Origin of the sequence: Glycomyces xiaoerkulensis (assembly GCF_002798405.1) — a bacterium.
GTDB classification, from domain to species: domain Bacteria; phylum Actinomycetota; class Actinomycetes; order Mycobacteriales; family Micromonosporaceae; genus Glycomyces; species Glycomyces xiaoerkulensis.
Genome location: NZ_PGGV01000028.1, coordinates 1 through 55,539 on the forward strand (window position 1 = coordinate 1; position 55,539 = coordinate 55,539).

The 55,539-nt window shown below is 71.2% G+C and carries 57 protein-coding genes and 1 pseudogene (1 of these 58 only partly in view); 8 read left to right on the forward strand and 50 right to left on the reverse strand.

The genetic code is table 11. The features are described 5' to 3' along the window. Window positions 1-33: 33 nt before the first annotated feature. Window positions 34-609 (reverse strand): TetR/AcrR family transcriptional regulator, encoded by a 576-nt coding sequence (locus CUT39_RS10095; protein ID WP_100446146.1) that lies wholly within the window; start codon window positions 607-609, stop codon window positions 34-36. Between the two features lie 83 nt (window positions 610-692). Here CUT39_RS10095 and CUT39_RS10100 point away from each other — a divergent pair, with 83 nt between their 5' ends. Beyond that, window positions 693-1,277, forward strand: a complete 585-nt coding sequence (locus CUT39_RS10100) for a dihydrofolate reductase family protein (protein ID WP_100446148.1) — start codon at window positions 693-695, stop codon at window positions 1,275-1,277. Between the two features lie 25 nt (window positions 1,278-1,302). On the opposite strand, the gene CUT39_RS10105 is transcribed toward CUT39_RS10100, so the two are convergent. Genes CUT39_RS10105 through CUT39_RS10120 form a run of 4 tightly spaced genes read right to left on the reverse strand, consistent with a single transcriptional unit; the run spans window position 1,303 to window position 5,546 of the window. Next, window positions 1,303-1,971 carry a response regulator gene (locus CUT39_RS10105; protein ID WP_198587034.1) on the reverse strand — a complete coding sequence of 223 codons (669 nt, stop codon included), beginning with the start codon at window positions 1,969-1,971 and terminating at the stop codon, window positions 1,303-1,305. Next, window positions 1,964-4,120, reverse strand: a complete 2,157-nt coding sequence (locus CUT39_RS10110; RefSeq protein ID WP_157930590.1) for a sensor histidine kinase — start codon at window positions 4,118-4,120, stop codon at window positions 1,964-1,966. The genes CUT39_RS10105 and CUT39_RS10110 overlap by 8 nt, the downstream gene beginning before the upstream one ends. Before the next feature lie 10 nt (window positions 4,121-4,130). Next, on the reverse strand, window positions 4,131-4,985 hold the full coding sequence (locus CUT39_RS10115; RefSeq protein WP_100446152.1) for a hypothetical protein: 855 nt from the start codon (window positions 4,983-4,985) through the stop codon (window positions 4,131-4,133). A 54-nt stretch (window positions 4,986-5,039) separates the two neighbouring features. Beyond that, on the reverse strand, window positions 5,040-5,546 hold the full coding sequence (locus tag CUT39_RS10120; RefSeq protein ID WP_100446154.1) for an NUDIX domain-containing protein: 507 nt from the start codon (window positions 5,544-5,546) through the stop codon (window positions 5,040-5,042). A gap of 98 nt (window positions 5,547-5,644) precedes the next feature. On the opposite strand from CUT39_RS10120, the gene CUT39_RS10125 reads away from it, so the two are divergent. Next, window positions 5,645-6,469: an HAD family hydrolase gene (locus CUT39_RS10125; protein WP_100446156.1), complete on the forward strand. Its 825-nt coding sequence runs from the start codon at window positions 5,645-5,647 to the stop codon at window positions 6,467-6,469. Between the two features lie 108 nt (window positions 6,470-6,577). Here the strand turns inward: CUT39_RS10125 and CUT39_RS10130 are convergent, their stop codons facing one another. The 7 genes from CUT39_RS10130 to CUT39_RS10160 all read right to left on the reverse strand — a co-directional run bounded on the left by CUT39_RS10130 (window position 6,578) and on the right by CUT39_RS10160 (window position 13,596). After that, a complete protein-coding gene (locus CUT39_RS10130; RefSeq protein ID WP_100446158.1) occupies window positions 6,578-7,765 on the reverse strand; it encodes an RtcB family protein in 1,188 nt (395 codons plus the stop codon). 123 nt (window positions 7,766-7,888) lie between these two features. Then, window positions 7,889-8,800: an arginase family protein gene (locus CUT39_RS10135; protein ID WP_100446160.1), complete on the reverse strand. Its 912-nt coding sequence runs from the start codon at window positions 8,798-8,800 to the stop codon at window positions 7,889-7,891. 135 nt (window positions 8,801-8,935) lie between these two features. After that, entirely contained in the window at window positions 8,936-9,868 is a 933-nt protein-coding gene (locus tag CUT39_RS10140) for a tetratricopeptide repeat protein (RefSeq protein WP_100446162.1), read from the reverse strand. 47 nt (window positions 9,869-9,915) lie between these two features. After that, on the reverse strand, window positions 9,916-10,395 hold the full coding sequence (gene rnhA / locus CUT39_RS10145) for a ribonuclease HI (RefSeq protein WP_100446164.1): 480 nt from the start codon (window positions 10,393-10,395) through the stop codon (window positions 9,916-9,918). 10 nt (window positions 10,396-10,405) lie between these two features. After that, window positions 10,406-10,987: a TMEM165/GDT1 family protein gene (locus CUT39_RS10150; RefSeq protein WP_100446166.1), complete on the reverse strand. Its 582-nt coding sequence runs from the start codon at window positions 10,985-10,987 to the stop codon at window positions 10,406-10,408. 171 nt (window positions 10,988-11,158) lie between these two features. Next, window positions 11,159-12,376, reverse strand: coding sequence for an MFS transporter (locus CUT39_RS10155; RefSeq protein WP_232805693.1), 1,218 nt, complete (start codon window positions 12,374-12,376; stop codon window positions 11,159-11,161). Next, window positions 12,373-13,596, reverse strand: a complete 1,224-nt coding sequence (locus CUT39_RS10160; RefSeq protein WP_100446168.1) for an MFS transporter — start codon at window positions 13,594-13,596, stop codon at window positions 12,373-12,375. The genes CUT39_RS10155 and CUT39_RS10160 overlap by 4 nt, the downstream gene beginning before the upstream one ends. A 70-nt stretch (window positions 13,597-13,666) precedes the next feature. On the opposite strand from CUT39_RS10160, the gene CUT39_RS10165 reads away from it, so the two are divergent. Next, complete coding sequence (locus CUT39_RS10165; RefSeq protein ID WP_232805694.1) at window positions 13,667-14,821, forward strand: ROK family transcriptional regulator; 1,155 nt, start codon at window positions 13,667-13,669, stop codon at window positions 14,819-14,821. Window positions 14,822-14,830: 9 nt separating this feature from the next. Here the strand turns inward: CUT39_RS10165 and CUT39_RS10170 are convergent, their stop codons facing one another. From CUT39_RS10170 to CUT39_RS10215, 10 genes are all read right to left on the reverse strand, one after another. Continuing rightward, a complete protein-coding gene (locus CUT39_RS10170; RefSeq protein ID WP_100446172.1) occupies window positions 14,831-15,076 on the reverse strand; it encodes a CsbD family protein in 246 nt (81 codons plus the stop codon). Window positions 15,077-15,176: 100 nt separating this feature from the next. After that, entirely contained in the window at window positions 15,177-15,647 is a 471-nt protein-coding gene (locus CUT39_RS10175) for a GNAT family N-acetyltransferase (protein WP_100446174.1), read from the reverse strand. Between the two features lie 110 nt (window positions 15,648-15,757). Beyond that, window positions 15,758-17,254, reverse strand: coding sequence for an L-arabinose isomerase (gene araA / locus CUT39_RS10180; RefSeq protein ID WP_100446176.1), 1,497 nt, complete (start codon window positions 17,252-17,254; stop codon window positions 15,758-15,760). Further along, window positions 17,254-17,946: an L-ribulose-5-phosphate 4-epimerase gene (locus CUT39_RS10185; protein ID WP_100446178.1), complete on the reverse strand. Its 693-nt coding sequence runs from the start codon at window positions 17,944-17,946 to the stop codon at window positions 17,254-17,256. The genes araA and CUT39_RS10185 overlap by 1 nt, the downstream gene beginning before the upstream one ends. Further along, entirely contained in the window at window positions 17,943-19,607 is a 1,665-nt protein-coding gene (araB, locus tag CUT39_RS10190; protein WP_100446180.1) for a ribulokinase, read from the reverse strand. The genes CUT39_RS10185 and araB overlap by 4 nt, the downstream gene beginning before the upstream one ends. Before the next feature lie 161 nt (window positions 19,608-19,768). After that, complete coding sequence (locus CUT39_RS10195; RefSeq protein WP_100446182.1) at window positions 19,769-20,815, reverse strand: NAD-dependent epimerase/dehydratase family protein; 1,047 nt, start codon at window positions 20,813-20,815, stop codon at window positions 19,769-19,771. A gap of 39 nt (window positions 20,816-20,854) precedes the next feature. Beyond that, the gene (locus CUT39_RS10200) at window positions 20,855-21,331 is read right to left on the reverse strand and encodes a DUF2267 domain-containing protein (protein ID WP_100446184.1); all 477 of its coding nucleotides are present in this window, start codon (window positions 21,329-21,331) and stop codon (window positions 20,855-20,857) included. 158 nt (window positions 21,332-21,489) lie between these two features. After that, window positions 21,490-21,933 (reverse strand): hypothetical protein, encoded by a 444-nt coding sequence (locus CUT39_RS10205; RefSeq protein ID WP_157930591.1) that lies wholly within the window; start codon window positions 21,931-21,933, stop codon window positions 21,490-21,492. A gap of 65 nt (window positions 21,934-21,998) precedes the next feature. Further along, entirely contained in the window at window positions 21,999-22,466 is a 468-nt protein-coding gene (locus CUT39_RS10210; protein ID WP_100446188.1) for a phage holin family protein, read from the reverse strand. A gap of 140 nt (window positions 22,467-22,606) precedes the next feature. Continuing rightward, window positions 22,607-24,715: a catalase gene (locus CUT39_RS10215; RefSeq protein WP_100446190.1), complete on the reverse strand. Its 2,109-nt coding sequence runs from the start codon at window positions 24,713-24,715 to the stop codon at window positions 22,607-22,609. A gap of 178 nt (window positions 24,716-24,893) precedes the next feature. On the opposite strand from CUT39_RS10215, the gene CUT39_RS10220 reads away from it, so the two are divergent. Further along, window positions 24,894-25,319 (forward strand): CBS domain-containing protein, encoded by a 426-nt coding sequence (locus tag CUT39_RS10220; RefSeq protein WP_100446192.1) that lies wholly within the window; start codon window positions 24,894-24,896, stop codon window positions 25,317-25,319. 102 nt (window positions 25,320-25,421) lie between these two features. On the opposite strand, the gene CUT39_RS10225 is transcribed toward CUT39_RS10220, so the two are convergent. Further along, on the reverse strand, window positions 25,422-25,910 hold the full coding sequence (locus CUT39_RS10225; protein WP_198587037.1) for a DUF4383 domain-containing protein: 489 nt from the start codon (window positions 25,908-25,910) through the stop codon (window positions 25,422-25,424). A 180-nt stretch (window positions 25,911-26,090) separates the two neighbouring features. On the opposite strand from CUT39_RS10225, the gene CUT39_RS10230 reads away from it, so the two are divergent. Continuing rightward, a complete protein-coding gene (locus CUT39_RS10230; protein WP_100446309.1) occupies window positions 26,091-27,926 on the forward strand; it encodes a transketolase in 1,836 nt (611 codons plus the stop codon). Window positions 27,927-28,023: 97 nt separating this feature from the next. Beyond that, window positions 28,024-28,443, forward strand: a complete 420-nt coding sequence (locus CUT39_RS10235; protein WP_100446196.1) for a CBS domain-containing protein — start codon at window positions 28,024-28,026, stop codon at window positions 28,441-28,443. A gap of 54 nt (window positions 28,444-28,497) precedes the next feature. Here CUT39_RS10235 and CUT39_RS10240 read toward each other — a convergent pair whose 3' ends face one another. Further along, window positions 28,498-29,145 (reverse strand): UdgX family uracil-DNA binding protein, encoded by a 648-nt coding sequence (locus CUT39_RS10240; RefSeq protein WP_100446198.1) that lies wholly within the window; start codon window positions 29,143-29,145, stop codon window positions 28,498-28,500. Window positions 29,146-29,329: 184 nt separating this feature from the next. Between CUT39_RS10240 and CUT39_RS10245 the strand changes: the two genes are divergently transcribed. Next, on the forward strand, window positions 29,330-30,175 hold the full coding sequence (locus CUT39_RS10245; protein WP_157930592.1) for an SDR family NAD(P)-dependent oxidoreductase: 846 nt from the start codon (window positions 29,330-29,332) through the stop codon (window positions 30,173-30,175). Between the two features lie 48 nt (window positions 30,176-30,223). Here the strand turns inward: CUT39_RS10245 and CUT39_RS10250 are convergent, their stop codons facing one another. From CUT39_RS10250 to CUT39_RS10345, 21 genes and pseudogenes are all read right to left on the reverse strand, one after another. Beyond that, window positions 30,224-31,087, reverse strand: a complete 864-nt coding sequence (locus CUT39_RS10250; RefSeq protein WP_100446200.1) for an RNA polymerase sigma factor SigF — start codon at window positions 31,085-31,087, stop codon at window positions 30,224-30,226. Window positions 31,088-31,616: 529 nt separating this feature from the next. Next, entirely contained in the window at window positions 31,617-33,359 is a 1,743-nt protein-coding gene (locus tag CUT39_RS10255) for an acyl-CoA mutase large subunit family protein (protein WP_100446202.1), read from the reverse strand. 98 nt (window positions 33,360-33,457) lie between these two features. Beyond that, window positions 33,458-33,859, reverse strand: coding sequence for a Rid family hydrolase (locus CUT39_RS10260; protein ID WP_100446204.1), 402 nt, complete (start codon window positions 33,857-33,859; stop codon window positions 33,458-33,460). A gap of 12 nt (window positions 33,860-33,871) precedes the next feature. Continuing rightward, the gene (gene priA, locus CUT39_RS10265; protein WP_198587039.1) at window positions 33,872-34,606 is read right to left on the reverse strand and encodes a bifunctional 1-(5-phosphoribosyl)-5-((5-phosphoribosylamino)methylideneamino)imidazole-4-carboxamide isomerase/phosphoribosylanthranilate isomerase PriA; all 735 of its coding nucleotides are present in this window, start codon (window positions 34,604-34,606) and stop codon (window positions 33,872-33,874) included. 13 nt (window positions 34,607-34,619) lie between these two features. Continuing rightward, on the reverse strand, window positions 34,620-35,237 hold the full coding sequence (gene hisH, locus CUT39_RS10270) for an imidazole glycerol phosphate synthase subunit HisH (protein ID WP_100446208.1): 618 nt from the start codon (window positions 35,235-35,237) through the stop codon (window positions 34,620-34,622). Window positions 35,238-35,245: 8 nt separating this feature from the next. After that, the gene (locus CUT39_RS20255; protein ID WP_157930593.1) at window positions 35,246-35,407 is read right to left on the reverse strand and encodes a hypothetical protein; all 162 of its coding nucleotides are present in this window, start codon (window positions 35,405-35,407) and stop codon (window positions 35,246-35,248) included. Beyond that, on the reverse strand, window positions 35,404-36,012 hold the full coding sequence (gene hisB, locus CUT39_RS10275; RefSeq protein ID WP_100446210.1) for an imidazoleglycerol-phosphate dehydratase HisB: 609 nt from the start codon (window positions 36,010-36,012) through the stop codon (window positions 35,404-35,406). Before hisB ends, CUT39_RS20255 begins: the two co-directional genes overlap by 4 nt. Beyond that, window positions 36,009-37,112 (reverse strand): histidinol-phosphate transaminase, encoded by a 1,104-nt coding sequence (locus CUT39_RS10280; RefSeq protein WP_100446212.1) that lies wholly within the window; start codon window positions 37,110-37,112, stop codon window positions 36,009-36,011. Before CUT39_RS10280 ends, hisB begins: the two co-directional genes overlap by 4 nt. After that, window positions 37,109-38,416: a histidinol dehydrogenase gene (gene hisD, locus CUT39_RS10285; RefSeq protein ID WP_100446214.1), complete on the reverse strand. Its 1,308-nt coding sequence runs from the start codon at window positions 38,414-38,416 to the stop codon at window positions 37,109-37,111. The genes CUT39_RS10280 and hisD overlap by 4 nt, the downstream gene beginning before the upstream one ends. Window positions 38,417-38,461: 45 nt before the next feature. Continuing rightward, window positions 38,462-39,115 carry a DUF2567 domain-containing protein gene (locus CUT39_RS10290; protein WP_100446216.1) on the reverse strand — a complete coding sequence of 218 codons (654 nt, stop codon included), beginning with the start codon at window positions 39,113-39,115 and terminating at the stop codon, window positions 38,462-38,464. 57 nt (window positions 39,116-39,172) lie between these two features. Further along, the gene (locus tag CUT39_RS10295) at window positions 39,173-40,060 is read right to left on the reverse strand and encodes a MinD/ParA family ATP-binding protein (protein ID WP_232805695.1); all 888 of its coding nucleotides are present in this window, start codon (window positions 40,058-40,060) and stop codon (window positions 39,173-39,175) included. 397 nt (window positions 40,061-40,457) lie between these two features. Continuing rightward, a complete protein-coding gene (locus tag CUT39_RS10300; RefSeq protein WP_232805696.1) occupies window positions 40,458-41,402 on the reverse strand; it encodes an RluA family pseudouridine synthase in 945 nt (314 codons plus the stop codon). Continuing rightward, window positions 41,399-42,058, reverse strand: a complete 660-nt coding sequence (locus CUT39_RS10305) for a signal peptidase II (protein ID WP_232805697.1) — start codon at window positions 42,056-42,058, stop codon at window positions 41,399-41,401. The genes CUT39_RS10300 and CUT39_RS10305 overlap by 4 nt, the downstream gene beginning before the upstream one ends. Further along, entirely contained in the window at window positions 42,031-42,486 is a 456-nt protein-coding gene (locus CUT39_RS10310) for a TraR/DksA family transcriptional regulator (protein ID WP_408611133.1), read from the reverse strand. Before CUT39_RS10310 ends, CUT39_RS10305 begins: the two co-directional genes overlap by 28 nt. 357 nt (window positions 42,487-42,843) lie before the next feature. After that, window positions 42,844-43,449, reverse strand: a complete 606-nt coding sequence (locus tag CUT39_RS10315; RefSeq protein WP_198587040.1) for a hypothetical protein — start codon at window positions 43,447-43,449, stop codon at window positions 42,844-42,846. A gap of 180 nt (window positions 43,450-43,629) precedes the next feature. Further along, window positions 43,630-44,577 (reverse strand): DivIVA domain-containing protein, encoded by a 948-nt coding sequence (locus tag CUT39_RS10320; protein ID WP_100446224.1) that lies wholly within the window; start codon window positions 44,575-44,577, stop codon window positions 43,630-43,632. A 78-nt stretch (window positions 44,578-44,655) separates the two neighbouring features. Then, window positions 44,656-44,949 (reverse strand): YggT family protein, encoded by a 294-nt coding sequence (locus tag CUT39_RS10325; RefSeq protein ID WP_100446226.1) that lies wholly within the window; start codon window positions 44,947-44,949, stop codon window positions 44,656-44,658. 19 nt (window positions 44,950-44,968) lie between these two features. Beyond that, window positions 44,969-45,535, reverse strand: a complete 567-nt coding sequence (locus CUT39_RS10330; RefSeq protein ID WP_100446228.1) for a cell division protein SepF — start codon at window positions 45,533-45,535, stop codon at window positions 44,969-44,971. Between the two features lie 136 nt (window positions 45,536-45,671). Continuing rightward, window positions 45,672-46,382: a YggS family pyridoxal phosphate-dependent enzyme gene (locus CUT39_RS10335; RefSeq protein ID WP_100446230.1), complete on the reverse strand. Its 711-nt coding sequence runs from the start codon at window positions 46,380-46,382 to the stop codon at window positions 45,672-45,674. 156 nt (window positions 46,383-46,538) lie between these two features. After that, window positions 46,539-47,478: pseudogene (gene ftsZ, locus CUT39_RS10340) on the reverse strand (cell division protein FtsZ); the annotation flags it as partial. 76 nt (window positions 47,479-47,554) lie between these two features. Continuing rightward, window positions 47,555-48,289: a cell division protein FtsQ/DivIB gene (locus tag CUT39_RS10345; RefSeq protein ID WP_198587041.1), complete on the reverse strand. Its 735-nt coding sequence runs from the start codon at window positions 48,287-48,289 to the stop codon at window positions 47,555-47,557. Between the two features lie 97 nt (window positions 48,290-48,386). On the opposite strand from CUT39_RS10345, the gene CUT39_RS10350 reads away from it, so the two are divergent. Further along, window positions 48,387-49,307, forward strand: coding sequence for a siderophore-interacting protein (locus CUT39_RS10350; RefSeq protein WP_232805698.1), 921 nt, complete (start codon window positions 48,387-48,389; stop codon window positions 49,305-49,307). Between the two features lie 8 nt (window positions 49,308-49,315). Here CUT39_RS10350 and murC read toward each other — a convergent pair whose 3' ends face one another. The 5 genes in view from murC to mraY are tightly spaced (at most 3 nt apart) and all read right to left on the reverse strand, a layout consistent with a single transcriptional unit that may run on beyond the window. Continuing rightward, the gene (gene murC, locus CUT39_RS10355) at window positions 49,316-50,725 is read right to left on the reverse strand and encodes a UDP-N-acetylmuramate--L-alanine ligase (protein WP_232805699.1); all 1,410 of its coding nucleotides are present in this window, start codon (window positions 50,723-50,725) and stop codon (window positions 49,316-49,318) included. After that, entirely contained in the window at window positions 50,722-51,834 is a 1,113-nt protein-coding gene (locus CUT39_RS10360) for a UDP-N-acetylglucosamine--N-acetylmuramyl-(pentapeptide) pyrophosphoryl-undecaprenol N-acetylglucosamine transferase (RefSeq protein WP_100446236.1), read from the reverse strand. Before CUT39_RS10360 ends, murC begins: the two co-directional genes overlap by 4 nt. Before the next feature lies 1 nt (window position 51,835). Next, complete coding sequence (ftsW, locus tag CUT39_RS10365) at window positions 51,836-53,083, reverse strand: putative lipid II flippase FtsW (protein WP_100446238.1); 1,248 nt, start codon at window positions 53,081-53,083, stop codon at window positions 51,836-51,838. After that, window positions 53,080-54,456: a UDP-N-acetylmuramoyl-L-alanine--D-glutamate ligase gene (gene murD, locus CUT39_RS10370; RefSeq protein WP_100446240.1), complete on the reverse strand. Its 1,377-nt coding sequence runs from the start codon at window positions 54,454-54,456 to the stop codon at window positions 53,080-53,082. The genes ftsW and murD overlap by 4 nt, the downstream gene beginning before the upstream one ends. A 3-nt stretch (window positions 54,457-54,459) precedes the next feature. Continuing rightward, on the reverse strand, window positions 54,460-55,539 hold the 3' portion of the coding sequence (mraY, locus tag CUT39_RS10375; RefSeq protein ID WP_100446242.1) for a phospho-N-acetylmuramoyl-pentapeptide-transferase. The gene runs 51 nt beyond the window's last position; 1,080 of the gene's 1,131 nt are visible here — the last part of the coding sequence; its start codon lies off the right edge, out of view; the stop codon is at window positions 54,460-54,462.

Below are 55,539 nucleotides of genomic sequence, written 5' to 3' on the forward strand. Positions count from 1 at the left end.
GGCGACCGTGTTCCGTTCGCTTCGTATGGGGGGTCATTCCGGTGGGACGATCCGGTGGACCAGCGCAGTAACGAGGGCCTCGGCCCTGGCCTGGTCGAAGAGGTCGGGGAGCGTCAGCCGTTCCACGATCAGCCAGTTCAGGGCCAAGTAGAGCTCAACCACCGTATCGGCGTCCCCGGGCATGCCCGATTGCAGATGGAAGTCGATGTTGTCCTGGAGGTTCGCGCGGATCTGCTCCGTGAGCACCGCCCGCAGCTCGGGGCGGCGGGTGGCTTCGAGGCGCAGCTCCATCATGGCGAGGTAGCCCGACCGGAAGGCGGTGATCCGCCCGACCAGCTCCTGCATCAGCCGGTCCACCGACTCGCGCGTCCGCGGCAACGCAAGCGACTCGCCCATCGCCTCGGACCCGGGATCGAGCCGTTCGAAGACCCGCCCCCCGACCTGAGTCAGGAGCACGTCGCGGCTGGGGAAGTAGTTGGAGGCGGTGCCGGTCGGCACCCCCGAGCGCTGGTCGACGGCCCGGAAGGTGAGCCCGCGGGCCCCCTGGTCGGCGAGGACTTCGATCGCGGCGTCGATCAGGGCCGTCCGGCGTTCGGGGTTCTGGCGCATCGCTCCACTCCTCGGTTGAAACCACTTCGATCATAGTGCTATGGTGAAATCACTTCAGTCATAGTACTTCAATTGGAGTGGTTATGAGCGAGCAGGCTCGGAGCCTGACCTACTACGTCGGTGCGTCCGTCGACGGCTACATCGCCGGACCGGACGGGCAGTTCGACTGCTTCCCGGTCGAACCCGATGTCCTGGCCGCCATGAACGAGGTACGGCCGGAGACCGTCCCCACCGCTTTCCGCGAGACGATCGGCCTCGCCGACGCCCCCAACCTGAGCTACGACACCGTGCTCATGGGCCGGGGCACCTATCTGCCCGGATTGGAGGCGGGCCATCCGAGCCCGTATGCACACCTGCGGCAGTACGTCTTCTCGAGCACACTGGACCCGGGCCTCACCTCGGAGGTGACCTTCGTCCGCGACGACGCCCCCACGTTCGTGCGCCGCCTCAAACAAGAGGCAGGCCGGGGGATCTGGCTCTGCGGCGGAGGGAAACTCGCCGCCGCGCTCATCGACGAGATCGACCAGATCGTCGTCAAGCGCTACCCGCTCGTCCTCGGCGGCGGGATCCCCATGTTCGACGGCCCCTACCAACCGAGCCGCTTCGACCTGGCCGAGAACCGAACCTTCGACTCCGGAACGGCGATCCAGACCTACCGGAAGGCGTGAGAGCGGTTCCCTCGCGGCCGGTCCGTCACCGGTCGCGGCCGAGGCCGCCCTCGCGCGCCTTCACGATGGCTTGGGACCGGTCGGCGACGTGGAGCTTGGCGAAGATGCTCGAGATGTTGTTGCTGACCGTCTTGGGGCTGATGTTCAGGCGCAGGGCGATCCGGGAGTTGTCGTATCCGGACGCCACCAGGTCGAGGATCTCCCGCTCCCGGTCGGTCAGCTCACTGAACGGGGTGACGGCCAGGCCCTGGTGGTCGGCGCGCCGGAAGAAGGCGGTGAGGCGGCGGGCCACGGCCGGCCCGAACCGCGCCTCGCCGGCGGCCGCCGACCGGATGGTCCGCAGCACCTCCTCCTGGTCGGCGCCCTTGAGCAGGTAGCTGCGCGCACCGGCGCACATTGCGGCGAACAGCGAGCCGTCGTCCTCGAGCATCGTCAGCACCACGATCGCCGCATCGGGACGTTCGGACACGATGCCGCGGGTGGCGTCGACGCCGTTCATCTCCGGCATTCGCAGGTCCATCAGCACCACATCGGGGTCGGTCTCGCCGACGACCCGGAGCGCCTCGGCGCCCGTCCCCGCCTGGCCGACGACCTCGGTGTCGGCCGCCTCCCGCAGCAGGGCGACCAGGCCCTGCCGGAACAGGCGGTGATCGTCCACGACCACCACCCTGATGGGCTCCGGGTCCTCAGCCATCGGCGCTCACCTCCGGTCGCGCTCGCTCGGGAAGCTCTGGTCCGCGGTCGGCCACGGGCAGGTTCGCGACCACCTCGACGCCTCCGGCGGCCCCGGGAGCGGCCGAGAACGTGCCGCCCAGCTCCTCGGCTCGCTCCCGCATCGACGTCAGGCCCACCCCGGGCCGCGGCACCACGGGCAGGCCGATCCCGTCGTCGATCACGCGCACCACGAGCACGTCGCCGTCCAAAGTGAGCGTGACCGTGCACGAGTCGGCGCGGGCGTGCCGCAGCACGTTGGTGATCGCCTCCCGCGCGATGTGCCACGCGGCGACCTCTACGGCCGCGGACAGGTCGCCCAACGGGTCCGGGTCGGTCCGCACCCGGATCGCGACCCGTCCGGTGGCGTCCAGTCGCGCCACTTCGGCGACGAGTGCACCGGCGAGCCCCAGCTCGTCCAGCGCCGGTGGACGAAGCTCGTTCACCAGGCGGCGGACCTCCGCCACCAGGTCCTGGACGTCGCGCTTGAGGGTCGCGACCATGTCGCGCGCGGCCCCGGGATCGTCGGCCCCGATCCGGTTGGCGACCGTGTCGAGGGCCATCGCCTGCGCCGCCAGGGACGGGCCCAGCCCGTCGTGCAGGTCGCGGCGGAGGCGCCGCCGCTCCTCCTCCCGGGCGGCCACCAGATCCTCGCGGGCGCGCTGCAAGTCGAGCTGGAGGCGCGCCGCCGCCGCGACCGCGCCCGCCTGGTAGGCGACGTCGGCCAGCACCCTGCGGTCCGACGGGTGGAGCGGCTCGCGCACCGAGCGCGCGGCGACCAGCAGCCGCCCCACCTCCGCGTCGGCGTGGATCAGCGGCAGGGCCAGCGGCTCGCCGTCCAGGACGTGCCGCGACCCGGACTCGGCCCGCAGCAGTTGGCCCGCCCGCTGGTCGAGTTCGACCGCGACCCACGGGAGCCCCAGCGAGGAGGCCACGCTGTCGACGAGGGTCTGCAGCGTCTCGGCCGGGCCGCCGGCGCGGGCCATCGCCGTACCCAGTTGCGCGAGCACTAGGTACGGATCGTCCCGCCGGCCGAACATCACCCGGTTCACCAGCTTCTGCAGCCGTCGCCGCGCCGGCTCGAACGCCACCGCGAGGGCCGCGATCGCGACCAGGCTGAGACCCCGGCCGGTCGCGTCAGGCACCAGCGTGCCGATCCCTGCCACGAGCAGCAGGTACGCCGCGAACACGGCGACGGTGAGCAGGCCGTAGACGACGGTGCGGTTGATGACCCGGTCCACGTCGTACATCCGGTACCGCAGCACGCCGAAACCGAGACCGACGACGAACAGCAGGGTGGCCGCCGGACCGACCACCTGAAGCACCGGCCCCAGGCCGGAGTCGATCGACAGCAGCTCGGCGAGCACCACGTCCACCATCGACGCGATGACCAGGAAGCTGATCAGCACCAGCGGCGCCAGCGCCCATTTGATCTGCTGGCGCACGGCGGCGTCGGCCCCGCGCCACCGCTTCCGGAGGCAGCCCAGCGCCGCCACCGCCGAACCGACCACGGTGAGAATCCACCAGACGCCGCTGACGGCGAAGGGGATCGAGAGCACCCCGGTCGGGTTCGCGGGCGGGTCGGCGACGCCGATGAACCAGTCCTCCACCGGGCGCTCCATCAGCATGAACACCGCCGCCCAGGCGAGCCAGGAAGCCGCCGCCAGCCGCAGGGCCAGGCCCCACCGGCCGGGAAGGGGGCGGCCGTCCGGGAACAGGCCGGGGAGCAGCAGCATGACCAGCGCCATCCCCGGAGCAATCAGCAGGTCCTGCCACCAGGCCGCCGCCAGGCCGAGCGGTAGGCCCGCGCCGGGCGAGACGATGAGCGCCTGCAGGGCGTAGAGGGCGACGGCCTGCCCCGGTGCCAGCACGACCGCCCCGACGAACATCAGCAGGCCGTATCGGTGGGAATGGTCGCGGAGCAGCACCAGTCCCCCGATCAGGGCCAGGGCGAGCTTCGTGAACGGCGCCACCCAGTCGCCGGGGAAGACCACGTCGCCGCCGAGGTCGGCGCCGGCGATGCCCGGCAGCAACGCCCAGCCCGCGACCGACCAGGCCGCGACCCAGATCCAACCCGCGGCGACGCCCGGCCGGACCCATCGACCGGGACGCCGCGTGGCTGTACGCTCCATCTTCAGCAGCTTACGCGGGTCGGGCCCGGCGCGTTCGGGCGACGATCGCGGCCGCGTAGGCGAGGCCCCATGCGGTCGCGGCGACGGCGAACGGGATCCACAGCGCCGAGGGCGCCCCGGGAAAGACCAGGCCGTGGGCGCCGATGAGGATCGAGGCGATCGCGGCGTACCAGGCCGGGAGCCGCCATCCGCGGTGGTCGGTCGCGCCGATCACCGCGCCCGCCGCGATCAGCACCGCCGCCCATGCCATGAGCGCCCAGTGCTCGGGCTCGGTATGCGGGCCGTCGGAGCCGACCTGCCGCACGGCGTTGACCACCGCGAACGCGAGCCAGGGCGCCGCGGCGAGCACGGCCAGCCCCAGTTGCGGCCGGTCGAGGCCGGGCCGGGTGCGCAGGAGCCACCGCGCCGGGTGGAGCACCGCCAGCGCGGCCACCGGCATGAACCAGGTCCACTCCTGGATCAGCCAGTCGGTGAGCGTGCCATGGAGGCCGAACACCACCAGCGCGGTGGCCGATGAGACGCACAGCAGCAGCATCGGGGCCACGCGCCGCTCCGGCCGCCGCAGTTGGGCCAGCAGCGGCAGGAAGGTGCCCCAGGCGGTCAGCCCGATCGCGAAGTAGTGGGTGCGGTGCTCGATGAGGCCCGAGGCGTCACCGGATTCGGAGAACATCGCCACGAGGGTGTCGGTCGGCAGCCACATCAGCGGGAGTTCGAGGAGCCCGAAGCCCGACATGGCCAGCATCCAGAGGGTGAGGACGACGGCCACCACGCGGAAGGCGATCCGCCGCCCCCGCGGGACGGGCGGGTCCGCGGTCGTGTCGTCGTCGGCCGCCGAGGGCTCGGGCCGGGTGAGATCGTGTGCCATGACGCATCCTTTCGTCGACGTCATGGACAGGTTGCGGCCGATCCGTTCCCGGCGTCACGGGTGCGCGCCCCCGATCCGCCCGGGAATTCCCCCCTCGGCCGGAGCGGCGGTGAAGCGCTCGACGGCGCGGTCGAGGTAGCAGTCGAGTCCCCAGTCGATGCCCGCGGCCGCGACGGGGCGGAATTCGCAGCGGAAGCGCAGGCCGTCGTCGCCGTCGCGGCTGGAGACGAGGTGTTCCCACGCGTCGCGGGGCTCCGAGGTCGACAGTCGGCTGTAGGTGTCGACCTGCCGCCGCTCGCGGGCGTCGGGGGTGCGCTTCAGGGTGCTGCCGAGGACTTCGCCGAAGGCGAGCCCGGTCGCACCGGTCTCTTCGGACGCCTCGCGCAGGGCGGCCTCGCCGATCGTCTCGTGCGGCAAGGCGCCGCCGCCGGGCACCTGGACCCCGGCTTCGGGGAAGTCCAGGTGAAGGATCACCAGCACCTCGACGTCGCCGCCGTTGGTCCTCAGCACGTAGGAGGTGACACGCTGTCTGAACTGGAGCAGTTCCGTTCCGGTGGGCATCAGGACAGTCTTGCGGCGCGGGCGGTGCGCGGCAACGGGATTTCGAGCGCGCGCAAAGGCGGTTGCGGGCCTGACCGTCGCGCCGGGATACTCGTTGCGTGCACGACTGCAGAGTGATCGCCACCGACCTCGACGGCACGCTCCTCGACCGTCGGCGTCTGCTGTCCGAACGGAACCGCAAGGCCCTCATGGCCGCCCGGGCACGGGGCCTCACGGTCGTGGCGGTCACGGCCCGCACGCCCCGCGGCCTGGCGGCCGTGGACGGGCTGACCGGCGCGGTCGACGCCGCGATCTGCAACAACGGCGCGATCCTGTTCGAACCGGGAACCGACCGGATCGAGGTACGGCACACCATCGATTTCAGCACCGTGACCGAACTGCACCGGCGCCTGCGGAACGTGCTGCCGCAGGCTTCGTTCGCGATCGAGACCGGCGGCGCGGTCCTGGCCCAGAGCGCCCACGTTCCTGCGGGGCCGCACTACGACGACCCGTGGTACCGCGTCGACACGCTCGAAGAGGCACTGGCGCAGGCCGACGCCGTGGTCGAGTACCGGGTCCTCGACCGCGCCACCGGCGGCCCCGGCATGCTGCGGGCCGCCGGAGACGTCATGGTCCCGGGCGTGGTGCGGTGGTCCTGGGGCAGGTTCCCGGTGCTCGAATACAACGCCGAGGCGGTCAACAAGGGCGATGCGCTGGCGGCCTGGTGCGCCGAGTGGGACATCGGCCCTGAGTCGGTGGTCGCCTTCGGCGATATGCCCGCCGATGCCCCGATGCTGGCGTGGGCGGGCCGGTCGTACGCCGTGGCCGGAGCCCAGCCCGAGGCCGTCGCGGCGGCCGACCGGTGGGCCGGACCGAACGACGACGACGGAGTGGCTGAAGCCATCGAGGCCATCCTGGAGGAATCCGGCCCACCGGGTTCCTGACCGAAAGCCGTTGCTGCTATGCGGATACGGGCGTTGGCCGGCGGGGTCGCGTCCCGCAGCCCGTACGGGCTGCGGGACGTCGGATGCGAGAGTCGGGCCTCGTTCGGTTCAGCCCTTGACGCAGACGACCTGGCGCAGGCGCGCGGTGATCTCGACCAGGTCGGACTGGGCGGCCATGACCTCGTCGATGTCCTTGTAGGCGGCCGGGATCTCGTCGACGACCTTGGCGTCCTTGCGGCACTCCACCCCTTCGGTCTGGGCGGCCAGGTCCTCGGCGGAGAACCGCCGCTTCGCGGCACTGCGGCTCATCTTCCGTCCGGCCCCGTGCGAGGCCGACTCGAAGGCGTCGCCGTTCCCGAGCCCGCGCACGATGAAGCTGGATGCGCCCATCGAGCCGGGGATGATCCCCATGTCGCCCTTCGCGGCGCGGATCGCGCCCTTGCGGGTGACCAGCAGATCCCGGCCGTCGTGGGCTTCCTCGGCCACGTAGTTGTGGTGGGCCGAGATCTCGGTGTCGAAGCGCGCCCTGGGGAACCGCTTCTTGACGGCCTTGCGCAGCAGCGCCGCCATGACCGCCCGGTTCCGGCGGGCGTATTCCTGCGCCCAGAACAGGTCGCGCCGGTAGGCGGTCATCTCCGGGGTCTCGGCCACGAATACCGCCAGGTCCTGGTCGGGCAGGTCGGCGTTGTGCGGCAGCCGCTTGGCCCGCTCCATGTGGTGCCGCGCCAAGAGATTGCCGATGTAGCGGGAGCCGGAGTGCAGCATCAGCCACACCTCTTCATCGTCAGATAGACATACCTCGATAAAGTGATTTCCCGAGCCTAGCGTGCCGAGCTGCTTGAGCACCCTGGCCTCGAGCCGGCTGGAAGCCGACGGGGCCAGGTCGCCGAAGGACTTCCAGAACTCGTGCCAGCCGTGCAGTCCGGTCTTGAGGCCCTTGACGTCCAACGAGCGCTTGTGCGAGGCCTGGCCGACCGGGATCGCCGCCTCGATGTCGGCGCGGAGCCGACCGAGGTCATCGGGCAGGTCCGAAGCGGTCAACGAAGTCCGCTGCGCGGTCATGCCGCAGCCGATGTCCACTCCGACCGCCGCCGGTGACACGGCTCCGCGCATCGCGATGACCGATCCCACCGTCGCACCGATTCCATAGTGAACATCCGGCATGACGGCCACTCCGTGGACCCACGGGAGCTTGGCGATGTTGTGCAGTTGCGACTTGGCCTGCGGCTCAAGTGAGTCGACGTCGCCCCACAAGCGGATCGGGGCCGCGCCGGATTTGAGAGAGGTGAAGGACATGGCGGCACTCCTTTCGGGAACGGATTCGGGGACAACGGGCCTCGTCGTTGGAACAATGGTCCTATACGAAGGATGCGACTTCAACGCGATTAATCGAACCGACCACATAGGCTGAATCGGCCGCTACTGGAGCGACTCCACGAGCATGTCGGCCAGCGCCGCGGCGTACTCGCCGTCGGGGTCGTAGTCGGGGTCGAAGACGGTCAACTCCATCCCGGCGCAGCGTTCGTCGCCGGCGCAGGTGGCGACGATCTCGCTCAGCTCCCCCACCGAGATGCCGCCGGGGGCCGGGCCGTCGACCGCCGGCATCACCGAGGGGTCGAGCACGTCGGCGTCGACGTGCAGCCAGTACGTCGCCACCTCGCCCATCGCTTCGAGCGCCCACTCGGCCGAAGGCGCCACGCCGCCGGAGCGCAGTTCGGGGACCGTCCGCAGGGACACGCCCGTGGCGCCGAGCTCGACCCGGTGGGGGTCCTCGGTGCGCAGCCCCAGCATCACCAGGTGCTCGGTGTCGACGTAGGGGCGCAGCCCGCCGATGTCGGTCAGATCCGGTTGGCCCCGGCCGGTCGCCAGCGCCAGTTCCTCGGCGGCCGCGGCGCCGACGTACTTGGAGTTGCCCGGGTGCCGGAAGTCGGAGTGGGCGTCGACGTAGACCAGGCCGCGGTGCTTGCCGTCGCGTTCGGTCCTGCGGCGGGCGGCGAGCGCCGGGCCCAGCAGGATCGAGCAGTCGCCGCCGAGCACGAGGGGGAAGTGCCGTTCGCGCCAGAGGTGTTCGACGCGGTCGGCGAGGCGGCGGGTGTACTCGGCGATGGCCTCGGCCTGGCCGACGCCGTCGCCGGGGCGCCAGCCGGAGGCGTCGAACCGGGGCGCGGTGAGGCAGCCGGCGTCGATCGCGTTGAGCCGCCGGACGATGCGGTGGTCGCGCAGCGCCCCCGGTGCTTTGGAGCAGCCGGGGACGGTGTGCGGGGTCGGCGGCCGCAGTCCCAGGTTCGACGGCGCGTCCAGGACGGCGACGCGTCTGGCTCTGGTAGCCACCGGCGCTCACCTCCTGGACACGACCGCGCTCGCGTGCCGCGAGTCGGCACCGTACCGCCCGGATAGCTAATCACAGAGAGCGGCGCGATACCAGGAGAGGCGTTGTGCGTGTCACACGTTCGAGCAAGCCTGCGCTCAGAACAGGACCGTGCTCAGTTTGCGGCGGGCCTTGGTGACGGTGGGGTCGTCGGCTCCGGCGATCAGGAACAGTTCGACCAGGCGCTTGCGCACCCGTTCGCGGTCGTCGCCGGCGAGGCGGCCGATCTGCTGGATCAGCCGGTCGTAGGCCTCTTCGGCCTGGCCGGAGAGGACCTGGAGGTCGGCGGCGGCCAGCGCGGCGTCGACGTTGGCGGGGTCGTCGTCGGCGACGCGGACCGCGTCCTGCGGTAGTGCGCCGGCGCGGCGCAGCATGCGCACCTGTGCGAGTCCCGCATCGGCTTCGGACGAGCCGGGATTGTTCTTGAGGTATTTGTCATAGGCGGTCTCGGCGGCGTCGAGGTTGCCTTCGGCCATGAGGTCGGCGGCGGCGGCGAGCTCGGAGTCGACCGGTTCGGGGACGTCGACTCCGGCGGATTTGGCGAGGCCGCCGATCCATTGGCGCAGGCTCTGCTCGTTCTGGGCGCCCTGGATGGCGTCGACCGGGCGGCCGCCGGCGATGGCCACGACGGCGGGGATGGCCTGGAGTTGGAGGGCGGCCGCGAGCTGCTGGTTGGACTGGACGTCGGCCTTGGCGAGGGTCCAGGCGCCGCCGTCGGCGGTGGCGAGCTGCTGGAGCAGGTCGCGCAGTTGGACGCTCTCGGGCGACTGGTCGGCCCAGAAGACGACGAGTACGAGCGTGTTGAGGGACCGTTCGAGGACCTCGCTCTGCACGGTGGCGTCGGTGACGTCGATGGTGATGGCTCCGCTGGGCGCACCGCCGGATCCTGCGGGTGCGCCGCCGGGTTCGCCTCCGGGGGCCTGCCGTCCGGCGCCTTGGGGAGCCGGGGGCGCCTGCTGCTGTTGCTGCTGCGCGAGGGCGCTCAGGTCAACGGCGCTGCCGGAGAATCGTGACGGTACGTTGTCGCTCATGGTCGCAATTGTTCCATTCCGGTTGGTGACCTGCTACCGGGGCCGATTCAGCGTCGCCCGCGCCTCGTTGCGCCGGCGGCCTCGTCCCGGCCTTTGACGGCGAGTCGGTCGGCGCGCTCGTTGCCGGCGTCGCCGGCGTGGCCGCGGACCCAGTGCCATTCGATGTCGTGGCGGGCTGTGGCCTCGTCGAGGCGCCGCCACAGGTCGGCGTTCTTGACCGGCTCCTTCTTGGAGCTGATCCAGCCGTTGCGCTTCCAGTTGGCCATCCAGGAGGTGATGCCGTTGCGGACGTATGAGGAATCGGTGTAGAGGTGGACCTTGGCGGGCCGCTTGAGCGCTTCGAGGGCCTTGATGGCGGCGGTGAGCTCCATGCGGTTGTTGGTGGTGGTCTCCTCGGCGCCGTAGAGCTCCTTCTCGTGGTCGCCCCATTTGAAGTAGGCGCCCCAGCCGCCGGGGCCGGGGTTGCCCGAGCAGGCCCCGTCGGTGTAGATGACGGCGCTGTCCTGGTGTTCGTCCGATTCCGGCATGGTGGCAAGCCTATCCCGTGAGGGCGATGAATGCCTCGACGCCCAGGACGATGCCGAGGCCGATGAAGAGGGCGGTGGATATCAGGCGGACGGTCTTGGGGGCGATCTTCCGGGAGATCCAGGCGCCGGCGAAGACGGCCAGGAGGTCGGCGGCGACCATGCCCGCGGTGGCGCCGAGCCACACGCCCCAGGGATTGAACTGGCTGCCGAGGCCGATGGCGAAGAGCATGGTCTTGTCGCCGAGTTCGGCGAGGACGATGGCGCCGGTCACGGTCAGCAGCCCGGATTTGCGCTCCTTGATCGGGTGAACCTCGTCGTCGTCCTCGCCGCGGAGGGTCCACAGGCCGAAGGCGATGAACAGGGCGGCGGCGCCGAGTTTGATCCAGTCGGTGGGCAGGAGGCCGCCGGCGGTGGCACCGATGCCGACCGAGACGCCGAACAGGAGCGCGGTGGCGATGACGAGTCCGGCGATGACGCTGCGGAGCCGGTAGCGGGCGGCGAAGGACATGGCCATCAGTTGGCTCTTGTCGCCCATCTCGCCGATGAAGATGAGTCCGAAGCTGGCTGCGGCGGCGGCCAGGAATGCTTCCATCGGGGGTGATCCTCCCGTTTCGGGCCGGGAGAGGGCGGCGTCGACCTCGACCCGGCGCACGGCCAGTGGTCGAAGGTCTCGCTCGCCTCGCGGTTCGAGGCCGCGCGGCCGGGCCCTCGGGCCAGTGTGTCGACCGCGGCATTGGGAGCTACTCCCCTTCAGCGTCGGCAACTATACGCCGGGAGGCGGCCCCGCGGTAGCGGCGGCTTCGGCCTGTGACGTGCGTTGCCGCAGCAGGCGGCGGACGGCGACCGGACCGGCGAGGGCGATGACGACGGCCAGCGCGGTGGGCACCAGGAGGCCGGCGGTGAGGTCGGTGGCCTCGGCGATGTAGCCGACGGCGGCCGGGCAGATCAGGAACGCGGCCGAGCCGCACATGCTCATGGCGGCGAGGTCGGAGCCGGTGCCGCCGGCGGCGCCGATGGCGCTGAACATGACGGGGATGAGGATGGCCGAGCCGGCTCCGGCGAGGATCCAGCCGGTCCAGGCCAGCGGGAGTCCGCCGGCGGCGGCCGAGGCGATGACCAGGAGGTATCCGGCGAGGGTGCAGGTCCCGGCGGCGAGGAGGGATCGTGCCGGGCCGAGTCGTCCCCGGATGGGGTCGCCGAGGAGGCGGAAGACGGTCATGGCGATCAGGAAGACGGTGTAGGACAGGGGCGCGTGGGCGTCGTCGGCGTGGAGGACGCGGGCGGCGTGGAGGTTGGCCCAGTCGGCAGCGCCGGCTTCGACGAAGGCGGAGCCGAAGGCGATGACGGCGGCGACGGCGAGCAGGGCGGGTCCGAGGCCGACGGGTCGGCCGTCGGGGCGGGTGCCGTTGGCGTGCGTCCGGGGTGGGGGCAGGAGCGGGGCGGTGCAGAGGCCGAAGACGACGGCGGCGACCACGGCGGTGCCGATGAGCATGGCCTGGTAGCCGACGCCGAGGCTGAACACGAGGACGGCGAAGGCGCCGGCGGCGGCGCCGCCGAGGCTCCACAGGCCGTGGAAGGAGGAGACGATGGGTCGCTCGTAGCGGCGTTCGAGTTCGACCGATTGGGCGTTCATGGACACGTCGACGAATCCGATGCCGAGTCCGTAGAGGGCCGCGCAGGCCAGGAGGGTCTGGTAGCTGGGGGCGAGGGCGGGCACGATGAGCAGGGCCTGGGCGGTGGTGCCGGCGTAGCGCAGGACGGTGCGGCTGGAGAGGCGGTCGCAGAGTCGGCCGGCGGCGATGATGGAGCAGAGGCTGAACAGTTCGACCACGAGCAGGACGATCCCGAGGCGGGCTTCGCCGAGGTCGAGTCGGCCTTCGATGGCGGGGTAGGCCGCCGGCCACGCGCCCATGACGAAGCCGGAGGTGGCGAAGCAGCCGAAGACGCCGAGGCGGGCGCGCCGCATCCGGGGTGTGGTCACCGGATCAGGGTGGACTCCCGGCGAGCGCTCTCCTCACCGGGGGTGGGGCGGTGTAGCAGGCGGCGCATCGTCACCGGTCCGGCGACGGCGATGATCAGCGCCAGCAGTGCCGGGACCATGAGTCCGGCGGTGAGGTCGGTGGCCTCGGCGATGTAGCCGACGGCGGCCGGGCCGAGCAGGAGGCCCGAGGAGCCCGAGATGGAGATGAGGGCGAGGTTGGAGGGGGTGGCTCCGGCTTCGCCCATGGCGCTGAACAGGACCGGGACCATGACGGCGATGCCGGATCCGGCGAGGAGCCAGCCGGTCCAGGCCAGTGGGAGCCCGCCGGCCTGTCCGGAGAGGAGGACGAGGGCGTATCCGGCGGTGGCGAGGACGGCGGCGGCCATGAGGGCGCGGCCGGGGCCGAGTCTGGCGCGGATGGGGTCGCCGGCGAGGCGGAAGGCGGTCATCGCGCAGCCGAAGACGGTGTAGGAGAGCGGGGCGAGGGCGTCGTCGGCGTCGAGGACGCGGGCGGCGTGAAGGTTGGCCCAGTCGATGGCGCCGGACTCGATGAGGTGGCTGCCGAGTCCCAGCACGAACACGGCGGCCAGCAGGAGCGCGCCGATGCGGGCGGTGCGGGCGGGGGCGTCGCCGCCGGGGCCGGTGGCGTGGCCCGGTGGGGGCAGCAGCGGGCGGGTGAAGGCGGCGAACAGGGCGGCGCAGGCGATCGCGGTGATCGCCAGCATGGCTTGGCTGCCGAGGCCGATGGTGAGCCCGAGGGAGGTGAGGGCGCCGGCGGCGGCGCCGCCGAGGCTCCACAGGCCGTGGAAGGACGACACGATGGGCCGCTCGTAGCGGCGTTCGAGCTCGACGGAGTGGGCGTTGAGTCCGACCTCGACGAAGCCGACGCCGACGCCGTAGACGACCGCGCAGGCCAGGAGGGTCTCGTAGGTGGGTGCGATCGCGGGGGCGAGGAGGACCAGTTGCGCGGCCGGGCCGGTCCGGCGCAGGAGTGCGCGGGTGGTGATCCGGTCGGCCAGTTTTCCGGCGGCGTACATGGTGGCGACCGCGACGAGCTGGATGAGCAGCAGGGCGGTGCCGAGGCGGGCCTCGCCGAGGCCGAGGCGGGCGTCGACCGAGGGCAGGGCGGCGGCCCAGGCGCCCATGACGAAGCCGGAGGTAGCGAAGCCGCCGAAGACGCCGAGGCGGGCGCGCCGCAGGGTGGTGGTGTGGGGGTCCATGTCCGTCCTTGGAATGCGCTATTTTTGTTCTCGGTGAGAACATAACATGGGCTCTGCGATACTGCCACACATGCCGACCATGACCAGCGCCGACCTCCGCATCCACAACCAGGTCCGGCTGCTCCGCGCGGTCCACGACGCTCCGGAGCCGCTCACCCGTGCCTCGGCGGCCCGGCGGATGGCGATCGGCCGCAACACGGCCGCCGCGCTGGTCGGCGAGCTGGAGGAGGCGGGCCTGCTCCACGAGGTCCCGGCCGAGTCCGGCGGCCGGGGACGGCCCACCACGCGGCTGGTCCCCCACCCCGCCGGACCGATCGCCTTCGCCGCCGACGTCAGGGAGGACTCCTGGACGCTGGCCGCCATCGAACTCGGCGGCGCGATGCGGGTGCTGGACACCGGCGAGCACGACCGGACGCCGGGGGTCTTCGCCGAGATCCGGGAGGCGGTGCGGCGCCACGCCACCGGCCGGCTCGCGGCGCTGGGCATCGCCATGGCCGGACCGATCCGGGACGGGCGCCGCCTCCACATCTCCCACCTGGGCTGGGACGAGGTCGACCTCGACGAGCAGCTCGGCGCGGACCTGCCGCCGACGGCGGCCGACAACGACGCCCGGCTGGCCGGTCTGGCCGAGGCCAGGCGCGGCGCCCTGCGCGGGGTCGGCACCGGCCTGCACTTCCACATCGACTTCGACATCGGCGGGACGCTGCTGCTCGGCGGCGGCGCGCAGCGCGGGGCGCACAACATCGCCGGCGAGTTCGGGCACATGCCGCTGACCGGATCGCCGCTGCGGTGCATGTGCGGTGTGCAGGGGTGCTGGAGCCTCGACGTCGGCACCAACGCACTGATGCGGCACTTCGGCGAGGAGCCCGGCTACGGGGCCGGGCGCGGGTTCGCCCGCCGGGTGCTGGAGCGGGCCGACGACGGCGATCCCGAGGCGGCCCGGGCAGTAGACCGGAACGCCGCAGCGCTCGGGCGGGGCCTGGGGGCGCTGGCGAACGCGCTCGACCCGGAGGCGATCAGCCTCTCGGGCCTCGGCGTCGACCTGCTCCGCCGACGGCGGGAGCGGGTCGAGGAGGCGTGCCGGGCCGGGCTGATGGAGTTCCGGCGGGCCGAGCCGCCGCGGATCGTGGAGGGCACGGTGGGCGAGATCGGGCCGCTGCGGGGCGCGGCCGAGGTCGCCTTCGACGCGATCCTCACGCCCGAATGGCTGCGGCGGCGGCTCTGACCCGCGTCGTCATCGGTTGCGGTGCTCGCTCTGGCGCTCGCCCTGGCCGCTGCCCTGGATCTTCTCCTTGGCCTCGTGGGCGGCGCGGGAGGCTTTGTCGCGCACGCCGTGGGCGGCCTCCTTGGCCTCGCCGGCCATCTCCTCGCGCTGGCCTTCGGCCTCGAGCTCCTCGTCGTCGGTGGCCTCGCCGACCCGCTCCTTGGCCCGGCCCTTCGCCTGCTGGGCCTTGTCCTTCGCCTTGTCGAACCCGCTCATCGGTCCCTCCTCGCATATCGGTGGTGGAGGTCGGGGGTACCCGCTGAGCGCGGCGGCAACCGAAGCGGCGGCTCGAGATGCCCGTCGAGCGTGGGCCGGTTCAGTCGACGGCCGATTCGAGTTGGACCTCTCGGCGCGCGAAACCCTGGCGTTCGTAGAAGCGCACGGCATCGGTGTTCGACGCGTGCGCCGTGACCGACAGTCGTTCGGCCTCCAGTGCGCGCGCCCAGTCGCGGAAGACCGTCGCCAGGCTTCGGCCGATGCCGTGACCGCGGAGGTGCGGGCGTACGTACATGCTGATCAGGACGGCGACGCTCACCGTCCGCATGGCAGAAGGCGGGAGAACTTCCCCGGCCAGGTATCCGGCGTGTCCGGCGGTCTCTGCGACGAGCAGGATCTTCCGGTCGTGGGCGATCTGGTCCCCCAGCCAGGCCCGGGCATGGTGATGCGGCCAGTCCTGGCTGATGGTCGCGTCCCGGGTTCCGGAGTCCTCTGCGAACAAGGCCGCCACATCGGCCTCGACCTGGGCGAGATCGGACGGGCGCGCTCGACGGATGGCTGCGGCATGCATGCGTCCGAGGCTAACAGCGAATCCAACATTTGTCCAATATGGATTATTATATTAATGGAGGCGCGAGAAGAGGGGGCCGGGCTCGCGCCCGGCCCCCGACGCTCGTCGGGCTACAGGCCGCCCTCCAGGTGGTGGTAGACCTGGTTCCAGCGCAGCTCCTGCTTGAAGTCGCGGGCCGTGGTGCCCTCGCCGATCGTCACCAGCTCGATGCCGGCGATCTCGGCGAAGTCCTCCATCACCTCGCGGCCGAAGGCCATCGTGTACGAGGTGTGGTGCGGCCCCCCGGCGGTCAGCCACGACTCCGCCGACGTCTGGAGGTCCGGTTTCGGCTCCCACACCGCGCGCGCCACCGGCAGGTTCGGCAGGTCCTGCTCGGGCTCGACCGTCTCCACCTCGTTGGCCACCAGGCGCATCCGGGTGCCCAGGTCCATCAGGCCGACCGCCAGCGCCGGCCCCGGCGGGGCGGTGAACACCAGCCGCACCGGGTCCTCGCGGTCGCCGATGCCGAGCGGGTGGATCTCGCAGGTGGGCTTGTCGCCGGCGATCGACGGGCACACCTCCAGCATGTGCGCGCCGAGGATCTGCGGGGACTCGGCGCCGAGGTTGTAGGTGTAGTCCTCCATGAAGGACGTGCCGCCCTCGAGGCCGGTGGACATGACCTTCATCAGGCGCACCAGCACCGCGGTCTTCCAGTCGCCCTCGCCGCCGAATCCGTAGCCGTCGGCCATCAGCCGCTGCACGGCGATGCCCGGCAACTGCTTGAGCGCTCCCAGGTCCTCGAAGTTGTCGGTGAAGGCCATCGCGCCCTTCTCCTCGAGGAAGCTGCGCAGGCCCAGTTCGATGCGGGCGGCGTCGCGGAGGGAGGAGTGCCGCTCGGCGCCGGCCCGCAGCTCGGTGGCGACCTTGTAGGCCTGCTCGTACTCGGCGACCAGGTCGTCCACGGCCTTCTCGTCGATCCGGGCCACGCGGTCGGCCAGGTCGTTGACGCCGAAGGTGTTGACCTTCACGCCGAGCTTGATCTGGGCCTCGACCTTGTCGCCCTCGGTGACGCCGACGTTGCGCATGTTGTCGCCGAAGCGGACCAGGTTGAGGTGCTGGACCTCGTGCCAGCCGAGGGCGGCGCGGGTCCAGTTGCCGATGCGTTCCTGCACGTCCGCGTGGGACCAGTGGCCGACGACGGTCTTGCGGCGGTGGCGCAGGCGGGTGAGCATGTACCCGAACTCGCGGTCGCCGTGGGCGGCCTGGTTCAGGTTCATGAAGTCCATGTCGATGTCGGCCCACGGCAGGTCGACGTTGTGCTGGGTGTGCAGGTGCAGCAGGGGCTTCTGGAGCACGCCGAGGCCGGCGATCCACATCTTGGCCGGGGAGAAGGTGTGCATCCAGGTGACAACGCCGATGCAGGAGTCGTCCGTATTGGCCTCCAGCATCACCTGGCGGATCGCCTCGGGCGTGGTCAGCACCGGTTTGGCCACCACGTCGGCGGGGATCGCTCCGGCCGAGTCCAGCGCCGCCACGATGTCGGCCGAGTTGGACGCGACCTGCTCGATCGCCTCCTCGCCGTACAGGTGCTGACTGCCGGTGACGAACCACAGTTGCTTGCCTTGCATTACTTCTCCTCCGAGGGCGCCGGTTGCTGGCCGTAGACGTTCTGGTAGCGGTCGTAGAGCTTGTCGATGTGCTCGGGGGCGATCGGCACCGGCTCCCCCACCTGCCGAGCGATGTGGACGGTTCGGGCGACGTCCTCGGTCATCACCGCCGCCTTGACGGCGGCCTTGGGGCCGTCGCCGATGGTGAACACCCCGTGGTTCTGCATGATCACCGCCGGGGAGCGGTGCCCGCGGAGCGTCTCCACGATGCCCTTGCCGATGGCGTCGGATCCGATCAGCGCGAACGGGCCGAGCGGGATCTCGCCGCCGAACTCGTCGGCCATGGCCGTGAGCACGCACGGGATCGGCTCGGCGCGGGCCGCCCACGCGGTGGCGTAGGGGCTGTGCGTGTGCACCACGGCGCCGACCTCGGGCATGAGCTGGTAGACGTGGTTGTGGCTCTCGGCGTCGCTGGAGGGCTTGAGGTCCCCGTCGAGGACGTTGCCCTCCAGGTCGGTCACGACCATGTTCTCCGGTTTCAGGTCGTCATAGGACACGCCCGAGGGCTTGATGACGATGATGTCGGTGCCCGGGACCCGTCCGGAGATGTTGCCGCTGGTCCAGGTCACCAGGCCCCAGCGGAGCAGTTCGGCGTGCAGCGCGCACACCTCGGCCTTCATGGCCTCGATCTCGGGAGTGGTCTCGAAGCTCATTTGTCGGCCTCGCTCGCGATCTTGTGGAGCTTGTGGAGGGCGTCCGAGCCGCCGCGCCCGAAGTGGTCGTGGAGCTCGGCGTAGACGGCGTACAGCTCATCGTAGGCGTCGGCGCGGGCCTGGTCGGGTTCGTAGGCGTGCCGCTCGACCTTGCCCATGGCCTCGGCGGCGGTCCGGATGTCCGGGTAGGCGCCGGCGGCGACGGCCGCGTGGATGGCCGAGCCGAGCGCCGGGCCCTGTTCGGAGGTGAGGACGGTGATCGGCAGGCGCAGCACGTCGGAGTAGGTCTGCATCAGCCACTTGTTCTTGAGCAGACCGCCGGCGGCCACGAACTCCTCGATCGGCACGCCCGAGGAGGTGAGCGTCTCGACGATCATGCGGGTGCCGAACGCGGTCGATTCGACCAGCGCCCGGTAGACCTCCTCGGGCTTGGTCGCCAGCGTCAGGCCGACGATGACGCCCGACAGGTCGTGGTCGACCAGGACCGAGCGGTTCCCCGAATGCCAGTCGAGCGCGACCAGGCCGTGCTCGCCGACCTCCTGGCGCGCGGCCAGCTCAGTGAGGAGCTCGTGGATCGAGATCCCTCGCTCGTCGGCCTCGGCCTGGTAGGAGGCGGGCACGCTGTTGCGGGTGAACCAGGCGAAGATGTCGCCCACGCCGGACTGGCCGGCCTCGTAGCCCCACAGGCCCGGCACGATTCCGTCGCGGACCACCCCGCACATGCCGGAAGCTTCGGTGAGGTCCTCGCCGTTGACGACGTGGCAGGTGCTGGTGCCCATGATCGCGACCATCTGGCCCGGGCCGACGGCCTTGGCGCTGGCGGCGGTGACGTGGGCGTCGACGTTGCCGACGGCCACGGCGGTGCCCTGGTTCAGGCCCGTCCAGCCTGCGGCCTCGGCGCTCACGCCGCCCGCGCGGTCGCCCAGGGGCGACAGGGGGTGCTCGAGCTTGTCGTTGAAGTCGGTGAAGTCGGGGTTGAGCGCGGCCAGGAAGTCGCGGTCCGGGCGCTTGCCGTCCTGGTAGATGCCCTTGTATCCGGCGGTGCAGATGTTGCGGTTCTCTTCGCCGCACAACTGCCAGATGATCCAGTCGGCGGCCTCGATCCAGCGCTCGGTGCGCCGGTAGATTTCGGGATCCTCCTCCAGGAGCTGGAGGCCCTTGGCGAACTCCCACTCGCTGGAGATCTTGCCGCCGTAGCGGGGCAGCCAGTCCTCTCCGCGCTCGGCGGCGACGGCGTTGATGCGGTCGGCGTGCGGCTGGGCGGCGTGGTGTTTCCACAGCTTGGGCCAGGCGTGCGGGCGGTCGCGGTACTCCTCGAGCTCGCACAGCGGCGTGCCGTCGGCGAGGGTGGGGAGGATGGTGCAGGCGGTGAAGTCGGTCGCGATCCCGACGACCTGGTCGGCGCTCACTCCGGCCGCGGAGAGGGCCTTGGGGACGGCCTGGCGGAGCACGTCGCGCCAGTCGTCGGGTGACTGGAGCGCCCAGTTCCGGGGCAGTCCGACATCGGTTCCGGGGAGCTGCTCTTCGATGCTGCCGTGCCGGTAGACGTGCTCGGCGCTGGCGAGTTCGCGGCCGTCGTCGACGGCGGCCACCACTACTCGCCCCGAGAGCGTTCCGAAGTCGATCCCGATAGCAACGGCATCCTTGTCGCTGCCGCTCATGAGGCCTCCTTGGGGGTGGTCCAATTATTCAAAGTGACCGCTAACACCAAGAGATGGGGCGTACAGCGGCCGCTACGCACTGGTGATTCCCCCACAACCTAACTCATTTGATCGATACGTACCACCGCCGGTTCCCGGGCCGGCTCAGCCGCTGGGATCGGTCACGGCCGTCGGCCGACGCCGGTGGCCAGTTCGTGGGCGCGCCCGCCTTCGGTCTTCTCCCGAAGCGGCGGGGTCGGCAGGCCCGCCCCGCTGCGCAGGCCCTCGATGAACTCGCCGAGCGCCTCGTCGGCGCTGTGGTGCGGGACCCACCCGAGTTCGGAGCGGACGCGCGCGGTGTCCATGACCGGGAGGCGGTCGAGGACGTCGAGCAGCTCCGGCGGGGCCGGGACGAGCCGGGCCCGGTAGGCGGTGGCCAGTGCCGCCCGGGCGGCGGTGAACGGCATGGGGACCGGGCGGGCGCCGAGCATCGCGGCGATCGAGCGCATGTCCGTGTCCGATTCGCCGGCGACGTTGAACGCCCCCGCGGCCGTGCCGAACAGGGCCGAGCGGAACGCCTCGGCCAGGTCGTCGGCGTGGACGGCCTGGATCCGGATGCCGTCCACGACCGGCATCGCCGGAACCGCCCGGGGCGTGGCCAGGCGACCGGGCAGGAAGGGCCCGGCGAACAGCCTCCGCTGCTCGGCGGCGGCCTTGCGTTTGAACACGAACCCGGGCCGGAACCGGACGGTCCGGACCTCGGGGTGGCGGGCCTCGAACAGGTCGAGCAGCCGCTCGACGTAGGCCTTCTCCCGGGAGTAGGCGGCGCCGGGCCAGCCGTCGGTGGGCCAGGACTCGTCGACCGGGCGGTGGTCGGCCCGGGGCGAGTAGGAGGCGATCGAGGAGCTGTAGATCAGCGACTTCACCTCGGCGCGCGCGGCCGCCTCGAACACGCGCTTGCTGCCGATGGCGTTGGCCCGCCAAGTGACGGCCGGGTCCCGCGCCGGCTGGAGCAGCCAGCCCAGGTGGACCACGGCGTCGCGGTCGGAGAAGAGCGGGTCGAGATCGTCCTCGGCCAGGTCGGCGGCGACCCACTCGGTGCCGGGCACCGACCACTCGGGGCGCCGTCTGGCGATGCCGCGGACCGAGGCGACGCGATCGTCGCCTGCCAGGGCCCTGATGAGGCTGGTGCCGATATTGCCCGTAGCGCCGGTCACGGCGATGCGCATGCCATCCATGAGGCCCCGTATACCCTCGACCGACGCGGACTATTCGGGGTGCTGCGCGGACCGGTCACCGGACGGGTTCCGCCGCCGGCCCGTCGACGCTTCCTCGGTGGGCATCCGGCCGGCGCTGCCGGCCTCCACCAGCGGCCGGAGGTCGTCGGGCAGGGCGTCGTGGACCTTCGCCATCGCCCCGCCGGTGGTGGCCTGTTCGACCAGTTCGAGCACCACGCGGCAGTGGTAGAGGGCCGCCGACTCGTCGGCGTGCTCGCGGTCGGCCACCCGGTGGACGAACTCGCCGAACCCGAAATGCTGCCCGGTGCCCGCATGGTCCGGTTTCATCGAGCGGCGCAGATGCTCGCCGATCTCGATCGGCAACTGCGAGGCCAGCTTGCTCGCGAGCTGATCGGGAATGCGCTCGCCCAGCGTCTCCAGGGTGGCGCGGGTGGCGCCTTCGGCGGCTCCGCGGCTCGGCAGGTGGGCGCGATCCTGAACCAGGCCGATGAACTGATCGTGCTTCATGGCTCCCCCTTCATAGGCGGGCGGCGAGTACCCGGTTCGGGGTTGCCTACACACGGTGGGGATCGTCCGCGGTCAGGTCCCCGGCCCGGGGAGACCATGCCGGGCTGAGACGCGGGCGGCCCGGCCGCCGCTCGGGCGGCCGGGCCGCGGCTCATCCGCTACCGGTGGTGCGAGCGGCGCCGGGCGCGGCGTTGCAGGTGCGGCCGCAGGCCCCCGACCGCCTCGCCCAGCTCGTGCCCGGCCGAGGCGAGGTGCTTGCGGGTGCCCTTGCCGTTGCCGTTCCGGTGGTTGCGCACCACGCGCCAGGTGCCCACCGCCGCGATCGCCGCGCCGACCCCGGCCATCGTGACCGTGAACGGGTGGCGCCGCGCCGGCGCGAACGGCCCCCTGGCCGCCCGGCGGCGGGCCCGGGCCTGCTCGTCGAGCCCGAACTTGTGGCGCAGCTCGGCCACGTCGTCGTGGATCCGCCCCCTGGTGTGCACCGCATCGCGGCGCAGCTCGTCGGTCGTCCTGTACCGGTCCGCCATCGCCGCGGCCTCGGCCCACCGCAGGCGGGCTTCGGCCCGTTCGGCCTCCTCGTCGGTGCCGGCGGGCATCCCCACGCCCGGCGGGGGCTCCGTCCCGGGTCCGGGAGGGACGGCCGCGCCCGGTGGTATCGTCCAACCGCTCATGGTTCCATCCTCCCCTCCATGGCCCGCACGTCGTCGCGGGCCCGCTCCAGGGTCTCGTCCGGTACCGGGGGCACCGCCCGGCGCACCTTCGGCCACGCGACGAGGGCGACGATCCCACCGAGCACCAGCAGCCCGGCGCCGCCGACCAGGGCGGCGAGCCAGGCCGGCCACACCATGGCCAGTGCGATGACGCCGGCGCCGGCCAGCGCCGCGCCCCCGTAGAAGGCCAGGGCGCCGGCGACCGCCAGCAGCGAACCGCCGACCGCGCCGCGCTTGGCCTTCTCGGCGACCTCGCGGGAGGCCAGGCGCGCCTCGACGCGGGCCAGGTGGGCGACCTGGTTGCTCAGATCTCCGACCAGGTGTCCGACCGAGTGATCGCGGTCGTCCCAGGCGCGCCGCCTGGTGGCCGTGTCGCCGTCGGCGCCGGTGAAGGTCATGCCCTCGGGGTCGCTTCGAACCTCCATGTCCTCACCCCTTCCGGCCGCGCTCGGGCGCGTTCGAACGCGGCCTCGTTCGTCTTTCGAGCGGCACTTGATGTGGTTGCTTCCGGCGTGGATCCCGGCGTGCGGTGGGTTCCCCCGGTGCGGGAGCGGAAACCCGGCCGCTAGGCGGACACTTCGGCGGTGTCGCGGTCCCAGCGGCGGTGCCGCGCGACCTCGGCGGCGAAGGACTCGAAGAAGTCGCCCGGCACGTCGTGGCCGGAGGCGGTGGAGGTGACCACGCCGACGTCGGCCTCGGCCCCGGCCGAATCGGCGATGCGGGCCTCGACGCCGCAGGCGCGCAGCAGGTCGAGTCCGGCGCCGAATCCGGCGACGGCCTTGAGGTGCTTGTACGCCTCGGTGACGAAGTGCATCGCGTAGCCGCTGCGGGAGAGCGCGGCGACGCTGTCGGGCCCGCACGGGACGGCGACGGCGTCGTACAGCACCGACGCCTCGGTCCGGAGGGCCTTGTCGACCTCCAGGTCGCCGCCCTCGACGGTCATGACGCGACCGTCGGCCGGAGCCAGGATCTCCGGGACGGCGCCGCGGCGGCGGAGGTCGTCGGCCAGGCGCGTGGTCCCGGCGCCGTCGACGCCGTCGGCGACCAGGATCGCGACCTTGCGGGTGGCGACCGATTCGACCGGGTCGGTGAGCTGCGACAGCGCCGGTGAGCTGCGGCCGTGGTTGGGGACGGCGGCCTCGGTCGGGATCGGCACGCCTATGCCCTCGGCGACGCGGCCGGCCAGGTCGAGGTCGACATGGCGGAGCTCCTCGACCACGCGGCGCCGGATGGCCTTGTCGGTGACCTTGCCGAGTTCGAAGCGGAACGCGGCGACCACGTGCTCGGCCTCGGGCCCGGTCATGGAGTTCCAGAACAGGGTGGCCTGGCTGTAGTGGTCCTTGAAGCTGTCGCTGCGCTTGCGGATCTTGGCGCCCTCGACCTTCTCGGCGTGGTGGGTGTAGGAGCCGGGCTCGCCCGGGGCGGGTGAGCCGGAGTCGATGGAGTTCTTCGCGTACGCGGCGCGTCCGGAGTGTATGCGCTGCTGGCCGTAGCCGTCGCGCTGGCCGTTGTGGACCCCGGCGACCGGGCAGTTGATCGGGATCTGCGCGAAGTTCGGCCCGCCGAGGCGGATCAACTGAGTGTCCAGGTACGAGAAGTTGCGGGCCTGCAGGAGCGGGTCGTTCGTGAAGTCGATGCCCGGCACGACGTTGGCGGTGTGGAAGGCGACCTGCTCGGTCTCGGCGAAGAAGTTCTCGGGATTGCGGTTGAGCGTCATCTTCCCGACCGGCCGGACCGGGACCTCCTCCTCGGGGATGAGCTTGGTGGCGTCGAGCAGGTCGAAGTCGAACTTGAACTCGTCCTCGGGCGGCACCAGTTGCACCCCCAGCTCGTACTCGGGATACCGTCCCGCTTCGATCGTGTCCCACAGGTCGCGGCGGTTGAAGTCGGCGTCGGCCCCGGCGACCTTCTGGGTCTCCTCCCACAGCAGCGAGTGCGATCCCAGCAGCGGCTTCCAGTGGAACTTGACGAAGGTGCCCCGGCCCGAGGCGTCGACCAGGCGGAAGGTGTGGACGCCGAAGCCCTGCATCATCCGGTAGCTGCGCGGCAGCGCCCGGTCGGACATCAGCCACATCATCATGTGGATCGTCTCGGGCTGGAGACCCACGAAGTCCCAGAGCGTGTCGTGGGCCGAGGCCGCCTGCGGGATCTCGTTGTGCGGCTCGGGCTTGACCGAGTGGACGAAGTCGGGGAACTTGATGCCGTCCTGGATGAAGAACACCGGCATGTTGTTGCCGACCAGGTCGTAGTTGCCCTGCCGGGTGTAGAACTTGGTGGCGAAGCCGCGCACGTCGCGGACGGTGTCGGCCGAGCCGCGGGATCCGGCCACGGTGGAGAACCGCACGAACACCGGGGTGACGATCCCGGGGTCGGTGAGGAACTCCGCGACGGTGTAGTCGGAGAGCCAGGAGTCGTAGGGGCGGAACTCGCCGTAGGCGCCGGCGCCGCGGGCGTGCACCACGCGCTCGGGGATCCGCTCGTGGTCGAAGTGGGTCAGTTTCTCCCTGAAGTGGAAGTCCTCCATCAGGGTGGGGCCGCGCTCACCGGCCGAGAGCGAGTCGTCGGTGTGGTCGACGCGCACCCCCTGCTGGGTGGTCAGGGCCTGGTCCTCGTCGCGGACCCTGGCGGCCTCGAGCTGTTCGTCCTTCGCGTCGCGAGCGGATTCACCGGCCATGTCGAACGCCTCCCGGTAACAGATCGGTCACAGCGGAACCGGCGGATACCCGCAGGCCAGACGGCTAAACGGGGCCCGTCCGCGGCCAGGGCCCGGGCCGCGGCGGGCATAGTGGCGCCTCGCGCGGGGTAGTCGACCCGCCAGGGGTAGGAATCCACACCACGAGGAGGGAACGGGCATGGCCACCGCACGCGAGATCATGCATACGAACGCGATCTGCATCCAGAGCCACGACACCGCCGCGAACGCCGCGCGGGCGATGGCCGAGAACGACGTCGGCGCGCTGCCGATCTGCGACGCCGAAGGCACGGTCACCGGCATGGTCACCGACCGGGACCTCGCGATCCAGGTCCTGGCCGCCGGATTCGACGCCGAGACCTACGAGATCGGCGACCTGCCGCAGACTTCCACGCCGATCATCGCCGATCCGGACCGGGACGCCGACGAAATCCTGGCGACGATGGCCGGGCAGCAGATCCGGCGGGTCCCGGTGGTCGAGAACGGCAGAGTGATCGGCATGATCGCCCAGGCCGACGTAGCCCGGGAACTGCCCGAACCGGTCGTCGGCGAGACCGTCGGCGCCATCTCCGAGCCCACGACCTGAATCCTGCGGGGGAGACGGCCGCCGGCCCGGCGCGAACTCAAGGGGGGAGGCAGCGCCGGGCCGGCGGCCCATTCTCGTGAGCGGGCCGGGCTCGGTCCCCGATCATTCGGGCCCGAGCAGGTGGACGCCGGAGCTGTGCGGGGTCGGGTGGCGCGGCATCGTCGCCAGCAGCACCAGCATGAGCACGCCCAGCCCCAGGTGCAGCAGGTCGTCGGCGAGGTTCACCGGCACGAAGTTCGCGGGGTGGTCGCCGGGCACGACCAGTCCGTACACGCCGAGCAGGAGATAGGCGAGGGCGCCGACCAGCAGGAACCAGACCGCACCGCGCAGGAACCAGGACAGGAACGCGCCGATCACGCCGATCCCGATGTGCACGATGTTGTGCAGGACCGAGACCTGGAACAGGCCCAGCAGCCTCGCCTCCGATTCCGGGCCGGCGAACTCCATCGCGTCGTAGTTCGCGGTGATTCCCGGCAGGAAGCCCAGGGCGCCGATCACTACGAACCCCAGCGCGACCGCGACCGCGGCGTCCTGGACGGGGGTCACCTCGCCTCGCATACCGCGTGAGGCGGCTCCGGAAGCCTTGGCCATCGTCGATCCCTCCTCCGGGTGCGGGACTTGGCGCGCGAGCCGGTACGAATCCGGTATACCCGCAGGAAGCGGGCCCGACACGTCGCCCGGGGACCGGTTTCACGCGCGGGGGCTCGGGTAGCCCCCGAGTCAGGGCCGCAAGGCCGCAACCCGCTTCCGGAGGAGACGGCCATGACCACCATGGACACCCACACCGTCGATCTCGCCGAACTCGCCCAGCAGCTCCGTACCGACGCCGTCCGCTGCTCGTCCCGAGCCGGCTCCGGTCACCCCACCTCCTCGATGTCCGCCGCGGACCTCATGGCGGTCCTGCTGGCCGGACACTTCAGGTACGACTTCGCCGAACCCAAGCTGCCCGGCAACGATCGGCTCATCTTCTCCAAGGGCCATGCCTCGCCGCTGCTGTACGCGATGCTGCGCGCCGCCGGCGCGATCGACGAGACCGAACTGCTCACCTACCGGCGCCTCGGCAGCAGCCTCGAGGGCCACCCCACCCCGCGCCTGCCGTGGGTCGACGTCGCCACCGGCTCGCTCGGCCAGGGCCTGCCGATCGGGTCGGGCATGGCCCTCGCCGGGCGGCACCTCGCCCGAGTCCCCTACCGGGTGTGGGTCCTGTGCGGCGACGGCGAGATGGCCGAGGGCTCGATGTGGGAGGCGTTCGCCGCCGCCGGGTACGAAGGGCTGAACAACCTCACCGCCATCATCGACGTCAACCGGCTCGGCCAGCGCGGCCCCACCCGCTTCGAGTGGGACACCGACGCCTACGCCCGGCAGATCCGCGCCTTCGGCTGGAACGTCGTCGACATCGACGGGCACGACACCGACCAGATCGACCGCGCCTACACCGCCGCCGAGGAGACGCCTGACCGGCCGACCGCTATCCTGGCGCGCACCAAGAAGGGCAGGGGCGTCGCCGCCGTCGAGGACCGCGAGGGCGCCCACGGCAAACCGCTGCCGGCCCCCGACGACGCGATCGCCGAACTCGGCGGACCGCGCGACCTCCGCGTCCAGGTCGCCGAGCCCGATTTCCGCGAGCCCCGGCCCGGGCCGCCGGGCCGGGCGGTCGAACTGCCGCCGTTCGACATCGGCTCGAAGGTCGCCACCCGCGACGGCTTCGGCCGGGCGCTGGCGGCGGTCGGCGACGCCAGTCCCGATGTCGTGGTGCTCGACGGGGAGGTCGCCGACTCGACCCGGGCCAAGCACTTCGCCGAGGCCCACCCCGACCGGTTCTTCGAGTGCTACATCGCCGAGCAGCAGATGATCGCGAACGCGGTCGGGATGCAGGCGCTCGGCTGGGTGCCCTACGCCGCGACGTTCGCGGCCTTCCTGACCCGCGCCCACGACTTCCTGCGGATGGCCGCGATCGGGGGCGCCGATCTGCGCCTCGCCGGCTCGCACGCGGGCGTGTCGATCGGCCGCGACGGGCCGAGCCAGATGGGCCTGGAGGACCTGGCGATGCTGCGGCCGATATGGCGCAGCGTGGTGCTCTACCCGTGCGACGCCAACCAGTGCGCGCACCTGACCGCGACGATGGCCGACCTGCCGGGCATCAGCTACCTGCGCACCACCCGGTCCGAGACGCCGGTCATCTACCGTCCCGACGAGGTCTTCCCGGTGGGCGGCAGCCGGACCCTGGTGTCGTCCTCGCACGACCGGGTCACGATCGTGGCCGCCGGGGTCACCGTCTCCGAGGCGCTGGAGGCCTCCGAGCGGCTCGCCGACCTGGGCGTGCCGGCGCGCGTGATAGATGCTTACTCCATCAAGCCGGTCGACGCCTCGACGCTGCGGCAGGCCGCCGCCGAGACCGGCCGGGTGCTCACCGTCGAGGACCACTGGCCGGCCGGGGGCCTGGGCGACGCGGTGCTGGACGCGCTGGGCGGGCGGCTGCCGGAGGTGCGGTTCAACAAGCTGGCCGTCCGCGGCATGCCGGCCTCGGCGAGCCCGGCCGAGCAGCTCGCGGCCGCCGCGATCGACGCCGACGCGATCGTCAACGCCGCCCAGAGGCTGGTGGCCTGAGGCTTAGAACCCCAGCGCAGGGGTACCCGCCTGGCGCATTCGCAGTGGCCCGGCAGTCGGTGCCGGGGCCGGGGGGCTATGAGAGGAGCTGAGGCACATGGCGACCGCGAGAGAGCTGATGCATCCGGGCGTGACGTGCGTGCGCAGCGATGACACGGCCGCGAACGCGGCCCGGATGATGGCCGAGATGGACGTGGGCGTACTGCCGATCTGCGGGGTCGAGGACGACAAGATCAAGGGCATGGTCACCGACCGCGACCTGGTGGTCAGCGTGATGGCCGCCGGCAAGGACCCCGAGCAGTACACGGTCGACCGGCTGCCGCAGGGGCACCTGATCCTGGCCCAGGCGGGCGACGAGGCCGACGGCATCCTGGCGAAGATGCGGGAGCACCAGGTGCATCGGGTGCCGGTCATCGACGAGGGCCGGCTGGTCGGGATCATCGCGCTGGCCGATGTGGCCCGCAAGTTGCCCGAGGACCGGGTCGGCGAGGTGGTGGAGTCGATCTCCCAGCCGTGAGCGCGAAGACGACGCCGGGGGCGCCGCGTGGAGGGGACGCGGCGCCCCCGCGTGCTATGCCATGGTTTCGGCGGCCTTGCGCAGGTCGACGATGAACTGGGCGAAGGCGTCTTTGCGTTCGGGGTCGCGCAGCCGCAGCACCGCCGAGGGGTGCACGGTCGCCATCAGCCTGGTGGACTCGGTGAGGCCGTCGAATACCAGGTCGTGGAGGACGCCCCGCTGGCTGTTGAGCCGGAATTCCGGCCCCATCAGGGACTGGGCGGCGGTGGCGCCGAGAGCGACGACCAGTTCGGGGCGCACGGTGTTGAGTTCGGCGATGAGCCAGGGGCGGCAGGCGGTCACCTCGCCGCGGCCGGGCTTTTTGTGGATGCGGCGGCCCTCGCTCTGGAGGCGCACGAACTTGAAGTGCTTGACGGCGTTGGTCACGTAGGCGGCGGAGCGGTCGATGCCGGCCTGCTCGAACGCCTTGTCCAGCAGCCGCCCGGCCGGACCGGTGAACGGTGCGCCGCTGCGGTCCTCGTCGTCGCCGGGCTGCTCCCCGACGAAGGCGATGCGGGCGTCGGCGGGGCCGGAGCCGAAGACGGTCTGCGTGGCGTCGCGGAACAGTTCGCAGCCTTCGCAGGTCTCGGCCGCCTCGCGGAGCCGGTCGATGCCGCCTTCCGGCGGCAGCCACCGCTCGGCGCCGGGTCGGCTGGGCGTCATCGTGGTCTCCTCGGTCGGGAATCGGTGGGGCCGCTCGGACCTCGATACCGGGATACCCCGGCCGCGGGCCGCGACACGTATCGGACACCCGGTGGTTTCGTGGAGCACGTCGGCCGGCCGGGGCGGCGGGGAATGGCACTCCACATCGGGCTTAAACCGGGGGGCGGCGGGTACCGCGAACCACATGAGAATAACTAAGAACCGGGTGGTGGCCATCACCGGCGCCTCCAGCGGCGTCGGCCGCGAGGCCGCCCTGGCATTCGCCCACAAGGGAGCAATCGTGGTGCTCATCGCCCGCCGCAAGGGCGCTCTGGAGCACGTTGCCGCGCAATGCAGACCGACCGCGTCCGCAGTGCTCGTCAGACCCGCCGACGCCGCCGATGAGTCTGCGATCGAGTCCGTGGCCTCGGATGTGTACAGACGATTCGGCGGGATCGACGTCTGGGTCAACGCGGCTTCGGTCAACATGCTCTCGTCCTCCGAACGCTACCCCGACGCGGAGTGGCGGCGCCGGATCGAACGCCGCCTGTTCGACACCTACCACGGCCTCCGCACCGTCGTCCCCTACTTCCGGGCGCAGGGCACCGGCGCCATCATCAACGTCCCCTCGATCCTCAGCCGGCCCGGAGAGCCCTTCCACGAGGCGTTCGCCGCGGGCAAGGACGCCATGCGCGCGGTCACCCACTGCCTGCGGCGCGAGGTCGTCGACATCCCCGGCGTGACCGTCAGCGCCGTCGTGCCCGGGCCGGTCGAACCGGCCCAGCCCCGGCCGGAGGACGTCGACCCGTACGCGCCGCTGGAGCCGGTCCTCGACCCCTGGCGCGGGGCGCGGGCGGTGGTGGCGTGCGCCAAGACGCCGCGCGGCGAGCTCCTGGTCGACCCCGCGCCCCGGACGCTGGCGAAGCTGGTCGGCATGACCCGGGACGCTTTCGAGCGGCTCGTGCACCGGCGCGGCGAACGGGACCGCATCATCGGAACGCTCGATCAGACCATGGAGCACCACCTGGTGCTGCCCGGCCGGGAGCGCTGAGCGGGCCGGGCGCATGGGAGCGGCCGGAGTCGGGCACTCCGGCCGCTCTCAAAGGGCCGCGCCGGCGCGAGGATCGGGAGCGCCGGCCGGGATCCGATCAGCGCGGCGGTCGATTAACGGGCTGGCGCTGGTCAGCTCTTTACGCAGCTCCGACAGCATGCGGTTGAGCAGACGGGAGACGTGCATCTGCGAGATGCCGACCTGCTCGGCGATCTGCGTCTGCGTCATGTCCCCGAAGTACCGCAGCGCCAGGATGCGGCGCTCGCGCTGCGGCAGTTCCTGGATGAGCGGCACCAGCGCCTCGTGGTTCTCCACGAACTCGAGCGCGGCGTCCTCCTCGCCGACCGATTCGGCCAGCGGCGCGCGCTCCTCGTCCTCGAACGGCGACTCGTCCAGCGAGACCGACCGGTACGCCTGCCGGGCCTCGTAGCCCTCCTCCACATTCTGGTCGCTGATGCCCAGATGCTCGGCGAGCTCGGCGATGGTGGCCGGCCGTCCCAGCCGCTGAGCAAGCTCGCCGTTGGCCTTGTTGATCGACAGGCGCAGCTCCTGGAGCCTGCGCGGGACGCGCATGGGCCAACTGGTGTCGCGGAAGTGCCGCCGCACCTCGCCCATGACCGTCGGGACCGCGTAGGAGAGGAAGTCGGCCCCCTGTCCGGGGTCGAAGCGGTCGACCGCGTGGATCAGGCCCACCGAGGCCACCTGGACCAGGTCGTCCTTGGATATGCCTTTGCCGGAGAACCGCTGGGCGATGTGCTCGGCCAGCGGCAGGTACCCGGTGACCAGGTGCTCCCTGACCTCCGCCCGCCGCGGATCGTCCTCCTCGAGGGCTCGCAGTTCGCCGAACAGCGGCGCCAGATGACCGTACTCGTTCGAACCTATGCGTCCCTTCTGTGCCTGTTTGTCCGTCATGGTTTACCGTCCTCTGCCCGTGCTGTTGCTGACCGCCGGCGGACTTCGCCGGCTTGCTGTATGGGCTGACCGCTTGCGCGGGTGTTTCTGGATTTCCGGGGACAGTCGTACCCAACGAGCTATGAAGGGCGTCTTTTCAAGTTCGGAGTCGGCGCTGCAACGACAACACGATCAGCCTACTACGGCAAGATCACCGTGTCATTGGATTCGCGAATGTTAATTTCCCCATGGGAGTAGTGGTACCCATCACATGACAATTTTCATGAACATTTCCTGAACGTATGCTTGAAAGATTCTGGCCATTGAAGTGGGACAACGGATGACACAGAGTGACTCTAGCAACTCCCATAACAGGGGAAACAAGCCCTGATTGGGCTCGTTATTCATGCTTCCGCCGCTGTAGTTCGCATTCATTCGCGCTATCGCGACGCATCCGTGAGCCCCTTACACAACACATTGTGGAACCTCCATACAGAAAACGGAATCTTAAGGAGGCGGACTTGGAATAACCACTGAAGGAAAGGCGAGCCTAAATTCCGGCCGTTTCGCGGTACTCGCCCCACTCCCCGCGCAATGCGCCGCAGATCTCCCCCAGGGTCGCCTCGGCGCGGGCCGCCTCCAGCATCGGCTCGATGAGGTTGCCCCCGCCCCTGGCGACCTCGACCATCCGCGCCAGCGCGGCGTCCACCGCCGCCCGGTCGCGCCCGGAGCGGCGGCGTTCCAGCTCGTCACGCTGCTCGCGCTCGATCTGATCGGAGATCCGCAGGATCTCCAGCTCCGGGGTGACGGTGTCGGTCAGCTCGGTGACGCCGACGATGTGCTTGGCGCCCGACTCGAGCTGCCGCTGGTAGGCGAAGGCCGCCTCGTGGATCTCGGCGTTGAACCAGCCGTCCTCGATGCCGCGCAGGATCCCGGAGGTGACCGGCCCGATCTCGTGGCGGCCCGGATCGGCGAGGGCCCGGCGGGTGACCTCGGCCGGATCGTCGCCCTCGCCCGCCTCGCCGCCGAGCGCGAGGATCTGGACGAACAGGTCCTCGGCGGCGGCCTCGATCCGGTCGGTGAGCGCCTCCACGTACCAGGAGCCGCCGAGCGGGTCGGCCACATTGGTCACACCGGTCTCGTCGCGCAGCACCGACTGGGTGCGCAGGGCGATCTCGGCGGACTGGTCGGTCGGAAGGGCCAGCGTCTCGTCGAGGGCGTTGGTGTGCAGGGAGTTCGTGCCGCCCAGCACGGCCGCCAGCGCCTCGACGGCGGTGCGGACGACGTTGTTGTACGGCTGCTGAGCGGTGAGCGAGACCCCGGCGGTCTGAGTGTGGAAGCGGAGCCACTGGGCGCGTTCGGTCTCGGCGCCGTACACGTCGCGGAGCCACTTGGCCCAGATGCGGCGGGCGGCGCGGAACTTGGCGACCTCCTCGAAGAAGTCGAGGTGGGCGTCGAAGAAGAACGACAGTCCCGGCGCGAAGCGGTCGACCTCCAGCCCGCGCGAGAGGCCGAGCTCGACATAGGAGAACCCGTCGGCGAGGGTGAAGGCGAGCTCCTGCGCGGCGGTCGAGCCGGCCTCGCGGATGTGGTAGCCGGAGACCGACAGGGGCTTGTAGCGGGGGATGTTGGCCTCGCAGTACTCCATCAGGTCGCCGATGAGCCGCAGGTGCGGCTCGGGCGGGAAGAGCCACTCCTTCTGGGCGATGTACTCCTTGTGGATGTCGGTCTGGAGCGTGCCGTCCAGAGTCGACAGGTCGACGCCCTGCCGCTCGGCCGCGGCCAGGTACATGCAGAAGATGGGCACGGCCGGGCCCGAGATGGTCATCGAGGTGGTGGTCTTGCCGAGGTCGATGCCACCGAACAGGACGTCCATGTCGGCGGCCGAGTCGATGGCGACCCCGCAGTGGCCGACCTCCCCGGCGGCGAGGGGCTCGTCGGAGTCGCGGCCCATGAGGGTCGGCATGTCGAAGGCGACGCTGAGACCGCCGCCGCCTGCGGCGAGCAGCATCTTGTAGCGCTCGTTGGTCTGCTCGGCGTTGCCGAACCCGGAGAACTGCCTGATGGTCCAGGCGCGACCGCGGTAGCCGGTGGGGTAGAGCCCGCGCGTGTACGGGTACTGGCCGGGCCAGCCGATGCGCTCCATGCGCGGATCGGCATCGCCCTCGGGCGGTCCGTAGACCGGGTCGACCTCCATGCCCGACAGGGTGGTGAAATCGGCGTCGCGCTTCGAAGCGGCCTCGTACCGCTTCGCCCAGCGCTCGCGCGCCGCGGCGATCTGGTCAGGGTCCACGTCGGCACCTCGTCTTTCCCGGCGGAGCAGGCGGGCCGTGCATCGGTTCAAGGCCCATGGTACGCGCTTCCTGAACGATCGTTAAGGACCGGGCGTCGTCACTCGACGTCGCGCCAGGCGCGGAAGGCCTCGAGCTCGACCGCGACGAGCTGCCCGGCCTGCAGGAGCCGCGCGACGGTCACGACGGTGGCGGTCGGCCTGACCACGCCGAAGAACTCGCCGTGGACGCGGCCGACAGGGTCGGCGTGGGCCGGGTCGGTCACGTAGATGCGCGAGCGCACCACGTCCGCGACGCTCGCCCCGGCGTGGACCATGGCGTCGAGCGCGGTGCGGAAGGCCTCCTTGGCCTGGGCGGCCGGATCGTCGAGCAGGTGCTCGCGGCCCTCGAGTTCGGCCGCGCAGGCGCCGGTCACCACCAGCGGCCCGACCGCGACCGCCCGCGAATAGCCGTAGAGCTGCGCCCACGGCCCCGTCTCCTCCACCCGATGGACCAGAGCCATGCGCGCCCCTCCCTAGTGCTCGCGCTCCTTCAAGAGGGTCAACGCCTCAGCGACGGTGAAGTTACGCTCGTAGAGGGCTGTGCCCACAATCACACCTTCGACGCCGACATCGGTCAGGCCGGCCAGCGCCCGCAGGTCCTCGAGCGAGGACACGCCGCCGGAGGCGATGACCGGTTTGTCGGTGGCCGCGCAGACGCCGCGCAGCAGGTCGAGGTTGGGACCGGAGAGCATGCCGTCGCTCTTGACGTCGGTGACGACGTAGCGCTCGCATCCGGCCCGCTCCAGGCGCTCCAGGGTCTCGTACAACGCGCCGCCCTCGCGGGTCCAGCCGCGCGCGGCCAGGCGGCCGCCCTTGACGTCGAGGCCGATGGCGACCCGGTCGCCGTACTCGCCGCAGATCCGGTCGCACCACTCGGGGTGCTCGATCGCGGCGGTGCCGATGTTCACCCGCCGGGCGCCCGAGTCCAGGGCGCGCCGCAGACTCTCGTCGTCGCGGATGCCGCCGGTGACCTCGACCTGCATGTCCACCGCGGCGACCACCCGAGCCAGCAGCTCGTGGTTGGTGCCGCGCCGGAAGGCCGCGTCGAGGTCGACCAGGTGCAGCCACTCGGCGCCCTGCCGCTGCCACTCGAGGGCGGCCTCGAGCGGGTCGCCGTACTGCTTGCCGGAGCCCGCGACGCCCTGCACGAGCTGGACGGCCTTGCCGCCGGTGACGTCGACGGCGGGCAGGAGCTGTAGTCGGTTCATCAGGCAGAGTCCTTCAGGTCAGGTCTTCGATCCAGTTGGTGAGCAGGACCCGTCCGGCGTCGCCGGACTTCTCGGGGTGGAACTGGGTGGCCGAGACCGCGCCGCGTTCGACCGCGGCGATGAACGGCCCGCCGTGGGTGCAGGTGGCGACCAGCGCCCCGGGCGGCGCGGTCTTGGCGGCGTAGGAGTGGACGAAGTAGAACCGCTCGGCCGGGCCGATCCCCGCGAACAGCCGCATGCCTTCGGGCGCTTCGACGGTGTTCCATCCCATGTGGGGGATGCGGTCGGCCTCGAGCCGGTCGACCCGGCCTTCGAGGACGCCGACGCCTTCGGTCTCGACGCCGTGCTCGACGCCCTCGGCGAACAGGACCTGCTCGCCGACGCAGATGCCGAGCACCGGGGCACCGGCGGCGGCCCGCTCGCGGATCACCGCGTCGAGGCCGTGCTCGGCGACCCCGGCCATGCAGGCGGCGAAGGCGCCCACGCCGGGCACCACGAGCCCGTCGGCGCGGCGGGCGGTGTCGAGGTCACCGGTGAGCTCGACGTCGCCTCCGGCCCGCTCCAGGGCCCGGAAGGCCGAGCGGAGGTTCCCCGAGCCGTAGTCGAACAGGGCGACGGTGGGACTTGCCACTGGAACTCCTAGCGATAGATCAGGTAGATGCCGCCGCCGAACGCGGCCAGCGCGATCACCGCGCAGATGAGCGAGGCGGCGTACTTCTCGTGCTTGCGCAGGCTCTGGGCGCCGCCCAGGAGTATGCCGGCGATGGCCATGAGCAGGATCGGTCCGAGGTACTCGTTCAAAGCACGCCCTTGGTGGACGGGATGTCCTCGCCTTCGATCCTGGTCGCGTACTTCAGGGCCCGCGCCAGGGACTTGAACTGGGCCTCCACGACGTGGTGGGCGTCGGGCTTCTGCCCCGGGTTGGCCGCGCGCAGCACGGACACGTGCAGGCAGATCCGCGCGTGGTAGGCGAAGGACTCGAGGATGTGGCGGGTCATCGAGGTCGGGTAGTCGGTGCCGATCATCGGGGCGAGCTCGACCGGTTCGTCGTGGACCATGTAGGGCCGACCGGACAGGTCGACCACGGACCGGGCGAGGACCTCGTCGAGCGGCACCGAGGCGTCGGCGAAGCGCACCACGCCGCGCCGGTCGCCGAGGGCCTCGGCGAAGGCCTGCCCGAGGGCGATGGCGGTGTCCTCCATGGTGTGGTGGGAGTCGATGTGCAGGTCGCCCTTGACGTTGATCCGCAGATCGAATCCGCCGTGCTTGCCGAGCTGGTGGAGCATATGGTCGAAGAATCCGACGCCGGTGGCGACCTCCACGGTGCGCTCGGACCCGTCCAGGCCGACCTGGACGTCGACGCCGGTCTCACCGGTGGTGCGGGTGATGTGCGAGGTACGGCTCAACGCTGCTCTCCAAACAGTTCCGGGCTCTGCTCCATGACCGTCTCGAAGGCGCTCAGGAGCGCGGCGGTCTCCTCTTCGGTGCCGGCGGTGACCCGCAGGCGGCCGGGGAGGCCGACGTCGCGGATCAGCACGCCCTGGTCCAGGACGGCCCTCCACACCGCGGGTGCGTCGGCGAGGCCGCCGACGAGCACGAAGTTGGCGTCGGAGTCGGCCACCGGCAGGCCCGCCGCGCGCAGGTGTTTGACGATCCGGTCGCGCTGGTGCTTGAGCGCGTCGACCTCGGCCTGGAGCCGGGAGGCGCACGCGAGGGCTCCCCGCGCGGCGGCCTGGGTCAGGCTCGACAGGTGGTAAGGAAGCCGCACCAGCAGCAGTTTCTCCACCAGTTCGGGATCGGCGGCGAGGTAGCCGACGCGGGCCCCGGCGAAGGCGAAGGCCTTGCTCATGGTGCGGGTGACCACGAGCCGCCGGCGTCCTTCGAGGCGGCTCAGCGCGGTCGCGGCGGGGTCGCGGGCGAACTCGGCGTAGGCCTCGTCGACGACGACGATGCCGCGGGCGGCCTCGCAGGCGGCGTCGATGACGTCGGTACCGAGCGCGGTCCCGGTCGGATTGTTGGGCGAGACCAGGAAGACCAGGTCCGGGTCGTGCTCGGCGACGGCCTCGCGCACGTGGCCGGGGCTGAGGGTGTAGTCGGCCTCGCGTCCGGCGTCGACGAAGGCCGTGCCGGTGCCGCGCGCGAGCAGCGGGTGCATCGAGTACGAGGGCATGAAGCCCAGGACGGTGCGGCCGGGCCCGCCGAAGGCCTGCAGCAACTGCTGGAGGATCTCGTTGGACCCGTTGGCGGCCCACACGTTCCGGGCGGTCAGGCCGTGCCGCAGGTACGCCGCCAGGTCCTCCCGGAGCGCCGCGGCGTCGCGATCGGGGTAGCGGTTGAGGCCGCGGACCTCGCGCGCCAGGAACCGCTCGACGACCTCGGCGACGTCGTCGGGGATCGCGTAGGCGTTCTCGTTGGTGTTCAACTGCACCGGCACGTCAAGCTGGGGCGCGCCGTAAGGCCGCTGCCCGCGCAGGTCCTCGCGGAGCAGGTTCTCGATCTCGCTCACGGTGCGAACCTAGCCGAGACCGCCTCGCCGTGGCCCGGGAGGTCCTCGGAGTCGGCGAAGGCCACCACGTCGTCGGCCACCGCCCGGAGGGCCTCGCGCGAGTAGTCGACGATGTGGACCCCGCGCAGGAAGGTGTGGACGCTCAGCCCGGCCGAGTGGCGGGCGCAGCCGCCGGTCGGCAGCACGTGGTTCGAGCCGGCGCAGTAGTCGCCGAGCGAGACCGGCGAGTGGGCGCCGACGAAGATCGCCCCGGCGTTCCGGACGCGGTCGGCCACGGCGCGGGCGTCGGCGGTCTGGATCTCCAGGTGCTCGGCGGCGTAGGCGTCGGCCACGGCCACGGCCTCGTCGAGGTCGGCCACCAGGATGGTGCCCGACTGCTCCCCCGCCAGCGCGGTCGCGATGCGCTCGCGGTGGCGGGTGGCCGGGACGCGGCGTTCGAGTTCGGCGTCGACGGCCTCGGCCAGCGCGGCCGAGTCGGTGATGAGCACGCTGGCGGCGGCCGGGTCGTGCTCGGCCTGGCTGATCAGGTCCACGGCCACGTGGACCGGATCCGCCGTGTCGTCGGCGATGATCGCGATCTCGGTGGTGCCGGCTTCGGTGTCGGTGCCGACCAGGCCGCGGACGGCGCGCTTGGCGGCGGTGACGTAGATGTTGCCCGGGCCGGTGATCATGTCGACCGGTTCGCACTCGCCGGCGCCGTGGGCGAACATGCCGATCGCGGCGGGGCCGCCGACGGCGTAGACCTCGTCGATGCCGAGCAGGCCGCAGACGGCGAGGATGCCCTGGTCGGGCAGGCCGCCGTTGCTCTGCTGGGCCGGGCTGGCGAGCGCGATGGAGCCGACCCCGGCGATCTGGGCGGGGACGGCGTTCATGATGACGCTGGAGGCGAGCACGGCGAGCCCGCCGGGCGCGTAGAGGCCGACCCGGCCGACCGGGACGTAGCGCTCGGTGACCGTGCCGCCGGGGGCGACCTCGGTGGCGACCTCGGGGAGGCGCTGGGCCTCGTGCGCGGCGCGGGCCCGGTCGACGGCGGTCCGGTAGGCCCGCCGGAGGTCTTCGTCGAGTTCGCGCTCGGCGCTCTTCACGGCGGCCTCGGGGACGCGCAGGTGCTCCAGATGCACGCCGTCGAAGCGCTGGACGGTCTCGACGACCGCTTCCTTGCCGCGGTCGGCGATGTCGTCCAGCAGCGGCTGGATCTGCCGCAGGGCCGCGTTCACGTCGAAGACGGCGCGCGGCAGCAGCCCGCGCAGGGCGCGGGCCGGGTAGTCGGCTACTGCTCCTGAAAGGTCGATGCGTCTGAGCACGCTACAAGCGTAGTGGCAGCTCGTCGGCCCGCGACGGGGATACCGCTATTCGGGAACGCGCGCCCGCAGACTGGGCCGACGCGACCAGCCCGCGCAGACGGTGTAGGTGAACACCGCGGCGAGGGCCATGACCGCGAGCGCGCCGAGCTGGAGCGAGCCGAGCGCCCCGGTGAGGTCGCCGGCGAGGAGCGCGTCCCAGGCCGCGGCCGGGTCGAGCTCGACGAACAGGACCGAGGGCGGGCGCCACATGTGGACGCCGGACGGGGCGGCGCGGGCGGCCTCCCAGAACGACTCCCATTCGTGCCTGCCCAGTCGCCAGGCGACGGCCTGGCAGGCCACCGAGCCGACCGTGAGGCCCAGCAGGACCGCCGGGCCGCGGCGCTCGCGCATGACCGCCCAGGCGATCATGGCGGCGGCGATGCCGAGCAGGAGCCCCAGCCCGGAGAAGTAGAGGTCGGCCAGGACGTAGCCGTCGGGCTGGCTCTCGGTGGGGACCCAGCCGCCTTCGACGGTGAGGTACTCGACCCTGGGGGTGATGAGCTGCCAGAGCATCGCGAACGGGAAGCCGAGCGCGGTCAGGATGACTGCCAGGACTCCGGCGGCGAGCAGGTCTCGTCCGAGGGTGCGCTCACCGCGGTCGGCGGCCGGGTCTTCGGGGCCGGGCCGGAGCTCGGCGGTGCGCTCGGCGTCGTCAGTCACGCCGACGATCCTGCCACAGCGCCGCAACGCCGTACCGCGGGACGTTCGCGGCCGGCCTTACAACCCGTCGACGATGGTGGCGGCTGCGTCGTACCAGGCGGCCCGGGTGGACTGGCGCAGCCCGGAGAACTCGATCTTCGCGCCCGGTTCCAGGGCCGGGTCGTAGGGCACGACCGCCACCGCTCGGGTGCGCGAGGAGAAGTGCCGGCGCAGGTCGTCCAGGAGCGGGCCGGCGTTGGGTGTGGGCATCGACAGCAGCGTCACGGCGTTGCTGACCAGGTTCCCGTAGCCGTTCTCCTCCAGCAGGTCCAGCATCCAGTCGGCCGCGAACGCGGCGTCCTCGCGGGGCACCGTGGTGACCACGAGCCGGTCGACCGAGGCGACCACGGTGCGCCAGTTGTGGGACTCGACGTTGTTGCCGGTGTCGATGCACACGACCTGGTGCGTGCGGGTGAGGATGTCGAGCACCCGCAGCACGGTGGTGGGATCGAGATGGCGTTGGAGCTTGGGGTCCTCGTCGCCGGCGAGGACGTCGAAGGAGCCGTCGGAGGAATGGCGCAGGAATTCGTCGAGGTGCTCGGGAAGGTGCACGCCGGCGGCCTCGACCTCGCTGAGGTGTTCGACCAGGTGCCGGATGGTGCGGCCGTGCCGGGCGGAGCCGGCGCGCAGGCCGAGCGTGCCGCGGAGTTCGTTGTCGTCCCAGGCGATGATGCCGCCGCCGCGGGCGTTACCCATGGCGGCCGCCGAAAGGACCGTGGCGGTGGTCTTGTGGACCCCGCCCTTGGGGTTGATGAACGCGATGACCCGGCTGCGGCCCAAGTCGCGGCGGAGCCGCTCCATCGCTCCCTCGCTCGGCTCGGCCTCGGGCGGAGCCGGGCGCCGCGGTTGCGGGGGCAGGCCCTGCGGCGGGCGCGGGGGCGTCTGCGGCGGGAGCTGCTGCGGCACCGGTCGGCGTCCCGCGGTGGGTACCGACGGGTTCGGTGGTGCCGAGCGCGGCGCCTCCGGCGGGGAAGCGTGCGTTTCGCGCTGCGGCGGGGTGGGCGCCTGCTGGGCGCCGCCGCGCCCGCGCCCTCGTCCAAGCAAGTTCCGCCACCGGGACCCGTTATCCGGGCGATCACCGTTCCAGGCTTCGGGTGAGCCCACGCGCAACCTCCTCTCGGCCAGATCGTTTCACCACACCATCCCGGTTGGATCCACTACTACCCGCGACTATTAGAACACAACGATCTCTCAAGGCCGGTTGTGAATCGCGGGCCACGGCTCGCCGGGGTCGAGGCATGCATCACGTCGAGCGCATCGCGGCGCCCGACGTCCATGGTTCCACTCGCAGTCTAGTGGTTCCTCATTGCTCGGCCCGCAACCGCGCCAGGGCCCCGGCGAGATCCTCGGGGTAATCGCTCTCGAAAGCCACGGTCGCACCGGTCCCGGGGTGGACGAACTCCAGCCGGTAGGCGTGCAGCCACTGCCTGGCCAGGCCCAGCTTCTCGGCCAGGACGGGGTCGGCCCCGTAGGTGGTGTCGCCGATCAGCGGGTGGCCGAGGGCCGCGAAGTGGACCCGGATCTGGTGGGTCCGGCCCGTCTCCAGACCGACGTCCATCAGCGAAGCGCCGGGGAAGACCTCGATGGTGTCGTAGTGGGTGATGCTCGGCTTGCCTTCGGCGACCACCGCCCACTTGTAGTCGTGGCGCGGGTGCCGCCCGATCGGCGCGTCGACCGTCCCGGTGAGCGGATCGGGGTGCCCCTGGGCCATCGCCCGGTAGCGCTTGGAGACGCGCCGCTCCTTGAACGCCCGCTTCAGCTCCGCATAGGCGCGTTCGCTCTTGGCGACGACCATGGCGCCGGAGGTGCCCGCGTCCAGGCGGTGCACGATGCCTCGGCGCTCTTCGGCGCCGTAGCTGCTGAGATGGAATCCGGCTGCGGCCAGTCCGCCGGTCACCGTGGGGCCGGTCCAGCCGGGACTGGGGTGGGCGGCGACGCCGACCGGCTTGTCGACCACCACGATGTCGTCGTCGTCGAACAGGACGTCCAGGCCCTCCACCGGCTCGGCCGGGGCGGCCAGGACGTCGGCGGGCGGCGGCGGCAGCGTCACTTCGAGCCAGGCGTCGGCGTTCACCCGCTCGGACTTGGTCGCGCACGGGCGGCCGTCGACGGTGACGTCCCCGGCGGTCACCAGCTCGGAGGCGACGGTGCGCGACAGGCCCAGCAGGCGGGAGACGACCTGGTCGATCCGCTGGCCCTCGAACCCTTCGGGGATCGGCACCGAGCGGGTCGGGCGCTCGGCGATCACCGCTCCTCCTCCGACCGGTCGGCACGGCGCGAGGCCGGCGAGAAGCCGTGGCCGGTCAGCTCCAGCAGGACGATCAGGATCACGCCGCATACGAGGGCGGAATCGGCCAGGTTGAAGATCGGGAAGGCCTGGCCGTGCGGCCGGAAGACGCTGATGAAGTCGACCACGTGCCCCATGCCGATGTTCGACTCGGTGAAGAAGCCGCCGAGGCCGCCCTCGAACCAGGCCGAGGGGACCGACGGCGCGCGCAGGACCCGGTCGATGAGGTTGCCGGCGGCCCCTCCGAGGACCAGGCCGAGCGCGATCGCCCACGCCGGGTAGACGATCTTGCGCCCCAGGAGGATCAGGAACCCGACCACGCCGGTGGCGATGATCGCCAGGACCCAGGTGTAGTCGGTGGCGAGGCTGAAGGCCGCGCCCGGGTTGCGCGTCAGGCTCAGATGGACCAGGCCGCCGAGCAGCCGCACCGGCTCGGACGGGTCCAGGTGGTTCACCGCGAGGGCCTTGGTGAGCTGGTCCAGCCCGATCACGAACGCCGCGATCAGGAAGTAGGCCACCATCAGGCCCCGGCGGCGCTCCGGCGCTCGCTCCTGGTCGGCCACGGCGGTATCGGGATGCGTGTCCTCGCTCAGCGTCGCTCCTCCAGCTCTTTGCAACTGACGCAGAGCGTAGCCGACGGGAACGCGGCGAGCCGAGCCGCCGGGATCGGCTTGCCGCACCTCTCACAGATCCCGTAGTCGCCGTCGTCGAGCCGTTCGAGCGCGTGCCGGACCTGCCGGATGCGCTCGGAGATGGCGCCCGCGAGCGCCACCTCGTGCTCGTGCTCGACGGTCTTGGAGCCGGAGTCGATCTGGTCGTCGCCGGCGGTGTCCGACAGGCGCTCACGCTGCGCGGTCGCGATCGAGTCGACGAAGCGCTCCTGCTCGTCGACCAGCTCGTCGAGGCGTTCCTTGAGTGCGGCGCGGAGCTCGGCCTGCTCGGACTCGGTGCGGCTCGGCTTCGCGGCCTTCGCCGAAGCGGCGGACTCGGCCGCCGGTTTCGCGGACTTTCTCGCAGTGGTCTTCTTCGCAGTGGCCTTCTTCACAGCCGCCTTCTTCGCGGCGGCCTTCTTGGCGGCGGTCTTCTTCGCCGCTTTCTTGGCGGCCTGCTTCTGCGGCTTCTTGGCAGCACTCATGACGGGCCTCTTGAGGGGTGTGTCGGTATCGGTTCCGGTAGTTCGTCCGGGACGCTACCCAGGTGGGCACGCGCGCTCCTCCCGGATCGGGCGTCGTGCATCCTGGCTCCCCAAGTCGCGTACCTCATGACACCTCGTCAAGACGAGGACAAGCGCGGTGAGGTCCGAAACTGTGGACGCACGCCGCGCAATTAAGCTCACAGGATACGCAACTCCTGCAAGTAGGTCAATTACTTCGGGAACTCGCCCGCCGACCGTCCGTGCGGATCAGCGGCCGGCGGCCTGGGGCACGAGGAGCTGCGAGGCCGGCTCGCACAGCGAGCACGGGCCGAAACCGAGATCGAGGGCCTCGGCGACCGGCAGCGACTCCGGATCGCGGCCGACCAGGTGGACGCAACCGGCCAGGTGGAAGCGGGGGCGGCCGTCGACGACGGACACCTGGGCGTCCAAGCGCCGCAGGCCCGCGGCCTCGACGCTGGACATCCGCTGCTCGGGCGGCTCGTCGCCCATGTCGTCGGACGACTGGTGGCGGCCCCGGGCGTTCTGCCGCGGCGGGGTCTCGAACCTGACCTCCGGCTCCCGATCGACCTGGTAGTCGGTGGGCTCGAACACCCGGCCGCGGACCACCGGGATCTCGGTGGTCGGAGCGTCCCCGAACCCGATCCGCGCCAGCTCCTGGGTGTCGTCGGCGGCGGGCCGCCGCTCCGGAGCCGGACGGCGCCGGGACCGCGCGGCGACGCCGAAGTAGAGCGCGACCGCGGCGGCCAGGCTCGCCGCGATCGAGGTGAGCAGCAGCCGGTCGCTGCCGCTGACGATGCCGATGGTCAACAAGACCGCCGCGGTGAAGAGGATCAGCAGGCTGCTGACGATCACGACGAGTCGCCTCCCCCAGCACGGAGGGCCGTGCCCTCGCGTGCAGTCCCATGCGGCCCGAGGGGCCGCGTCATCCGAACGCATGGCGGGCGGCGCGGGGAACCCCGCGCGCCTCACCCACGTCCAACGAGGCGACTCCCCTTCAGGTTACGGCCTCCGGACGGCGAAAACGCCCGCAGGCTAGCTCCGCCCCCCGGGGAGACCGGCGAACGTGCCCGGGCGCGCCCCCGCGCCCTTGCCGCCGGTCCGCTCGTTCTCGACCGCCTGCGCGGCGGGCTCCTCGGTCTCGTCCTCGCCGCGCTGGCCGTTGAGGTCGCGCAACTGGCTCTCCAGATACAGCTTCAGGCGGGTGCGGTACTCGCGCTCGAAGGTCTTGAGCTCCTCGATGTGCTTGAGCAGCGAAGCGCGCTTCTCCTCCAGGGCCCCCATGACCTTCTGGCGCTCCTGCTCGGCCTCGATCTCGAGCCGCTCGGCCTTGTCGCGGGCCTGACCGACCAGGTCCTCGGCCTGGGATCGGGCCTCGCCGACCATGCTCTCGGCCTCGCGCTGCGCCTCGGTGACCATCGTCTTCGACTCGTGCTGAGCCTCCGACATCATCGACTTGGCCTCGCGCTGCGCCTCGGTGACCAGCGTGTCGGCTTCGCGACGGGAGTCGTCGAGGTGCTCGTCGGCGGTGCGCTGCGCGACCATGAGCAGCCGCAGCGCCTCCTGCTCGCCGCCCTGGCCGGGGCCCTCGCCGCCTCCCTGCGGCGGCGCGCCGGCGTGCGCCTGGAGCTGCTGCACCTGCTGCTGGAGCTGCTGGGTCTGCTGCTGAGCGGCCACCATCTGCTGGTGGGTCTCGTGCAGCTCCGACTCGAGCTCCTGCATCTGCTGCTCGGCGACGTGCTTCTCCCGCTGCACCCGGTCGAGTGCGGCGGCCATCTCGGCGTGGTCGGCGGCCCCGGGGGGAGCACCGGCGCGGAGGCTTTCCAGTTGGGCCCGAAGCTCGCCGTTCTCGTCGCTGAGGCGCGCGAGCTCCCGCTCCACCTCATCGAGGAAACCGTCGACCTCGTCCTCGTCGTATCCGCGCTTTCCGAGCATGGGTTTCTTGAACGTGACGTTGTGAACGTCTGCTGGGGTCAGCGGCATTCGAAACTCCTTCTCGCTACTGCCTGGCGACCGAGGCCACTCGACACCGTAATCGGGTCTCGCACCACCCCCGCACCACTAGCGGATCGCGCTCCCGACGACGAAGTCCATCAGGATCCACACGATCAGCAGCAGCGCCAGGAACGCCAGATCAATGGATACAGTACCAAGCTTGAGGGGAGGGATCACCTTCCTCAACCCCTTCAGGGGCGGGTCGGTCACGCTGAAGACCGTCTCGAGCAAGGCCGCGGCGCGGGGGCCGGGGTGCCATCGCCGCGAGAACTGGACGACCACGCTGCCGACCAGACGGGCGAGCAGGAAGAGGTAGAAGCCGAAGAGCGCCAGATAGACGAGCTGAAGTGCCAAGTTCACGGTCGCCAGTATTCCTCAGTCACGACTGGTTGAAGAAACCGCCCTCCGCGATCTTGGCCTTGTCCTCAGCGGTCACCTGAACATGGGGAGGAGAGAGCAAGAACACCCGATTGGTGACTCGCTCGAAAGATCCTCGTGTCCCGAAGATCAGCCCGGCTGCGAAGTCGACCAGCCGCTTGGCGTCGGCCTCCTCCATCTCCGAGAGGTTCATGATGACCGGGGTGCCGTCGCGGTAGCGCTCGCCGATGGTGCGCGCCTCGTTGTAGGTCGTCGGGTGCAGCGTGGTGATCCGGTAGTTCGCGGCCGAGCGCTCCTCCTGCTCGGGCACGGCCCGCACCGGGGCGGACTCCGCGAGCGCGAGGTTGTCCCGGGTCAGGGGCGTGACCGACCCGGCGCCGCGGTTGAGCTGACGGACGGTCCCGCGGTCCTCGCGGCCGATGCGGCCGGTGGTCCGCTGGGTGTGGCGGCTACTGCGGGCCGGTGCTTCGTCCGCGAACTCGTCGCCGTCGTCGTAGCCGCGGTAGCCGCGGTCCTCCTCGTCTTCGATGAGGCCGAGCCAAACGCCTGCCTTCCGCATCGCGCCCATCGATCGTGCTCCCTCCTCGGGCCGCCCTGTTGAGTCAGGTACGCGGTCTCATCCTAGCGCCGACTCCTTACACGCATGTGTTTTCAGTGGGATATTAGACCGCCCCCGGCGGCTGAATCTCGGATATTTCAATACCTTACGCCATGGGCCCGCGAGTGCCGAGTACGTTTCTGCCCAGTCTGACCATTGTGGCCCCAGCGGCTACGGCTGCCCGGAAGTCGCCGCTCATGCCGGCGCTGATCTCGGTGGCGGCCGGTTCGACGCGTTGCACGTTCTGGGAGCATTCGGCAAGCAGCTCAAAGGCTTTGGCCGAGTCCCAGCCGAGCGGGGCGACGGCCATGACCCCGCGCAGGCGCAGCGACTCGGCCGCCGCGATCCGCTCGGCGAGCGCGGTCGTCTCGGCGGCCGGGGTGCCGCCTCGGGAGGTGTCGCCGTCGAGGCTCACTTGTATGAGGGAGTCGAGAACGCGCGATTCGGCGGCGGCGGCCTTGTCGAGGGCGTCGACCAGGCGGACGCGGTCGACCGAGTGGACCCAGTCAGCGTAGCGCGCCACCGAGCGGGCCTTGTTGCGCTGCAACTGCCCGACGAAGTGCCAGGTGGGCCGGAGCCCCTGCGCGGCGAGTTCGGCGGCCTTCGGCGCGGCCTCCTGGTCGCGGTTCTCCCCCAGGTCGCTCTGGCCCGCCTCGAGGAGGATGGCGGCGTCGGAGGCGGGGAAGGTCTTGGTGACCACGATGAGCCGCACCGAATCCGGTTCGCGTCCGGCTTCGGCGCACGCGGCGGCCACGTCCTCGCGCGTCCGGTCCAGGCCGGCCCGCAGCCGGTCGCGTCGGTCGGCGTCAGGAGCCATTCTTGAGGAAGTCCGGCACGTCCACGTCGTCGAACAGGACCTTGCGCGGCTCCGGGGTCGAGGGCTCCCGGGTCGGCGGGGACTCGTCGCGCGGTTCGGAATCGTGCTCGTGGATCGCGATGGGCTTGCGGCCGAGCTCGAAATCGGACTCGTCGGTCTCGAAGCCGGCGGCTATCACCGTCACGCGGGCCTCCTCGCCGAGTGCGTCGTCGATGACCGCGCCGAAGATGATGTTGGCGTCGGTGTGGGCGCAGTCGGAGACGAGTTCGGCGGCGTCGTTGATCTCGAACAGTCCGAGGTCGGAGCCGCCGGCGATCGACAGGAGCACCCCGCGGGCGCCTTCCATGCTCTGCTCGAGCAGAGGGGACTCGATCGCGGCGCGTGCGGCTTCGACGGCGCGGCTCTCCCCTCTGGCCGAACCTATGCCCATCAGTGCGGAACCGGCGCCGCTCATGACGCTCTTGACGTCGGCGAAGTCGAGGTTGATCAGGCCCGGCGTGGTGATGAGGTCGGTGATGCCCTGGACACCGGAGAGCAGCACCTGATCAGCGAGACGGAAGGCGTCCATCATGGAGATGGAGCGGTCGCCGAGGTGGAGCAGCCGGTCGTTGGGGATGACGATCAGCGTGTCGCACTCGTTGCGCAGATCCTCTATTCCCGTCACGGCCTGGGTCTGGCGGCGTTTGCCCTCGAAGGCGAACGGGCGGGTGACCACCCCTATGGTGAGCGCACCGAGCTTGCGGGCGATGTTGGCGATGACCGGAGCCCCGCCGGTGCCGGTGCCGCCGCCCTCTCCACAGGTGACGAATACCATGTCGGCGCCCTTGAGGACCTCTTCGATCTCGTCGCGGTGGTCCTCGCAGGCCTTCGCGCCGACTTCGGGGTTGGCCCCGGCGCCGAGGCCGCGGGTGAGCTCGCGGCCGACGTCGAGTTTGACGTCGGCGTCGCTCATCAGCAGTGCCTGCGCGTCGGTGTTGATCGCGATGAACTCGACGCCTTTGAGTCCGGCCTCGATCATCCGGTTGACAGCATTGACTCCGCCGCCTCCGACTCCAACGACTTTGATGACGGCGAGGTAGTTGTGCGGTGGTGTCATCGCGTCTGCCTTCCTTCCCTGACCGGCCCCATGGTGCGACAAACGGGATGTGCGTGCACCCCGCTCCTCCCTAACGCTAACTCACAGTGGGTGCATCCGGTGCGCTGACATCGACATGTTCGTACCCGCTCGCCAACAATCGATCGGCGACGCGAGCTTTCTTGTCGTTCTGCGATCCGTCGCCCCACACGAGCGTCCGTCCACCTTCGAGTTGGAGGGTGACGGCGGCGGGGGACGGGGTCGACACCCGTTCGACCTCATCGGCGAGGCCGGACGGAAGTGCCTGCAGGACTGCGAGGGTCTCGAGCGTGGCGAGGTCGTCCGGTCCGGGCTCGGCGAGTTCGACCTTCCAAATTGACTCGGATATCTCACCGACTCGGTCGAACACGACCCCTTCGGAATCGACCATGAGAAAAGTCTCGTCCCCCGACGGCACCGCCAGATACGGATCGCGTTCGGTCACTTCGATGAGCACCGAACGAGGCCAGGAGCGGGCGACGCGGACCGATTTCACCGCCGGCAACGAGGCGACTTCGTCGGCGATGGCTTCGAGATCGGCGCGGAGGATCGACCGATCGAGGTATTCGTCGGCCGCCTCGGCGACCTCGCCGGGGTCGAGGACGCCGGTTCCGGAGACGCGGACCTCCTTGAGGGCGAACAGCGGCGTGGTCCACACCAGGACGAAGGCCAGGACGAGCGTGGCGGCGACGGCCAAGAGCAACCATCGCAGGCGCCGGCCCGGCAGGCGGCGGCGCATGACGTGGACGAGTCTCCACGGTCCCGCTTCGGTCGCTTCGCGTCCACCCGGCATCGCTCGATGATGCCATGAGCGGGCCGGGAGGGGGTGGCGACATGCCCGGGGCCTCATATAAGGTTAGGCAAACCTTATTCACCTGGAGGAGGAGCGAGTGACTACGCAGACCGCCGAGGCCGTGCCCGAGACCGTCCGCCCCTGGCAGCCGTTCCGGTGCCGGGTGCAGGCGCTCCGGCGGCTGAGCCCGTCGTTCCTGCGGGTCACCTTCGGCGCCGAGGGGCTGCGTCACTTCGCCGACAACGGCTTCGACCAGCGCATCAAACTCATCTTCCCGGCCCCGGCCTGCGGATTCGACAAGCTGCCGGTGAGTGACCGCTGGTACTCCGAGCTGCGGGCACTGCCCGACGACGAGCGGTGCCGGGTGCGAACCTACACGGTCCGGGCGGTCCGACGCGACCTCGGCGAGGTCGATGTGGACATGGTGATCCACGAGCCCGAATCCGGCTGCGACGCCCCGGCGCTGCGGTGGGCGCTCGGCGCGTCCGTCGGCGACGAACTGGTGCTGCTGGGCCCGGACGCGCGCTTCGGAGGCGTCCACGGCGGCATCGATTTTCATGCGCCGGCCGGCGCCGAACTCCTGATCGGCGGCGACGAAACGGCGGCTCCGGCGATCGCCGCCATCCTGGAGCGACTGCCGACAACGGCCCGCGGCCGGGTCTTCATCGAGGTCCCGACCGCCGCGGACGCACTCGAGCTCGACCGGCCGCCCCAGGTCGAGGTGCACTGGCTCGCCCGCGGCGGCGCGTGGGGCGAGCGGCTCGTCCCGGCCGTGACCGCGGCAGCCGAAGGGCTCGACCTGACCCCGCAGCCGCAAGAGGTCGACGAGATCGACGTCGACCGGCAGCTCCTGTGGGAGGCACCGGAGCAGGCCGGCGCCTGCGGCGCCTACGCGTGGGTGGCGGCCGAGGCCGGCGCGGTCAAATCGATCCGCCGCACGCTCCGCAGAGAGCTGGGCCTGCCCAAGGAGTGCGGGGCCTTCATGGGCTACTGGCGCGCCGGCCGCGCGGCCGACTAGCCCGCCGCTCAGGCGAGGAGGTCGTCGGGCATCAGGGAGATCGGCGGGGCGCCCATCGTGACCACCACGTCACCGGGCTCGGCCATCGCGCGCACCGCCCCCGGCACGTCGCCCCACTCGGCGACGAAGACCTTGTCGGCCTCGGGCAGGTCGATCGCGTCCCGCAGCGCCTCGCCGCCCTCCCCCTCGGGGATCCGCTCGCCCGGACCGAAGATCTCCATCACCACGGCCTTGTCGGCCAGGGACAGCGCCTCGGCGATCTCGGCGCGCATCTCGACGGTGCGGTAGACCCGGTAGGGCAGGAACACCACGATGAGCCGCCCCGGCGAGGCGACCTCCTTGAGCGTCTTGACCGCCTCGGTCATCGCGGTCGGGTGGTAGGCGTACTCGTCGTACACCCGGTACCCGCCGGTCTCGCCGCGGTTCTCGAACCGGCGCTTGACGCCGCCGAACGAGGCGATGCCCTTGGCGATCACGTCGGCGTCGAGGCCGATGTGGAGCCCGACGGCGATCGCCGCCGCCGAGTTCAGCGCGATGTGCGCGCCCGGCATCGGAAGGTGGAAGCGCCCCAGCCGCTCGCCGTGGAGCAGCACCGTGTAGTCAACGCCGTCCCTGTGGGACTCGACCTCCCCGATCCTGATGTCGGCGTCCTCGGCGAAGCCGTAGGTCGCCACGGCCCGGCCCTCGGCACGGAACCGCTCGGCCAGCCCCGCGGTCCCCGGGCTGTCGGCGCACAGGACCAGCAGGCCGTTCTCACTGGTGTGGCGGCAGAACCGCTCGAACGCCGCCGTCAGCGCCTCCATGTCGCCGTACGTGTTCAGGTGGTCGAGATCGACGTTGGTGACCACGCCGATCTCCGGCCGGTAGCGCAGGAAGGACCGGTCGGACTCGTCGGCCTCGGCCACGAAGTGCTCACCGGACCCGTGCGCGCCGGCGTGGGCGCCGATGATCTCGCCGCCGTTGACATAGGACGGGTCCTTGCCGGCGTACCGCAGCATCTGGACGATGATCGCCGTGGTCGTGGTCTTGCCATGGGTCCCGGTCACCACGATCGACTCGAGCCCGGTCATCGCCGCGGCCAGCGCCTCCGAACGGTGGTACACGCGGATGCCGCGCCGCCGCGCCTCGGCCACTTCCAGGTGGTCGTCGTTGTGGGCGGTGGAGCGGACCACGGTGTCGACGCCGTCGAGGTTCGAGGCGGCGTGCTCGCGGTGGAGGTCGACGCCGAGCCGTTCGAGCTCGGGCAGGCTCGGCCAGTCCTTCAGCTCCGAGCCCGACACCGGCAGTCCGCGCGTGGCGTACAGGCGGGTGAGGCCGTTCATGCCGACGCCGCCGACGCCGATGAACAGGGTGCGACCGAGGTCCTCGGCGGTGACGCCCTCGTCGATCGGCGAGGTCAGGTCGTTGGATCCGGTCACGCGTGCGCCACCGCCTTCAGCGTGAACTGGCGCAGGGCCTCGTCGCCGTCGGAGCGGCCGAAGTCGGCCGAGGCCCGGGCCATCTCCCCCAACCTGCCGCGGTCGCTCATCAACGGGATCAGATTCGCCTCGATCCAGGCCGGGTCGAGCTTCTCGTCGTCGCAGAAGATCGCGCCGCCGGCGGCCACGACCGGGCCGGCGGTCCGGTACTGCTCCCGGTTGCCCCACGGCATCGGCACGAACACCGTCGGCAGGCCGAGAGCGGTCACCTCGGCGACGGTCATGGAACCGCCGCGGCCCATCACCATGTCGGCGGCGGCGTAGCCGAGCTCCATCTCGTTGAGGTACGGCAGGGTCCGGTAGGCCACCGGCAGGCCGTCGGGGACGTGGACCGGCTCCTCGCGGCGGGCCCCGATGATGTGCAGGACCTGGATGCCCCGGCCGGTCAGGGCCCGGGCGGCGCCGGAGACGGCCTGGTTGATGGAGTCGGCGCCCTGGGACCCGCCGTAGACGAACAGGGTGGGCCGGGCCGGGTCGAGTCCGAAGCGGGCGCAGGCCTCGGCGCGGCGGGCGCCGCGGTCGAGCTGGGAGATCGCCGGGCGCAGCGGCACGCCGGTGATGGTGCCGTCGGCCAGCAGCGGGGAGGTCCGCGGCAGGTGCGGGAAGCCGAGCGCCAGATTGTCGCTGAACTTCAGGGCGAGCTTGTTGGCCACGCCCGGCGGGTCGTTGAACTCGAAGACGACCATCGGGGTCTTGCGGCGCCACGCCGACAGGTAGGCGGGCACGGCGACGTAGCCGCCGAACCCGACCACGGCGTCGGCCTCGACCTCGTCGAGGATCGCGCGGGTGGCCTTCATGGCCTTGAGCATCCGCGGGGCGGTGAGCAGCAGGTCGAGGTTGACCTTGCGCGGGAGCTGGTGCGCCGGGACGTTGCGCAGGTCGTATCCGGCCTTCGGGATGAGGTCGTTCTCCAGGCCCTTCTCGGTGCCGAGGCAGGTGATGCGGATCTGGGGGTCGTGGCGGCGGAGGCAGTCGGCGTAGGCCAGGAGCGGGTAGATGTGGCCGCCGGTGCCGCCACCGGCTAGCACGACCGAACGGAGCTGTGGCACTTCAAGGCTTTCTGGTCGTAGGGACGGAATCGGGGTTCTCGGTTGGTGCGGGCGGCAGCGGGGCCCACAGGAAGCGTACGAGGCGGGACGGGTTGCGCGCCCGCAGCGCACGGGCGGCCTCGGGTTCGGCGCGTGCGAACCCGGCGAGCATGCCGACCGCGGCGAGGACGACGACCAGGGCCGTGCCCCCGTCGGAGATGAACGGCAGCGGGACCCCGGTGATGGGGATGAGTCCGAGGACGCCGCCGATGTTGATGAACGCCTGGCCGGCCAGCCAGATCGTGACGCCGGAGGCGACGAGCATGCGGAACGGGTCCTCCGAGCGCCGCGCGATGCGGAACCCGGTGTAGACCAGGACTCCGAACAGCGCGAGGATCACCAGGCACCCGACCACGCCGAGTTCCTCGGCGATGAGCGCGAAGATGAAGTCGTTGTGGCCGTTGGGCAGCCACTCCCACTTCTGGCGGCTCTCGCCGAGGCCGACGCCGAACCAGCGGCCGTCGGCGATCGCGTAGTAGCCCTGGATGGCCTGGTAGCCCCAGGTGTCGGCGTACTCCTCGGGCCGGTTGAACGACAGGATGCGCTCCATGCGGTAGCCCTCGAAGAGGATCAGCAGCGCCGAGCCGACCAGGGCGATCGAGAACAGGGTCCCGAGGATGCGCATCGGGACTCCCGCCGACCACAGCAGCCCGATGAACATGGTGACGATGATGATCATCGTGCCCAGATCGGAGTAGCCGATGACGACCATCACCAGGCCCGCGAGGGGGAACAGCGGGACGGCCAGGTCGCGCCAGGAGGCGATGCGGGGTCCGAGCCGCACCAGGGAGTCGGCCACCCACAGCAGCAGCGCGAACTTGGCGATCTCGGCGGGCTGGAACTGGACCGGGCCGACGTGGATCCACAGGTCGTCGGTGCCGACCACCGCGGTCCCGAAGTCCGGCGCCAGCAGGACCACGCCGAGCAGGAACGACAGCACCACCAGGGGCCTGGCGATGCCGCGGTAGGTGCGCACCGGCAGCCGCTGGGCGACCCAGAAGGCGACCAGCCCGATCACGGCCCACGTGGCCTGCCGGAGGATGACGGCGAACGCCGAGCCCTGCTGGGCGTACGACTCGACCATCGTCGCCGAGAACACCATGACCAGGCCGACGGTCAGCAGCAGGGCGCTGGCGGACAGCAGCAGGTAGTAGGAGGCCAGCGGCCGGTCGAGGAGGCCGCGCAGCGTATCGAGGAACCCGCTTCTCACTCGTCCCCGCCCCGGTCGTCCATACCGAGAGTGTGCCTGATCGCGGCGGCGTAGGCGTCCCCGCGGTGGGCGTAGGAGTCGAACATGTCGAAGGAGGCCGCGGCCGGGGACAGCAGGACGGTGTCCCCGGGGCGGGCGTATGCGGCGGCGGCCGCGACGAGGTCGGTCATGACCGAATCGTCCTCGCCCTCGAGGACGGTGACCGGGAGGCCGGGGGCGTGTCGCGCCAGAGCGTCGGCGACCTCGGCCCGGTCCTGTCCGATGAGGATGGCGGCGCGCATGCGGCCCGAGAACCGCGCGGCCAGGTCGTCGATGTCGACGCCTTTGAGCTGGCCGCCGGCGATCCAGACGATCGGTTCGTAGGCGGCGAGCGCGGCGGCGGCGGCGTGCGGATTGGTGGCCTTGGAGTCGTCGACCCAGCGGACGCCGCCGGACTCGGCGACGGTGACGTTGCGGTGCGCCTCGGGGGTGTACTCGCGCAGTGCCCGGCCGATGGCCTCGTGGCCGACCCCGGCCAGCCGGGCGAGCGCGGCGGCCGCCAGGGCGTTGGCGACGTTGTGGGCCCCGGCGGGCCGGACCCGGTCCACCGGGCAGATCGGCACCGGGGCGGACCCGGTGCGGTCGACCAGGGAACCGAGCGCCACACCGAACTGACCGGGCTCGGGCTCGCCGAGCGTGAAGCCGGTGACCGGGGCGGGGGTGTGCTCGGCCAAGGCGGCCACGGCCGGGTCGTCGAGGTTGGCCACGGCCGCTCCCCCGCGCCAGATCGCGGTCTTGGCCTCGGCGTAGGCGTCGAAGGCGCCGTGCCAGGCGAGGTGGTCGGGGGCGAGGTTGAGCATGGCCCCCGCTTCGGGTGCGAGCAGTCGCGACCAGTGGAGCTGCTGGCTGGACAGCTCGACCGCGAGCGCGTCGTAGGGTCCGTTGGCGGCGAAGACGAGGGGTTCGCCGATGTTGCCGAGCGCGGCGGTGCGCAGGCCGGCGGCCCCGAGCATGGCCGCGAGCATGGTGGTGGTCGTGGTCTTGCCGTTGGTGCCGGTGACGGCGAGCCAGCGGGGGGCGCCGTGGCCGCGCAGCCGCCAGGCGAGTTCGGGTTCGGAGTAGGTTTCCAGGCCGCGCCGGGCCGCGGCGGCGGCGACCGGGTGGTGGGGCGGGAAGCCGGGCGAGACGACCACCTGCTCGATGGCGTCGAGCAGGCCGGGGTCGAAGTCGGGGGCCGAGACGGTGCGCGCGCCGCGTTCGGCGAGTCCGCGGAGCCGCTCGGAGTCGGCGCGGTCGTAGACGGTGACGGCCCGCCCGCGGTCGAGGAGCGCTTCGGCGGAGGCGGCGCCGGCGACGCCGGCGCCGGCCACCAGGATCCGGTCGGCGATCTCCATGCGCTATCCCGCGATCCGCAGGAAGTCGGCGAAGAAGAAGCCCAGGCCGATGCCGACGCCGATGCCGGCGATGATCCAGAAGCGGACCACGATGGTGACCTCGGACCAGCCGGCCAATTCGAAGTGGTGCTGGAGCGGCGACATGCGGAACACTCGGCGGCCGGTCATCTTGAACGAGGCTATCTGGATGATCACGCTGAAGGTGATGATGACGAACAGTCCGCCGATGATCGGCAGCAGCAGGACGGTCTTGGAGGCCAGGGCGAGGCCGCCGATGAGGCCGCCGAGGCTGAGCGAGCCGGAGTCGCCCATGAAGATCTTGGCCGGGTAGGTGTTCCACCACAGGAAGCCGAACATGGCGCCGGCGGCGGCACCGGCGATGAGGGCGATCTCCAGGGGGTCGCGGACGTCGTAGCAGTAGTTCGCGGAGAGGTTCTCGCCGGCGCCGCCGCACCAGTGGCGGTACTGCCAGAATCCGACGATGAGGTAGGCCAGGAACGCCATCATGGAGGCGCCGGTGGCCAGGCCGTCGAGGCCGTCGGTGAGGTTGACGCCGTTGGCGGTGGCGTTGACGATGAAGATGAAGAGGATGACCGCGCCGATCTTCGTCAGCGGGAGTTCGTCGATCTGCTGGGTGAACGACAGGTAGGGCGTCGCCACGGTGTCCGAGATCTCGTCGGAGTCGATCGACCCGGTGTAGTAGAGGGCGACCACGCCGAACGCGATCGCGGCGCCGGTCAGGCCGAGCATCTTCATCCTGCCGGAGATGCCGCCGGAGTGCTTGCGGCGCAGTTTGAGCCAGTCGTCGATGAAGCCGACGAATCCGCAGGTCACGAAGAGCCCGATGAGCACCAGCCCGGTGGCGGTGAAGTTGGTGGGCCGGGAGAAGGCCTCGGTCTCGGATTCGGGGAGCGCCATCAGCACCAGGTGCCCGACGACGTAGGCGATGACGGTGGTGGCGATGAAGACGACACCGCCCATGGTGGGGGTGCCGGCTTTGGCGAGGTGGGTCTGGGGTCCGTCGGAGCGGATCGGCTGCCCGGCCTTGAGTCTGCGGAACAGGCTCGCCGCGACGGGCGTCAG

What these genes read in the sequence shown, in the direction of transcription:
- CUT39_RS10095 (WP_100446146.1), bottom strand. Translation starts at nt 609, where the DNA reads ATGCGCCAGAACCCCGAACGCCGGACGGCCCTGATCGACGCCGCGATC.
- CUT39_RS10100 (WP_100446148.1), top strand. Translation starts at nt 693, where the DNA reads ATGAGCGAGCAGGCTCGGAGCCTGACCTACTACGTCGGTGCGTCCGTC.
- CUT39_RS10105 (WP_198587034.1), bottom strand. Translation starts at nt 1,971, where the DNA reads ATGGCTGAGGACCCGGAGCCCATCAGGGTGGTGGTCGTGGACGATCAC.
- CUT39_RS10110 (WP_157930590.1), bottom strand. Translation starts at nt 4,120, where the DNA reads ATGGAGCGTACAGCCACGCGGCGTCCCGGTCGATGGGTCCGGCCGGGC.
- CUT39_RS10115 (WP_100446152.1), bottom strand. Translation starts at nt 4,985, where the DNA reads ATGGCACACGATCTCACCCGGCCCGAGCCCTCGGCGGCCGACGACGAC.
- CUT39_RS10120 (WP_100446154.1), bottom strand. Translation starts at nt 5,546, where the DNA reads ATGCCCACCGGAACGGAACTGCTCCAGTTCAGACAGCGTGTCACCTCC.
- CUT39_RS10130 (WP_100446158.1), bottom strand. Translation starts at nt 7,765, where the DNA reads ATGTCCTTCACCTCTCTCAAATCCGGCGCGGCCCCGATCCGCTTGTGG.
- CUT39_RS10140 (WP_100446162.1), bottom strand. Translation starts at nt 9,868, where the DNA reads ATGAGCGACAACGTACCGTCACGATTCTCCGGCAGCGCCGTTGACCTG.
- rnhA (WP_100446164.1), bottom strand. Translation starts at nt 10,395, where the DNA reads ATGCCGGAATCGGACGAACACCAGGACAGCGCCGTCATCTACACCGAC.
- CUT39_RS10150 (WP_100446166.1), bottom strand. Translation starts at nt 10,987, where the DNA reads ATGGAAGCATTCCTGGCCGCCGCCGCAGCCAGCTTCGGACTCATCTTC.
- CUT39_RS10160 (WP_100446168.1), bottom strand. Translation starts at nt 13,596, where the DNA reads ATGGACCCCCACACCACCACCCTGCGGCGCGCCCGCCTCGGCGTCTTC.
- CUT39_RS10165 (WP_232805694.1), top strand. Translation starts at nt 13,667, where the DNA reads ATGCCGACCATGACCAGCGCCGACCTCCGCATCCACAACCAGGTCCGG.
- CUT39_RS10170 (WP_100446172.1), bottom strand. Translation starts at nt 15,076, where the DNA reads ATGAGCGGGTTCGACAAGGCGAAGGACAAGGCCCAGCAGGCGAAGGGC.
- CUT39_RS10175 (WP_100446174.1), bottom strand. Translation starts at nt 15,647, where the DNA reads ATGCATGCCGCAGCCATCCGTCGAGCGCGCCCGTCCGATCTCGCCCAG.
- araA (WP_100446176.1), bottom strand. Translation starts at nt 17,254, where the DNA reads ATGCAAGGCAAGCAACTGTGGTTCGTCACCGGCAGTCAGCACCTGTAC.
- CUT39_RS10185 (WP_100446178.1), bottom strand. Translation starts at nt 17,946, where the DNA reads ATGAGCTTCGAGACCACTCCCGAGATCGAGGCCATGAAGGCCGAGGTG.
- araB (WP_100446180.1), bottom strand. Translation starts at nt 19,607, where the DNA reads ATGAGCGGCAGCGACAAGGATGCCGTTGCTATCGGGATCGACTTCGGA.
- CUT39_RS10195 (WP_100446182.1), bottom strand. Translation starts at nt 20,815, where the DNA reads ATGCGCATCGCCGTGACCGGCGCTACGGGCAATATCGGCACCAGCCTC.
- CUT39_RS10200 (WP_100446184.1), bottom strand. Translation starts at nt 21,331, where the DNA reads ATGAAGCACGATCAGTTCATCGGCCTGGTTCAGGATCGCGCCCACCTG.
- CUT39_RS10210 (WP_100446188.1), bottom strand. Translation starts at nt 22,466, where the DNA reads ATGGAGGTTCGAAGCGACCCCGAGGGCATGACCTTCACCGGCGCCGAC.
- CUT39_RS10215 (WP_100446190.1), bottom strand. Translation starts at nt 24,715, where the DNA reads ATGGCCGGTGAATCCGCTCGCGACGCGAAGGACGAACAGCTCGAGGCC.
- CUT39_RS10220 (WP_100446192.1), top strand. Translation starts at nt 24,894, where the DNA reads ATGGCCACCGCACGCGAGATCATGCATACGAACGCGATCTGCATCCAG.
- CUT39_RS10225 (WP_198587037.1), bottom strand. Translation starts at nt 25,910, where the DNA reads ATGGCCAAGGCTTCCGGAGCCGCCTCACGCGGTATGCGAGGCGAGGTG.
- CUT39_RS10230 (WP_100446309.1), top strand. Translation starts at nt 26,091, where the DNA reads ATGGACACCCACACCGTCGATCTCGCCGAACTCGCCCAGCAGCTCCGT.
- CUT39_RS10235 (WP_100446196.1), top strand. Translation starts at nt 28,024, where the DNA reads ATGGCGACCGCGAGAGAGCTGATGCATCCGGGCGTGACGTGCGTGCGC.
- CUT39_RS10240 (WP_100446198.1), bottom strand. Translation starts at nt 29,145, where the DNA reads ATGACGCCCAGCCGACCCGGCGCCGAGCGGTGGCTGCCGCCGGAAGGC.
- CUT39_RS10245 (WP_157930592.1), top strand. Translation starts at nt 29,330, where the DNA reads ATGAGAATAACTAAGAACCGGGTGGTGGCCATCACCGGCGCCTCCAGC.
- CUT39_RS10250 (WP_100446200.1), bottom strand. Translation starts at nt 31,087, where the DNA reads ATGACGGACAAACAGGCACAGAAGGGACGCATAGGTTCGAACGAGTAC.
- CUT39_RS10260 (WP_100446204.1), bottom strand. Translation starts at nt 33,859, where the DNA reads ATGGCTCTGGTCCATCGGGTGGAGGAGACGGGGCCGTGGGCGCAGCTC.
- priA (WP_198587039.1), bottom strand. Translation starts at nt 34,606, where the DNA reads ATGAACCGACTACAGCTCCTGCCCGCCGTCGACGTCACCGGCGGCAAG.
- CUT39_RS10320 (WP_100446224.1), bottom strand. Translation starts at nt 44,577, where the DNA reads ATGCCGCTGACCCCAGCAGACGTTCACAACGTCACGTTCAAGAAACCC.
- CUT39_RS10330 (WP_100446228.1), bottom strand. Translation starts at nt 45,535, where the DNA reads ATGGGCGCGATGCGGAAGGCAGGCGTTTGGCTCGGCCTCATCGAAGAC.
- CUT39_RS10335 (WP_100446230.1), bottom strand. Translation starts at nt 46,382, where the DNA reads ATGGCTCCTGACGCCGACCGACGCGACCGGCTGCGGGCCGGCCTGGAC.
- CUT39_RS10345 (WP_198587041.1), bottom strand. Translation starts at nt 48,289, where the DNA reads ATGCCGGGTGGACGCGAAGCGACCGAAGCGGGACCGTGGAGACTCGTC.
- murD (WP_100446240.1), bottom strand. Translation starts at nt 54,456, where the DNA reads ATGGAGATCGCCGACCGGATCCTGGTGGCCGGCGCCGGCGTCGCCGGC.